Raw genomic sequence first — 55,886 nt, forward strand, 5'->3', positions numbered from 1 at the left:
GCCGCCACGTGCGCGGGATGCCGCGATCGCCCATCAGCCAGGTCACCTGGTGCGCGGATTCCGGCGACAGCGTCCAGAAGTCCCATTGCATGTCGTGGTCGCGCAGATTGTTGTCGGCGCGGCGCTTCTGGGAACGGATGAAGTCCTGGAACTTCATCGGATCGCGAACGAAGAAGATCGGCGTGTTGTTGGCGACCATGTCGAAGTTGCCCTGCTCGGTATAGAACTTCAGGGCGAACCCGCGCGGATCCCGCCAGGTGTCGGGGCTGCCACGCTCACCGGCGACGGTGGAGAAGCGGGCCAGCATCTCCGTCTTCTTCCCTGGCTGGAACACCTCGGCCATGGTGTAGGCGCTCACGTCGTTGGTGACCTCGAAGACGCCGAACGCACCGCCGCCCTTCGCGTGCGGCTGGCGTTCGGGCACGCGTTCCCGATTGAACGCCGCCATCTTCTCGATCAGATACCAGTCCTGCAGCAGGATCGGTCCATCCGGCCCGACGGTCAGCGAGTGTTCGTCGCTGGGAACCGGGATACCGGCGTCGTCGGTGGTGTGGTTCGGAACAGACATCTCTCTCCTCTCCTACGAGCCGCGGGCGGAGGGCCGGCGACGGAACCGTCGGGACGAGGGGCGCGAGATCGCGATACCCGGCTGCGAAGTGGCTGCGGCGGTTCGGCCGAAGTTCTCCGATCGGCGTTACAACCGACCTGCCTGCCGAGGAGCGCGGCCACGACGGGGCCGAATGCCGACCCCATCCCGTCGGTCCTGTCGATCGACTTCCCAGGGGTCCGCTGCTCAAACCGCTGCCGACCGGGGCGGCCGCGCGCGAGAAGGGCGGCGAAACGGCGTGCGATGCGGGCTGACCGGAATTCCGCCGCGCGTTGGGTAGATTCCCCCGCGATGTCCAGACTCCCTACCCCATCCGGTGCGAACGACGTGACCGATGCCGCGCTTCCCGCCTCGATGGTCGGGCGCCGGTATCGCAGCAGCGATTACTACGAAGTCGGGCGCGAGAAGATCCGTGAGTACGCCCGCGCGGTGCGCAACCACCACCCCGCGCATCGGTCGGAGGAGGCGGCGGCGGATCTCGGCTACGACCGCCTGCTCGCTCCCCCGACCTTCGGCGCGGTGCCGGGGTACCTCGCCTACGCCGAAGCGTTCGAGACGATCCTGCCCGGCTACGACCTGAGCCGGACCATCCAGACCGATCAGATGATCGAATTCCACCGCCCGCTCCAGGCCGGCGACCGGATCGACTTCGAGATGTGCCTGGACTCGTTCCGGCACGCGTTCGGCGGCGACCTCATCGGCCTGCGTCAGACCATTCTGGATCAGGACGACCGGCCTGTCGTCACGTCCCGCACCAGTTTGGTCGGGCGAGCCGACGAGGCTCTTCCGACGTGGTTCGACGCGGTCGTGATGCACGGCGCCCGCCCGGAGGCACGGAAACAGCGCCGCGCATCCCACCCGCGATATGTCGGCGACGGCAGCGAGCCCGTACGCCGGACGCCGCCCGCACCCGCCGGTCCCCATGTCCGGCCCTTCGGCACCGTGAGCCTCGGAGCCGAGCTGCCGCCGCGCGCCCTCACGGTCACCCGGGGCGATCTGGTCAACTACGCCGGAGTCGCGGGAGATCCGAATCCCATCCATTGGAGCACCGCGGCCGCCGCGCTGATGGGGCTGGAGACCGTCGTCGCGCAGGGCATGTTCACCATCGGGCTCAGTGTGGACTTGCTCACCTCCTGGCTGGGCGACCCCGGCGCACTGCGCTCCTACAACGTGCGCCTGACCAATCCCGTCCACGTCGGCGTGACCGGCGGCCGGATCGAGTTCGCGGGCCGGGTGAAACACCTGGACGCGGACACCCGTACCGCCACCATCGCGATCACCGCCGAGCACGACGGACGCAAGATCTTCGGTCGCGCGACGGCCGAGGTCGTCCTCGCGTGACCGCACGCCCCGTCCGCGCCGCCGGAATCGATGGGTTTGGCCCGGAGCAGCCGGGGCACGTTGGAGGCGGAGCGCGCGCCCGCCGGTGTCGGCGACGCGAACTCGGCACCCGATCGAGCGGGCAACCGGCCCGCTCGCACCCGAAAGGACCGGTATCTGTCGTGGTTGTGCTTCTTGCTGTGATCGGCTCGGCCTCCCTTGCCGTCATCGCGGTTCATGCCACGGTCGTCGCCCGCAGCTTGGCGGAGCTCCGTTCCCCGCGCCGCGATGGCGCGGTCCGGGAGGCCGAGCGGGACACCGCGCGGCTCACCGGCACCACGGTCTGACCGCCCGCGCCATCCGCGCCATCCTTTCGGCAGCTCTCCATCCGCGCAGGTCGGCACTGTCATGTCTCGGTCGGATGTCGGATCGGATACGATCTTGACTGTTTCTCGGTCCAGCAAACGGCCGCGGAGACAGTCGGCGTGCGCTGGTGCCGCCCCATGGTGATCGGAGGCCGGGTTGTCGGTGTTCGCCGACGACGGCAATCGTGCTGTCATTCGTTCTGCCACAATCGGACCCGCGACCGGTGGTGTCCGTGCGGCGTGACGGGACAGACGACGATCCCGAGGTGATCGTGGACGCGGATTGGCCGTGGCAGCAACCTTCCGTGCTGCTGATCGAGGACGATCCGGGGGATGCGCTGCTGGTGGAGGAACTGGTCGTGGACGGCGCGCCCGGGTTGCAGTTGCACTGGGTCCGGTCACTGGCGGAGGCCGCCGAGCATCTGGCCACCGCCGAGCCCGACTGTGTGCTGCTGGACCTGCATCTGCCCGATGCCCAAGGGCTGGAGGCGGTAGAACGCATCCGCCGGCACACCGACCAGGTCGCGATCGTGGTGATGACCGGTCTGGATCAGGAGCAGACCGGTTTGGCCGCGGTCGCGGCGGGAGCCCAGGACTACCTGGTCAAAGGCCGGGTCGAGCCCGAACTGTTCGGGCGTGCCGTGCGTTATGCGATCCAGCGCAAGCAAGCCGAGCGCACCAGCGCGGCCTTGCAGGCGATCAATATGCGCGCGCAGGAGAACGCCCGGCTGGAACGCGGCTTGCTGCCCACTCCGCTGCTGCGCGGGAAGCAGGTCGTCGACGTGGTGGCGCGCTACCGTCCCGGCCGGGCCCACGCGCTGCTCGGCGGCGATTTCTACGACGTGGTGCAGGACTCGGACGGCACGGTGCACGCCGTCATCGGTGATGTGTCCGGGCACGGTCCGGACGAGGCGGCGACCGGTGTGGCGTTGCGCCTGGCGTGGCGCACGCTTGTGCTGAGCGGGGTGACCGGGGCGCGGCAGCTGCGGTTGCTCGAACAGGTCCTGCTGGCCGAACGCACCGGCAGGCAGACCTTCGCGACGGTGACCAGCCTGATGTTGCATCCGGGTGAGCGCCGTGCTCAGGTGCTGCGGGCCGGGCACCCCGGGATGGTGCAGCGCTCGGCCTCCGGATTGACCTGGGTCGAGGTGCCCGGCGGGCCTGCCCTCGGCTTTCTGCCCGGTCGCGCCGAGTGGCCCGTGCACGATGTGGACCTGCCACTGGGCTCCGGGCTGATGGTGTTCACCGACGGATTGTTCGAGGGCAGGGTCGGGACCGACCAGGAACGTCTCGGCGAGGAAGGACTGATGGAAGTCGCCCGCGCCGTCCGGGCCGCGGATCCCGACTGGTTCGTCGACGAGCTGATCGGCCGCGTCGAGGCACTGGCGGGGGCGTCGGGCGGTTTGGACGACGATGTCGCCATCCTGTATCTGGGATGGCACGGCGACGGGCGAGGACAGGACCAGAACCGATGACGACGAAGACCGAGCGGCCGCCCCTGAGCACGCGACTGACCGCCCAGGCCTGGTTTCAACTGGTGCTCGCCTCGATGGTGTTGGTGGTGATCATCGGCACCGTGGCGGGCGCCCAGGTGATCGCCCAGACCAACCGGGGGGCCGATCGGCTGCTCGACAAGTCGTTGCCAGCGGCGGCCGAGGCCTACAAGTTGCAGAGTGCCCTGGTAGACCAGGAGACCGGCCTGCGCGGCTACGGCATCACCGCCGACCCGCAGTTCCTGCAGCCCTACCGGGACGGCGCCCTGGACGAGGCGCAGTCGGTCGCCCGCTTGCGGGAGCTGCTGGCCGACCGCCGACCGTTGCTCGACGAGCTCGACGCCGTGGAGCAGTCCGCGCAGCGTTGGCGCACCGAGTACGCCGAGCCGCTGGTGGCGGGATTGACCTCCGGGACGACCCGCGGACTCGAGCCTTCCACCCCTACTCGGGGTAAGCCGCTGTTCGACGAACTCCGGACGCGCTTCGAGGCCCAGAACAAGGGTCTCGAGGCGGCCATCGCCCACGACGAAGAGGAGCTCGTGCACACCCGAACCGTCCGGGACGCCGTGCTGGCCGGAATGGTCATCGCGTTCCTGCTCACCGGGGTGTTGCTGACCGTGTTGGTCCGGCGCTTGATCGCCCGTCCCCTCGGCTCCTTGACGGACGCGTCGCTGCGGGTGGCGGGCGGCGACTTCGATCATCACATCGACGTGCACGGTCCGGCCGACTTGGCGACCGTCGCGCAGGCGGTGGAGAGCATGCGCCGCAGGATCGTCGCCGAGCTGGAATCCTCGCGCGCCCAGGAAGCCGTGCTCGCCGAGCAGAAGACCGATCTCGACCTGCAGGCCGTGGAACTGCGCCGTTCCAACGCCGAGCTGGAGCAGTTCGCCTACGTCGCCTCACACGATCTGCAGGAGCCGCTGCGCAAGGTGGCGTCGTTCTGCCAGCTGCTGGAGAAGCGCTACGGCGACGAACTCGACGAACGCGGCAAGCAGTACATCGACTTCGCCGTCGACGGCGCCAAGCGGATGCAGGGGCTCATCAACGACCTGCTCACCTTCTCCCGCGTGGGCCGCATCACCGACCGCACGGAACCCACCGGACTCGGCCAGTCCCTGGACAAGGCGCTGACCAATCTCTCCGCGGCGATCGATGACACCGACACCCGGATCCGGCGCCCGGAGGAGCTGCCCGAGATCATCGGCGATCCGACGCTGCTGACGATGCTGTGGCAGAACCTGATCGCCAACGCCATCAAGTTCCGTCGGCCCGATCACCCACCGGAGATCGAGATCACCTGCGAGCCGGGTGAGAACGGTAGCGGCTGGCTGCTGTCGGTCTCCGACAACGGCATCGGGATCGCACCCGAATTCGCCGAGAAGGTGTTCGTCATCTTCCAGCGGCTGCACAATCGTGAGGAGTACAGCGGAACCGGCATCGGACTGGCCGTGTGCAAGAAGATCGTGGAGTATCACGGCGGCCGGATCTGGATCGATACCGATCACACCGCGGGCACCCGCTTCTGCTTCACGCTGCGTACCGCCGACGCCGACACCACCGCCCGTACCGCCGACATTCCCGCCCCCGAAGGAGCCACCGCATGACCTCCCCCGGCCAGCCGATCGACATCCTGCTCGTCGAGGACGATCCCGGCGACGAGCTGATGACGCGAGAGGCCTTCGAGGACAACAAGATCGGTAACACCCTGCATGTCGCCAGGGACGGCGAGGAGGCGCTCGAGTTCCTCTACCGCCAGGGCCGGTACCCGGACGCGCCGCGGCCGGACCTGATCCTGCTCGACCTGAACCTGCCCAAGTACGACGGCAGGCAGGTGCTGGAGAAGATCAAAGCCGACCCCGATCTGGCGCACATTCCGGTGGTCGTGCTGACCACCTCCGCAGCCGAGGAGGACATCCTGCGCAGCTACCGGCTGCACGCGAACGCGTACGTCACCAAGCCGGTCGACCTCGATCAGTTCGTGGCCGCCATCAAGCAGATCGACGATTTCTTCGTCCAGGTCGTCCGGCTGCCGCGCCAAAACCCGTAGCGGCGTTCCCTCGCGATACCGCGCCGGCTCTGCCGGGCTGTGGCACAGCGTTTTACGGATGCCGCGCGATGGCCGGGGGCCGGATCTTCCCGGCCGCCACCCGGGATGAATGGGGAATGATCAACTGGGTATAGCCTCGGGGAGCATGGCACACGCACGGCGAACACGGCCGCCGAGCCCGATGACGGTCCACGTGCTCGGCGTGACGGGTACAGCGCACCGATCCCCGACAGGGAGGTAACGAGGTGACGGCGCATCGACGCCCTTGGCACGGCACGACGACGGGACGACCGGGACGACCGGACCGCGACAGACGCACTCCGATCCCGGCGGCTGGTGCACGCTCGTGAGCGCGGGCGAGCGGGTCCCGCTACCCGACGCCGTGACACCCCTGGAGTTGGATTTCGCTGCCGAGGCGGTGCACTTGGCGACCGTCCGGCATACCCTCCAGGAATGGCTCGGCGAGTGCGGGATGGCGGCCGCCCCGGCCTACGACGTGCTGCTGGCCGTCGGTGAAGCGTGTACCAACGCCGTAGAACACGGCCATCACGGCGACGGCGGCGTGGTGCGCTTGCGCGCATCGATCGAGGGCGACGAACTCCGGGTGACCATCGCCGACAGCGGCCGATGGAAACAACCCGACCCCCAGGCGGATCCGCTGCGCGGGCGCGGCATGCCGCTGATCCGCGCGCTCATTCCGGACGTCACCGTGACCACCGGCGATTCCGGCACGGTGGTCGATCTGCGCACCCACTTCTCGGAATAGCTTCCGCGCCTATGCCCGGCCGGGCGCGTTGTCCTGCGCGTCCCGCAATCGGACGTTGTCGGCGTGCAGCCGGTCGTTGTCCGCGTGCAGGTCGGCGTTCGCGTCCTCGAGGTCGAGAATGCGGCGGATGCCCGCCAGGTTCACGCCCGTGGCAACCAGGTCGGTGATCCGCCGCAACCGGGCGAGGTCGTTTCCGCTGTAGCGGCGGGTGCCCCCGTCGCTGCGCGCTGGAGTCAGCAACCCATGACGCTCGTAGAGCCTGAGCGTCTGCACGCCGATTCCGGCCAAGCCGGCAGCGACCGAGATCCCGTACACCGCTTGGCCCGGATCCGGCAGATGCCCCGAGTCGCCCCTCTCCCGCGTCATCCATCCTCACTTCGAGTTGCCCAACAGATTTCCTAGTTTAGCGCCTTGCGCTCAACTTCTCTCAATGCTATAAAAAATCTATGTCAGATAGCAGAGGTTATCTGGCCCCTACTACGGAGAATGGAGTGAGTGGAGGTGGCGACCATGCTGATGCGCACCGATCCGTTCCGCGATCTGGACCGTCTGACGCAGCAGGTGTTCGGCACGAAGGCGCATCCCGCGGTGATGCCGATGGATGCCTGGCGCGCGGGCGAGGAGTTCGTCGTCGAGTTCGACCTGCCCGGCATCGACCCCGAATCCCTGGACCTGGATATCGAGCGCAATGTGGTGACGGTGCGCGCCCGCCGTCCCGAACTCGACTCGGGCCGTGAGATGATCGCCGCTGAACGCGCCCGCGGCGTGTTCAGCCGTCAACTGTTCCTGGGCGAGAACCTCGACACCGACAAGATTCGCGCCGATTACACCGACGGCGTACTGCGGCTGACGATTCCGGTCGCGGAGAAGGCCAAGCCGCGCAAGATCGAGATCGGCCGCGGCAACGGGCACAAGGCGATCGACGCCTGAGCCGGCCGCGGAGAATGCGGGTCCGGGATCCCGGGCCCGCACCCGGCGGGAACGCGAAAGGCGTTACCGCACAGAGGTTATTCTTGCGAACGGAACACCTGATGGAGCACCCGATCATGACATCGACCGAACGGCACGTCCCGCTGCTCGCAACGGCCGACTCCGGAACCGACGTTTCCCCCGAAGCCGCGGTCGTCTGGCCCCACCCCAGCCCGCTGGACGCCTGGTGGCAGCGGATCATGCACACCGATCCGTTGCCCGACGCCGCGTGACCCGGACCATCCTTTCGTGACCGGCCTGCCCCACCACCGGACCGCGGCGGATTTCTGGCGCCGCGGCACGGTGGTCTGGTTCAACATCGAGAAGGGTTTCGGATTCCTTCAGCCCGCGGACGATCCCACGCAGGTCTTCGTCGAGTACACCAGCATCGAGACGACCGGATACAAGTCGTTGTACGCCGGCCAGCCCGTCCTTTTCACCGCCACCATGCGCAAGCGCGGCCCCGAAGCCACGGCGGTGCGTCCGCTGCTTCCGGACGCTCGGCCGCGGTCTCGATGATCGGGACCGTCGTGATGCCCGCAGCGTCACGACGACCGCGTGATCCGCGCGACACTCGCGCGGCCACACCGGGACAGTGATATAACCGGACATACGTGTCCGGAGATGTCATGGGCCGGAGCGCAGGTCGCACTTGTGGAAGGTGGTCGCGTGACGCCGGACCCGCCGCGCCCCGAGCCGGTTCCGCCGCACCGGAGGGCCGGAACTCCCGCCGGAATGGAGTTCGGGATCTACGTTCCGCAGATCGTCCCGGAGTACGAGACGCTGCTGGACCTCGCGCGAACCACCGAGCGGACGGGCTTCGACACGCTGTGGTTGTTCGACCACCTCTACGCGCCCGGGCTCCCCGACCATCCGGCGCTCGAGGCGTGGACAACCGCCACCGCGCTGCTCGCCGACACCACGACTCTGCGGGTCGGCGCCTTGGTGCTGTGCAACAACTTCCGGCATCCGGTGCTACTCGCCCGCATGGCCACCACCCTCGATCTGATCTCCGGAGGGCGGCTCGAGTTCGGACTCGGCAGCGGTTCGGTGCGCGAGGAGCACCGGCAGGCGGGCCTGCCATGGGGGTCGGCCGCGGACCGAGCCGAACGGCTCGGCGAAGCGCTCGAGATCATCACCCGGATGTTCGCCTCCGAGCGCACGTCGTTCCAGGGCCGGCACTACCAGGTGACCGAGATGCCCAATCGGCCGCGACCCGTCCAGCAGCCGCGGCCACCGATCCACATCGGAGGCGCGGGGCCGAAGTACACCATGCCCCTGGTCGCTCGTTACGCCGACGTCTGGAACGTGCCCACCTACGGACTGCGCGATTGGCCCGCGCTCACCGGTGTGCTGGAGAAGGAATGCGCACGGATCGACCGGGACCCGGGCCTGATCCGCAGATCGCACCAGGCCGTCTTGGCGGTGGCCGCGCACGAGCGCGAGCTCCCCGAGTTGCGGGCGCGCGTCGGCCGCCGCTTCGCCGCCGCAGCGTTCGGCGTCGACGACGGCTACATCGGGACGCCCGCCATGCTGGTGGATCGACTGGGCGAACGAGCCCAGCAGGGCATCTCCTCGTTCGTGTTCATGGTCGGGGCGAAACACGCCGCGGCGACGATGGAGCTCTTCGCCGCCGAGGTCATGCCCCAGCTGTGAGCCGGACACCTGCGGCGGCAGCGCGCGGGGCCATCGCCGCTGCCACGGCGTTCCCGCGCCTCCGAAACCGGGCGCTTCCGGGCGCCGACCTGCTGCTCGTCGCGACTTGCCGCGTTCGACCGCAGGGGGTATCAGAGGCCGGGGCAGCGAAAAACAGGTATACCCCCGGCCGATCGGCCGTCGTGCGGCGAACTACGAGTGCGAGAGGCTGACATGGTCGGTGACATCAGCACGATGATTTCGAGGCTCTATGTACCAGCGCGATCCCAAGCACACCGGAAACGTCGGTGACCCTCCCTCCGCTCGACGAGAGGCAACGCTGATGATCAGGCGTTGCGAATGCTGCGGCCGTCTGCTGGCACCACTGTTCGACGTGTGTTCGTCCTGCCGATCCGCTGATCTGGCATGGGTTCCGTGCTCCGGCGCCGGATCGGTCGTGTCGTGGCGGGTGTTGCAGTGCGCCGCGAATCCACGCGCCGAGGTCGAGCGCTCCACGATCGCCATCGTGGAACTCGATGAAGGTCCGTGGCTATACACGACGATCCATGGCGAACTGCCGCCCACTTCCCCCGGGCCGGTCCGTGTGCGGTTCCGGGCACGTTCCCGCGGGGACAGATTTCCGGTGTTCGCGGTCAACCGTGAGGCGCGAGCCTCGGACGCCAGCCCTCAACCGGCATAACTCCGGCTTTCGCCAGCACGCCCCCTCGGCTGCGGCGAGCCGCATGCCGCCATCGCCTCCGGCGACACCCCCGATGGCCTACCCGGGCGTCCCGAGCAGCCTGGAAGAACGCGGCCGCATTCTGCGGGAACTGGGGTTCGTGACCCGCCGGGTCGGCGACGAATTGCACGGTCGCGCCGAGATCACGCCCGAGATGCACGTACCGGGCACCGCCGTGCTGCGCACGTCCGTCCTCGCGACCTGGGCCGACACCGTTTCCGGCCTGCTGGCCTCCCTGGCGATGGGCCCGCGGGTACCGGTCACGCTGGAACTCGACGTCAACCTCTACCGTCCCGCCCCCGGTACGGGCGAGGTCAGGGCCGTCGGACGAACGGTGAAGGCGGGTCGCTCGGTCTTCGTGGCGGAGTTCGAATTCAGCGTCGACGCCGAGCCGATTGCCCTCGGGGCCGCTTCCTTCATGGTGGCGCCCGATCCGGACGTGCAATTGCCGCCGCGACTGAGCGTCGAACTGCCGCCCACGACGGAGCGGCTGCCGATGCCGTTGGCCGAGCGCGCCGGCTGCCTGCGGGTCGCCCCCGGAACGGTGGTACTGCCTCGGTCGGCCGATGGGCTCAATGCCTCCGACACCATCAACGGTGGCCTGCTCGCTTTGGCCGCGGAGGAGGCGGTGCTCTCGCTCGCCCCCGGCGACAGCCTCGGTTTCCTCGGCCTGCGCTATGTGCTCGGCGCCCGGGTGGGCCCGGTGGTGGCCGACGCGCGGTTGCACGAGGGACTGGGCCGGGTCGAAGTGCGCGACACCGGCAACGACAATCGGCTCACCACGCTGGCCACCGCCCGCGTTTTCGGCAGGTGAACGATCTCAGCCCTGCGGTACCACGCCGCGAGGCAGGATAAGCGCCAAGTCGTTGTAGGTCACGATGCCCGGGGGTGCGGCGACAACGGCGGGAACGGCGTTGATGACCGGCATGGCGGTCATGATGTGCCCGAGGGTCATGAAATCGGCGATCGTCTCGGCCTGGAAATCCGGGGGCGGCAGAAAGCTGACGACGTTCTGCACCGTCGGACGGCCGTCGACTCTCAGCACCCACCCGTCCTGCTCGATCCGCCAATCGGGCTCGAGCGTCTGCCCCTTGCGCCAGCGGACGTTGATCTCGACGAGGGTCCGGTCGCCCGCTCGCCCTTTCCAGCTCGCGTGGACGCCGGCGACACAGCCCGCCCGGATGGTCCAGGACCCCAGATCGAGATCGGCGGTGGTCTGCGCGTACTGCGCGTCACAGCGCACTTCGTCGAGTTCGACACCGAGAGCGTCGCCGATCAGTCGTACCGCCTCACCGAACACGCCGGTGCCGTGCGCGGTCATCGCGGGCAGGGCGGGATCCTCGATCGGCCTGCCGAACCCCACCGGCTTCTCGGTTTCCGGCGAGTCGTAGAAGGTGGTGTCGGCAGCCTCGTCGATGGTCACCTTGTCGACCCGGTCGCAGATGCCCGCGGCCACCACCGCCAGCAGGTTGATGTACCCCGGACTGATACCGGAACCGAACATGGTGGAACCGCCGCGGCGGCATGCCTCGGCGATCCGGTCGCGGCCGTCTCCCTGGTTGTGGCCGGTGATGAACGAAGCGGTCGCGACGACATCGACCCCCGCCGACAGGATGCGGACCAGTTCGTCCACGTCGATCCACATGGGGTTGTAGACCACGCAATCCGGCTTCAGCGCCAGCAGCGCCTCGATGTCGTCGGTGGCCGTGACTCCCAGGGGCTCGATACCGCACAACTCGCCGGCATCGCGCCCCACCTTGTCCGGCGACCAGGCGTAGCAGCCGACGAGTTCGAACAGCGGATTGGCCGCGATGGCCCGCACCGAACTCTTCCCGACATTCCCCGTGGTCCACTGGACGACCTTATAAGCAGGCGTGTTTGACACGCGCTCAGCATAGAAGCCGACAGCGCCGTTTCGAAGTCTAATTCTCATATTCGAGAACTTTGCTCTCATACTGGGCTGGGCACCGGGCCCGTGGAGCGCTCAGGCCCGGGCGGACACTCCCAGGACCGCCGGAGTCGCCACACCGACGCAGACCTGCACCCGGTCCTGATAGAAGGCGACGTGCCCGCGCAGGCGCGCCACTTGGCCGATCGGGTCGTCGTAGCTCCAGCACACGGCGGTGTCGCCGTCGCCGTCGAAACGCCAGTAGGTCGCCTGCCCTTTGAACGGGCATCGGCTGCTGCGCGCGTCGTCGCGCCGGAGCGCGACCCGCACGTCCTCGCGGGGGAAATAGAACACCAGACCGTGGTCCTGCTCGTCGACGAGCAGGGGCCGCGTCGTCTCGGCGACGAGCCGGTCACCGAGCCGGGCCGTGACGAGGTTGCGGCGTCGGTGGATGTCGACGCGATAGTCGGGTCTGTCCGCGAAACCGGAGTGCTCGACCTCCGCGGCGGTCCGCTGTTCGTCCATCCGAGGATTCCTTTCCGAAGCCCGACCGGTCACAGCCGCGCGGCCGACGGGATCGCGGCGTGTTCCCGGCGCAGCGGGCGGATCATCGCCTCCTGCGTGAACGAGGCGATCAAGCGACCGTCCTCGGTGTGCACCTGGCCGCGCACATACGACATGCCCCCGCCCACCTGCGTGCTCTCGTGGGAGTACAGCAGCCAGCCGTCCCACCCGACCGGCTCGTGGAAACTCACCGTCACGGTCATGACCGCGGTCGAGATGGTGTGGTGCGCCTGGCTGGTGCCGACACCCGCGTGCGCGCGCATGGTCGCCGAGACCGAGAGGTGACCGGTGAAGTGGGCGAGCAGGGCCTTGGCGAGGTCGTCGCGAACCGGAATCGGTTCGTAGCGCAGCCAGGCGGACAACTCGGGCGGGCCGACCTCCGCGGGGTCGTTCACATCGGCGACGCCGACGATCCGCAGCTCGCGGCCCGCCATCGGCATCTCGGCCACGATCGCCTCCTCCGGCCCGGCGACTCGCGGGCGTGGCGCGTGATGCCGGATGACGTCGGCTGCCGGTGTGTCGGCCAGGACGGCGACCGATGCGCAGCGGCGACCGTTCTGCTGCACCGCCACCGCCGCCGCGGCCATCGAACGTCCCTCGTGGGTCACGTCGACCACGAACTCGAGGGGCTCGTCCGGATCGACGACACGGGTGAAGATGGCGTGCGCCGACCGGATCGATCTGCCGGGCAACCGTTTCGCGACCGCGACGAGGGATTGCGCGAGGAGCTGGGTGCCGTCGACCACCTTGCGCGATCCGCCGTCACTGGCGCCGGTGAAGGTGTTCACGCCGACGGGAACGACATCGAAGATCTCGAGCATCCGCGTCACCGAGGACTCGCCGGGCGCGGCCGTGTCCTCGATGGCGTTCGCCGCGTCTTCGCCCGGGCCGGTCCCGGACCGGGTATGAGTCATCTGGTTCCTTCCGGGAGGAAAGCCTTCCAGCCGCCAGGTCGCCCCCGCCGCCGCGATGGCTTCGACCGTGGCACAGGCCGCCTCGGGGCGGTCGGCGGGCGTCCGGCCGGTGATGACGACGTCGACCCGTAGGTGCGATGTTCGGCGACCGCGCCGACCAGTTCGGTGACGATCCGCGGCGTCGGTCCGAACGACCCGTCGGAACCGATGATCATCGGGGCGACACCGTCCCAGCGGGCCGGAACGCCGTAGCGGCGAGCGATTGGGCCAGTTGCCGCCGATCCAGATCGGCGGGCGAGGTCGTTGCACCGGGGTCGGCAGAATCGTGGCGCCATCGGCCGACAGGTGTGTGCCGTGGACGTCGACCTCCGCACCGGACCACAGCGCGGTGAGCAGAGCCAGCCCTTCGTCCAACCACTCGGCGACCGCGCGTGGCTCGGCCGGTTCACCCCAGGTGCCGTACCGCGAACCGTTCTCACCCCCGGGCGTAGCCGTGTGACGGCCAGCCGCCTTTCACTTGAGCATGCTGCCCGCGTCGATCGGCAACGGAACACCGGTGACGAAACGGGACTCGTCCGAAGCGAGATAGAGCACCGCGTTGCTGATGTCGACCGGCTCCACCCACGGGATCGGCAAAGTGTGGAACATCCGGCAGATCGGCTCGAGATCGGCGGGGCCCGGGTTCTCCAGATCGGGGCGGAACAGCTTGTAGGTGCCATCGTTCATCACCATCGGCGTGTTCACGTGCGTCGGATGCACCGAGTTGACCCGGATCGAGTGGTGGCCGAGTTCCACGGCGAAGGTTCGCATGAGACCGACGACGCCGTGCTTCGCGGCGACGTAGTGACCCACGTTCGGGTACGCCTTGAGGCCGCCCACGGAGCTGGTGAGCACGATCGAGCCGCCGCGGCCGCCCGCGATCAGATGCGGCGCACCGGCTTTCACGGTCTTCCACACGCCGCCCAGGTTGACGTCGATCATGTCGTCCCACAGGTTCTCCTCGAGGTCGAGCAGTTGCCCGCCCTCGTTGCCGATACCCGCGTTCGCGACGATGACGTCCAGCCGTCCGAGCTGCTCGACGCCGCTGTCGACGGCGGTCTTCAGCGCGGCGAAGTCGCGCACGTCCACCTCGGCGGTGAACACTCGCCTGCCTTCGGCTTTGACCAGATCGGCGGTGGTCGCCAGATCCTCGGGGGTGGACATCGGGAAGGGCACGTTGTCGAGCTGCTTGCAGACGTCGACGGCGATGATGTCGGCGCCTTCCTGCGCCAGCCGCACCGCGTGGCTGCGGCCTTGGCCACGCGCAGCACCGGTGATGAACGCGACCTTTCCTTCGACCCGTCCGGTCATGGTTACCTCTATTCGTTGTTCCGCCGAAACGGCTGGTTCGTGAGATCGCCCGAGAGCGGGGACTCACCCCTGATCAGGAGTTGGGCGTGAAGGTGATGTGGAGGTCGGTGAGCCCGCGCAGGATGTAGGTGGGCTCGTAGCTGTAGCGCCGCTCCCCCGCGGGGCCATGGTGTTCCTCGTCGATGGTGATGTCCAGCATCCGGTCCAGGATGCGTTCGATCGACACGCGCCCTTCGACCCGAGCCAGCGGGCCGCCGGGGCAGGAGTGCACCCCGCGCCCGAAGGCCATGTGTTCGCGGAAATTCGGCCGGTCCAAACGGAATTCGTGCGGATTCTCGAACCGCCGCGGGTCCCGGTTGGCCGCGCCGGGGCAGAACATCACCGTCGAGCCCACCGGGATGTCGGCATCGCCGATGGTCGTCGCGCGCTTCGCCAGGCGGAAACCGCTCTTGACCGGCGAATCCATCCGCAGCGACTCCTCGATGAACACCGGAATCAGGCTGCGATCCGCGCGCAGCCGCTCCTGCACCTCGGGATGATCGCCCAGCACCCGCAGTGACGCGCCGAGCAACTTCGCGGTGGTCTCCTGCCCGGCGGCGAACAAGAAAGTCGCCGAGCGCACCACATCGATGACCTCGGGTGTGGAGCCGTCCGGGTACTTCGCCAGCGCCAGCGACGTCAGGACGTCGTCGCGCGGCTCGCGCCGCCGATCGCTGATGTACGAACTGAATTTCTCGTCCAGCCACTCCAGCGGATTGCTCGACACCACCTCTTTGTCCAGCGCGCCGACCCGCGACCCCGGACGCTCGGCGCCCAAGGCGATGCGGAAGTCCTCGTGGTCCTCCTCCGGCACGCCCAGCATGTCGGCCACGACCAGCAACGAGAACGGCTTGGCGTATTCGGCGAGGAATTCACACCGCCCGCGCTCCAGGAATTCATCGAGCTGGCGGTCGGCCAACCGCCACATGAAGTCCTCGTTCTCCTTCAGCCGCGCCGGCGTCAGCAACCGGTTCAGCAACGACCGCGCGTAGGTGTGCTGCGGCGGATCCATCGTCACCATGTGCTCGAACATCGGCAACTGGCTGCGGTGCTGTTCGAGCAACTCGGTGAGGTCGTCGCCCTGGACTTCGAACGGCAACGGCGGGAACGGACCACCCACGGCGATCGCTGAGGAGAAGACTTCCGAGTTCTTCAGCACCTCCGTCGACTCCTCGTATCCGGTCACCGCGTACACCCCGTACCGCGATTCCCGCGTCACCGGGCACTTGGCCCGCAGGTGATCGAAGTACGGATGCGGATCCGGTACGACGGCCGGATCGGTGAAGTAGTCGACCGAATCGAAGTCAGTCATCGAGCGCACTCCTGAGTGATAGAAGCTACTTAGCGAAAGGATAACATTATTCTCTTCTAGAGCGAAGATCATTCTCACGCGGCCACGGAGAGATTCGCTCGCCCGGTGGAGCGGGGATCAGGGCAGGTAGACCCGGCTCGCCAGCCAGCGGCCTCCGACGAGTTCCATGGTCATCTCGACCCGGCTGCGATCCACTCGCGGATCCGCCGAGGCGGAATTGGTCACCGTCTGATCGATGAACAGCAGGACTTCGACTTTCGTCTCCGTCGCCGACTTGACCGCGGCGTCGAGCACCGTTCCCTTACCGGTCGCCTTGTTCTCCAGCAGCAGCTGGCGCAACTGGCCGCTCGAGCGGGTGTACATATCCCGGAACTCGCCCGTCGCACCGTCCAGTACGGCGGCGAAATCACGGTCGAGGGTGCCCGAGTCCACGCTGGTCAGCGTCATGGCATACGAGCGGGCCGCGGAAAGCCCGGCCGCCGCCGCGGCGTCCACGTCGCGCTCCTTCTTCAGCTGCCAGCCCAGGACGGCCGCCGCCGCTATGGCGGCGACCGCGACGGCCGCGGTGACGGGCAGCAGGGCTCGGCGGATCAGCGGGGTCACGCGCGACAGTAGGCCCGGTCGCGCGGACGCGCTCGGCTGCCGTTCGGCGGCGTCGCCGTCGGCAGACTCCTCGGCCGGGGCCGCATCCGTCCCGGCGGCCGTCTCCTCGGCCGCCTCCTCGGCCTCGTCCGGGGCGGTCGATAGCTTCTGCTCGGTCGCTACCGAGGTCGCGGTATCACTGTGGCTCATGATGACTCCTCGCTTGTGGTGGGTGTGCACTGTCAGGCCGACCATGGCCGCGGCCGGTCATCGCCGCGGCGCGGGCGGCGGGGGCGGCAGCGGCGGCCCCGCGAACGTGAGTGGAAGCGACAGCGGCCCGATCGGGGTGGGGGTGGCCTGCTGGTCGGCACGCACGCCCGGCGGCGGGCCGTCCGGGATCTCCTCTCCCGGTGGACGTGGCGCATTGCGCGCGCCGCGGATCAGCACCGAGGGATCGTGGTCCGGACACGACGTGTACAGATAGGGCTCCGGGAAGTCCGGCAAGGACGGCGGACGGCGCGGCAGGTCGTAATCACAGCTGCGACGCGGGTACAGATTCACCAATCCCCAGACGCCGCCGTCGTGGAACGCCACGCCTATCGCGTCCAGCGTGGAACCGGCGCGCTCGGTCGGGAAGAAGAACTCCTGCAGAGCGGGCACTCGCTTTGATGTCGTGTCCGCCACCACCGCCAAGTTCTCCAGCAGCGCGGCGCCCGCGCCCGAATTCTCCGCGAGCACCGCGTCGAGCGCACGCAGGGTTCCCGGTGCGGCGCCGAGCAATTCGGCGTAGCCACCGGACTTCTTCTCGACGCCGCTCAGCAAGGCGTTCGTGTTGCCCGCGAACTCGATCAGACCCGGACCGAAATCACGAACGGTCGCGAGCACCGACCGGCTGTCCCGCAGCAGGCTCACCGTCTGCGGGAGCACCGAATCCAGTGTGGAGACCAGGAATACGCCGCCGTCGACGATATCGGCGAGCTTGCCCGGCCCCGCCGGGCTCACGCCGAGTTCGTCCACGATGGCCGCCAGCTGGGCGGGATCCACCTGGGCCAGTGCCGAATCCAGTTCGGAGAGCGTCTTCCACAGCGGCGTCGGCGTCGTGGTGGCCTCGACGGCGATCTCCGCGCCGTCGGTGAGGTACGGCCCGTCGTCGCGGGTGGGGCGGAAGTCCAGGTATTGCTCGCCGGCCAGGGACAGGCTCGCCACGCGCACCTCCCCGTCGGCGGGCACCCGGACGTCCGCGTCAACGGCGGCGACCGCGACCAGCCCGGTGCCGGTCAGCTCCACCGATTCCACCCGGCCGATCGGTACTCCGCGCAAGGTCACCTGCCGACCGGCCAGCAGTCCGCCGGAATCGGCGAGGTGCACCCGCACGGTGATCGTCGCTGCCGCCGGATCCACGCCGAGCGCGCCGAACACCAGATAGCCGACGCCCACCACCAGGGTGAGCACCAGCGCGCCCGCGGAAAGGCCCGAACGCCTGGCTCGTCCCGCCCGCACGACCGTCACCAGCACGCGCGCCGGCAGGTCCAGCGCCGCCGCGCGCAGCCGGGCCGGTGTGCTCATCGGCCGGTTCCCGTCACCCGTTGCTGGAGCTTCAGCAGTGTGTAGGTGAGGGTGCCCACGAACGCTTCCCAATCCCGCGCGTCCGGCAGGCGACTGGCCGGATCACCGGGATGGTTCGGGTCCGGCAGGACGCCGAGCGCCAGATCCCGCATGTCGGCGTCGACGCTCGCCGAGGTGCTGCTGGTCACGGCGATGACCGGTCCGAGCATCGCGTTCATCGCCGCCACGCTCGCGTTCGGGTCGGTCGCGGCGGCGTTGAGTTCCGCGGCGATCCGGTTGATGTCGGCGACCATGCCGGTGGTGGCGGCGCCGTTCAGCCCCGGCAACTTCTCCAGCTGGCCGCTGATCTGATCCACCCTCCGGACCAGTGCCAGCGCTTGCCGCGCGTTGTCCTGCAGCGTGGTCAGCGCGGGGCCCGCCGCGAAGACCACGTCGTCGATGGTGCGACGCTGGGCGTGCACCTGCCGGGTGAGCTCGTCGATCTGGGCGAGGGTGGTGCGGATGTCCTCCGAGCGGGCGGCCAGTGCCCGCACCACTCGGGTGGACTGCTCGATCAAGGCGCCGACCCGCTCGCCGCGGTCGCCGACCGCTTGCCCGAGTCCGTTGACGAGCGTGGTGAGATTGCGGATCGCGCCACCGTTCACCAGCAGCGCGGCCGTGGTCAGCAACTCCTCGATGGTCGCGGCGGCAGCCGTGGCATCCCGGGCGATGCTGTCCCCGTCACGCAGGGCGGGGGTCGCGGGTGTGGCGTCCGGCGGCGGCGTCAGCGAGACGAAGACATCGCCGAGCGGGGTGGCGGTGCGCAGCTCCGCGCGCGTCCCGAGCGGCAGGACCACGCCATGGTCGATGCCCATCGTGACGACGGCGGTGAAGTCGCGCACCGCCATGCCGGTCACCTCGCCGACGTCTGCCCCGGAGAGCCGGACTTTCGCCTTGGCGGGCAGGTTCAGCGCGTTGGCGAAGTCGGCGTGGACGGTGTACTTCGCGCCGCCGACGCCGGGCGCGGGCAACGGGAGGTCCTCCAGCCCCACCGAGCACGCCGTCGTCGTCACCAGCACCGCGCCGAGCGCCACGGCGCGCATCCCGAGTCTCCAGTTCGTCATCGCGGCAACCTCGACATCGCGTCGAGCATGTCGGTGATCCCGAAGTCCGGACCGAAGTCCTGCAAAGTTCCGGTCGCACAGCCGAGTTGGCGCAAGCCCAAGATGTTGCACACCTCTTTGACGAGCTGACCGTCGAAGAACACCTTGTCCAGCAGCGCGTGCACCCGCACTCCGCGATACGGGAAATCGACCGCGTTGTACGCGTTGTTCAGCAGCAGCGGCGTCACATCGATGAACTCGGCCAGCTCACGCCGGTAATCGGCGAGCGCGCGCGTCACGGTGTTCGCGTCGGCCACCGTGGACCGGATGCTGTCCGCGTTATGTGTGAGCAGATCGTTCGCTTGCAGCAGGATCTGGTTGATCTGCGCGCCCGTATCCCCCGCGCCGATGTTCAGATCGGCCAGCGCATCGCCCAATTGCGCGGTGGCGCCGCCGAATTCACGGATCACACCTTCGTTGTCGGCGGCGGCGCGCGCCAGGACGGCCAGTTGGTCCACGATCCCGGTGATCGCGTCGCGGACCTGCGCGCCGCCGTCGTCACCCAGGCGCACCGCGTCGGCCAGTTCGTCCATGGTCCGGCGCAGTTGCGGGCCGCTGCCGGTGGTGATCGCCGCGGACACGCCCAGCAGCTCGGCGATCGGACCGTCGCCGGGCCGCGCGCCCTGCAATTGACCGCCCATTCGGTCGGCGGCCCCCAGCAGGCGGTCGAACTCGACCGGCGTCCTGGTGCGATCCAATCCGATGCGAGCGCCGTCGGCCAGGGTGGGACCGCCCTGGTAGGCCGGCGTGAACTCGACGTGGCGGTCGGTGAGGACCGAGGTCGACAACGTGACGGCCCTCGCGTCGGCCGGGATGTCGACGTCGGCGTCGATCCGCATGGTCACCTCCACGTGCGAGCCGTGCGGCCGCACCGCGGTGACCTCACCGACCGGCATGCCGAGTACGGCCACTGCGTTGCCGACGTACAGGCCGGCCCCGTTGTCGAACGCGGCGGTCACGGTCGTGCCGGTGTCGCCAACCGCGTCACCGGCACATCCGGCCGACGCGCCGACCAGCAGCACCGCGCCGAGCCGGACCAAGACTGATAGCGCTCTCATCGGCAGTCCTCGAAATAGGGCGGGAGGTCGATTCCGGGGGCACGACTGCTGATGGCGCACATCCAGGAGTCGATCAGCGGGCCTGCCGGTGCGGTGAAGTCGACTTCGTTCGCGGTGCCGGAGGCGTTGGCGAAGTTGCGCACCGGGACGGGCAGGATTTCCAAGGTGCTCCGCAGCAGTTGGTCGTTGCGGGCCAAGCTGCCCAGCAGTCCGTTCAAGCCGGTGATCAGTTCCTCGAGCTTCGGCCGGTCGTCGACGACCAGCGCGCGCAGCTGGTCGGCGAGGCGGCGGGTGCCGTCCATCAGCCGCTCGATCGCGTCGCGGCGGGCGACGATCTCGCCGAGCAGGTCACGGCCCTGCGCCGTGATCGCGGCCAGGTCGGCGCGCTGCTCGGTGATCACCGTGGTCAACCGCTGCGTCCCCGCGAGCAGCGCGCCCAGCTCGCCGCGGCGATCGCCGATGATCGTGGCCAGCGCGCGTATGTTCTCCAGCAGTCCGGGCAGCACCGCGGGCACCCCGTCCAACTGGGTGGCGAGACTGTCGAGTGACTTGCTGATCTGCTGCGCGTCGATCTGCTCGAAGGTGACCGTGGCGCTCTCCAGGGCCTGCTGCAGGTCATAGGGAACAGCGGTGTGGCGCAGCGCTATCCGGCGTCCGGGCAGTACGCCCTGCCCGGCGGGCCGCAGTTCCACGTAACGGGCGCCGAGCAAGGTGGTCAGCTTGATCGCGGCGCCGGTCTCCGCCCCGAGCGCGACGTTCTCGTCGACTGCCACCGTGACCACCACGTGGTCGCCGGCCAGTCGTTGCGCCTCGACGGTCCCGACCGGCACACCGGCGATGGTGACCGAGTCGCCTGGGCGGATGCCCGCCGCCTGGGCGAATTCCAGCTCGTAGGAGACCCGGCCGACGCCGAGCGCGTTGAACCCCAGCGCGGCGGCCAGGACGGCCAGCAGCACCGCGAGCGCCAGCACGCCGAGCACACTGCGCCGGTGCGACTCGATCGGCTGTCGTAACGTCCGAATGGTTTGTGCGGCGAACTCTTTCGATTTCATACTGTCACCTGCAGATCGGTGATTGCTGGGGCTGCCCGGTCGCGGACGCGAGCCCCACGATTGTGGGCACGAGCGTGGCGAGGCTCGGGATCAGGTCGACGCCGAAATTGCACAGATAGGTGTCGAGGTAAGCGCCTTCTTGGCTCACCCTGGCCAGGCCCTTCATCAGGGCGGGCAGGTTGAAGCCCAGGTAGGCGAAGTTTTCCTTGTTGTCCATGAAGTGCCGGGTGAAACCCGGTTCGCGATAGAGCATTTCGTCGAGTTCCGGTTGCACGCCCGCGACCACGCCCGCCATCCGGTCGGTCAGGGTCGCCGCGGTGCTCAGCGTGCCGAGCAGTTCGTCGCGATGCAGTGCCAGGCCATCGATGACCGCGCGCGATCGCGTGATGAGCGCACTCACCTCCCCGCTGTGCACCGCGAGATCACCCACCACCTGGTTCAGGTTGGTGATGACCGCGCCCAGCACCTGATCCGGCCCGGCGAGCGACCGGGCCAGTGTCGAGACCTGCTCGATCAGCAGCACCACCGACGTGTTGTCCCCCTGCAACGCCCTGATCAGGGCACCGGTCACATTGTCGACCTGGGCGGGGTCGAGTCCGCCGAACAGCGGCTCGAATCCGTTGAGCAGCGCGGAGATGTCGAAGGAGGGTTCGGTGTGCTCGAGCCGGATCTCCCCGCCCGGCCGCAGCGGAGACGGGTCACCGAAATCGGCAGGCGAGAGGCCGAGGTACCGCTGGCCGATGACGTTCTGGTACGTGATCGACGCTTTGGTGTTGCCGGACAGCCTCTGGGCGTCCTCGACCCGGAACCGCACCCGGGCTCGCGTGCCGTCCAGCTCGATCTTGTCGACGCGACCGACCCTGACCCCGGCCATGCGGACGTCGTCGCCCACCCGTAAGCCGCTGACGTCGCTGAACACCGCCGAGTACGGATTGGTCCCGCCGTCGATTCCGCGGTCCAACGTCACGAAGGTGACCCACAGCAGGGCGACGGCGGCGGCCACGAAAAGGCTGACGCCGATCAGGGAGCGACGATAGCTCATCGGGCACCTCCGCCGGGGAAGGGACCGTCACCCAGCAACGGCGCGAGCAGCGATTCCGCGCCGTCGGCTTCTCCGCTCAGGACGCGGCGGATCAGCTCCTGGAGGTCCGGGGGCAGGTCCGGTGGGGACGGGTAGGTGCGTGGATCCATGGCCGGTGGCAGTTCCTGGGCAGGGGCGGCGGTGGGGGCGGTGCTGCAACTTGCTCCGGCCAGTTCGCCGTAGCGGGGGCAGTCGGCCCTGGTGTAGGGCGTGTGCGGGGTGAACCGGAACTGGAACTTGCCGCGCCCGCGCGGGCTGTCCTGGTTCCAGAACTCGGTGAACCACAGGTCGGACAGTTTCTTGATCCGGACCACGATCGGCCCGAAAGCCGGTGAGCCGTCGGCGAAGACGTCGAGCACCGGACCCATCTGATTCGCCACGGTGACGAGCTGATCGGTGCGCCGGTCCAGCGTGTCACCTACCGAGGACAGGGTCGTGCCACCTGCCGACAGCAGCCCGACCAGTTGCTGATTCTGCTCGGCGAAGGTTCGCATGGGCAGGACAGCGTGGTGCAGCGCGTCCAGCAGATCGGGCGCGGAGGCATTCAGTGCGCGCACGGCGCCGGCCAACACGGTCAGCGTCGGCGGACCACCGTCCGCGGTGAGCAGCGCGTCGAATTCCCTGGTGATGCGCTCGAGTTGCGCGCCGGCCGCGACGATGTCGGCGCCACGGCGGTCGGTCGCCGTCGCCACCGCGGCCAGCACGCCCACGGTGTTGCTCGCACCGACCCGCGCCGCGCTCGCGATGATCTCGCGCAGTTTGGTGAGGGCGGTCTGCAACTGCACTGTCGACAGACTGCGATCCTGGCGGATTTCGGCATGCGGGGGCAGCGCGGAGCCGGGACCGTTGTCCACCAACTGGACCGACGACACGGCGAAGACATTGCTCGGGACCACCCGCGCGGTCACCGTTCGCGGGATCCCGGCCGCGGCGGCGGGATCCAGAAGCAGCCGCACCCGGTTGGGACCGCCGGCGGCGGGCGCGACCTCGGCCACGGTGCCGACCAGCATGCCGCGGAACTTCACGTCCGACCGGGCGGGCAGCCCGTCGCCGAGTTGTTCCAGCAGGGCGGTCACTTCCACCTTGTCGTCGAAGCGGCCGGTGGATTTCATCAGCAGCACCGCCACGACCGCCACGGTGACCACGACGAGGATCAGCCCGCGCACGAGCAGCGAGATCACCGAGGGGCCGCGCCCGTCTTTCTCGAACAGGATCGACATGGTCATCCTCCGAGCCTCGCGCTGGCCCCGATGCCCCAGAGCGCAACGGTGAGCAGCAGATTGACGACGATCATCAGCGAGATCGCCGCGCGCATCGCCCGCCCGGCGGCGATGCCGACACCTTGCGGGCCACCGGCGGCGTAGAAGCCGTAGTAGCACTGGACGGTCGAGGTGAGGATCACGAAGACGACCGCCTTGAGCAGCGAGTAGACGAGGTCCGGTCCGTTGAGCACCAGTTGGAAGTAGTGCTCGTAGGTCCCCGCGGACAGCCCTCCGGACAGCCCGACCACCACGCGCACCGCGAGATAATTCACCGCGAGGCACACCACATACAGCGGGATCATCGCCAGTACCGAGGCCAGGATCCGGGTGCTGACCAGATACGGGATCGAGCGAATGCCCATCGACTCCATCGCCTCGATCTCCTCGGCGATGCCCATGGCGCCCAACTGCGCGGTGAACCGGCAACCCGCCTGGGCCGCGAACGCCAGCGAGGCCATGATCGGAGCCAGTTCCCGCGTGGAGGCGGTCGAGGCGATCAACCCGACCGTCGGCTCCATTCCGAGCAGATGCAAGGCGTTGTAGCCTTCCAGGCCCACGATGGCCCCACCGGCGGCGCCCAGCACGATGATGACGCCTGCCGTGCCGCCACCGACGACGATCGAACCGTTGCCCCACGTGACATCGGAGAGGATGCGCACGAACTCGGTTCGGTAGTGGCGCAGCATGACCGGTATAGAGAACAGTGCCCGCAGGAAGAACGTCATCATGTGCCCGAGCCGCATGACAGCGGTACCCAGCCGAGCGAGCCCGCGCAGCGCGACGCGGGTCCCCGGCGGGCGGTACGGCGCGGCCATCACAACCCCTGCCGGGGCAGCAGGATCATCGACAGCTGGGTGACGCCGACATTCACGGTCATCAACAGCAGGATCGAGGCGACCACGGTCGAGTTGACCGAGTTGGCCACGCCCGCGGGGCCGCCCTTGGTGGACAGTCCCTTCTCGCACGCGACGATGGCCACGATGGCGCCGTAGACGACGGCTTTGAACAGCGTCAGCACCAGGTCGCTCACTGTGGCGAAGGACGCGAAGGTGGTCACGAAACTACCGGGCGCCCCGCTCTGGACGAAGACGTTGAACAGGTATCCGGCCAGGAAGCCGACGAAGCAGACGACACCGGTCAGCGACACGCCGACGACCACCGCGGCGGCCAGGCGCGGTACGACCAGCCGCCGCACCACCGACACCCCCATCACCTCCATGGCGTCCAGTTCGTCCCGGATCTTCCGGGAGCCGAGATCCGCGCAGATCGCCGAACCGACGGCGGCGGCCATGAGCAGCGCGGCCACCATCGGCGCCCCTTGCCGGATGACCGCCAGGCCGCTCGCCGCCCCCGCCAGCGAGGTGGCCCCGACCTGCCCGGCCAGCAGGCCGAACTGGATCGACAGCGTCACCCCGATCGGCAGCGACACGAAGATCGTCGGCAGTACGGCCGCCGAGGACATGAACGCGGCTTGCCGGACGAACTCGGCGAACGCGAACCGTCCGGTCACGATGTCCACGCACAGGTATTGCAGTGCGCGCACGCCCAGTACGAACTGGCCGCCGACGGTTTCCAGGGCGGTGACGGGATGACGGCGCAGATAGCCCCGGAACCATGCGGTGATCTCCCGGGTCGCCGACGAGGCGCCGCTGTCGGCGGCCGCACGCGTGTTCTCGCGCGCGTCGGTCTCGCGGGAAATCATCATCGATCTCGAAACTCTTCGGGCCGGCATCCATGGACGAGCGCGCGAGAACAATCCGGAACAGGTTCATTCCACGCGAGCTCCCCGCACTGCGGTACGAGGAATGGCCGGACATTAGAACGGTCCAGTGACTGCCACGCTTCCGGAGCGTCGAGAATATGCTCCCGGGATATCGGCTCGGCTGTCCGACTCGAATTTCGCCCCGAGCTCACTCCGGCGACGAAGCGTCACATCGCTATTGTGCGTGCCGTTACATCGCGAGTCAATAGCGGGACGAACGGACTGTGGCGACCCGATCGAGCACGAAAAACCGATGAACGGCAGGATGATGAAAGCACAAATGGAGTGGCGGAGCGTCCCCACCACTCGAATCGTCGAAGTTTCGCGGAAACGGCAATTTGTTTCCGAAAACGTATTGTTTTACTCGAGCCGACGCGCGACGATATGCGCGCATGCCACGGAATCGGCGCCCCGATCGACCGCCGCTCACCGTGGACCCCGTTACGAGCCTCCTGACTACCCTGCGTCCACCTGTCTCGCACAACACGGCATCGGTACACCGCAGCCGGATCGACCGGCCCGGATTCCCGGTGCCGAGCGGGCGCTCAGCACCCTGCTGTGCACATGCATAGCACGGGCGGGGACAATGCGTCAATAGAACCGGCTCCCGGTACTACGATACGAATTGATCCGATGACCGAATATTTCCGAAGGAGGCCGGTGGATGCCATCGTCCCGCAGGATCGGAGCACCCGACGCCAAGAATCGCGGCGTCCTGATCGACGCCGCCGAACGGCTGCTGCTGGAAGAGGGATGGGCGGCGGTGACCTCCCGCCGGGTGGCCGAGCGCGCCGGACTCAAACCGCAACTGGTGCACTACTACTTCCGATCCATGGACGAACTGCTGCTCGAAATCTTCCGGCGCCGCGCGGAGCAAGGACTCGAACTCCAGGCAGAGATGATGAAAACGGAAAAACCACTACGCGCGCTGTGGGATTTCAGTACCGACGCGACGGCGGTGCGCTTCACCATGGAATTCGTCGGACTGTCCAATCACCGGCCCGCGATACGAGAGGCGGTGGCCGGCTACGCGGAGCGTTTCCGCAGCATCCAGACCGAGGTTTTGCGGCGAATTCTGAACGAATACGAATTCGATACCACGCGCTTTCCGCCCGCGGCCATGGCGGTGCTGATGACGAGCGTTTCCCGCGTGGTCGTGCTGGAGCGGGCGCTCGGCATGTCCGGCGGCCACGCCGAAGCCTTCGAGCTGGTCGAGCGTGAGATCGACAGGCTCGAGGGCGAGCGCGGCGACGCCGGGCCGGGCATCGCCTGACCGGCGGCGACCGGCCGGGCTCAGCGTGCCGGAACCAGATCCACCTCGCAGCGGTAGGCCGGCGGCCGGAGTTCACCGGTCCGGAACGCCTCGCTCGCGCCCACGGCCTCGGCGGGCAGCCCCGCCGCGGTGAGGGCGCACGACTTGAAAGCCCGTGCCGCCAGACTCATCCGATGCTGCGCGTGATCGACCCGGTGCTCCAGTTCGGCGGGCAGGTCCACGCCCCACAACGCGACTTCGGTGAGGCCGCGATCGAGGCAGTCGAGCACCCCGGCGCGCACCCGGTCGTCGGACCGGTAGGTCTGCGCGGCCACGGCGACGGCCGTCGGCCAGGTGTCGTGCACCGGCGTGGTCAGCGACTGTTCCAGGTCGAGCACCGTGGCGCCGAGAATCCGCAGCGGACGCACGTTCGCGTGGTCGGCGACCAGAACTGTCACCTCCCACCCGGCGGTGGTGCGGTCGAACAGCCAGCCGCCCGCGTGACGGATCACCTCGGTCGCGCTCGGCGCGACGACCGCCAAGCGGTAGCGCAGCGGATGCCGCCGCGCATGGGCTCGCCAGCGTGCGACGGAGTGGAGTTCCCGAACACCTCGGTCGATGGAATCGACGGATCGTCTGACCATGGTTACCCATCCCGTAATCGAACGTGCAGTTCAGGGCAGGTCCGACCGCGAAACTCGCGCGAGCGCACGCGGTCTCGCCGAAACTGGAATCGGCGAAGCCGTGCTCGGCGGCGCCCGCACGTCGAGCCGAACGGTCGAAGCCGGAGCAGACGGCGCGCCAGGGCTGATGACGGAGCCCGTGCCACTCCACCGGAACCTACCGAACACACCGTAAATCGGTTCTTCCCACTGTGATAATGACCTTCCAGATTTGCATTATGTGATTTACATCACATCCGTGCCGAAGCGAGCCCGCACCCGTGCGTCACACACCGGCGCATGACCTGAAATCACTTGGCGCGATTCATCACTCGATCGGCAGCGCGCCAGTGCTCGTCGGCTACCCAGAGCCGGGCGAACTCCGTGACAGCCTCCTCCGCGGGGACACCGCCGATCACCCGCTTGATCGCAGCGGCAGGCTCGCTCGCCAGGGACCGGGCCACGGCCCGCCAGTCCTTGTCGAATTCGGCACGCGGCAGCACCTTGTCCACCAGGCCGACTCGCTCGGCGGACGCGGCGTCGAGAATGGTGCCCGCACCGGCGAGCAGCAGCGCTCGCCCCGGCCCGACCAGCCGGGACAGCCGCTCGGCGCCACCCCACGCGGGCATGATCGCCAGCGACACCTGGTTGAACCCGATCTTGATGTCGTCGGCCGCGATCCGGATGTCCGCCGCCACCGCCACCTCGGCGCCGCCCCCGAGCGCGTGCCCGTTGAGTGCGGCGATCACCGGGCCGGGGAACGCGGCCAGCCGGTCGCAGATGCCGCGCATCCGCCGGGCCATGGCCGCCGCCTGCTCTTCGGTGCGCAGCGCGGCGAGTTCCTTCAGATCCCCGCCGGAGACGAAAGCGCGATCCCCCGCCCCGGTGATGACCAGTGCGCGGGCATCGGCGGCGGCGTCGATCGCCTTCTCCAGTTCGTCCATCGTGGCGGGCGCGATGGCGTTGCGGGCGTGCGGGCGATTGATGGTGACGACCGCCAATCCCGCGTCCAGCTCGAACTCGACCATTGCTTGTTCTCCTATAGGGAAATGTGATTCTCTTATCGAGAGAACTATAGACGTATCTCGCGCGGCGCTCCGCCACGAGACAGGAGTTCGACGATGCGCAAGATCCCCCTCGACCTGGTCCATCGCTACCAGGAGGAGGGTTGGTGGACCTCCGAGACGATCGGTGATCTCTTGGCAGGCGGGCTGGCCGCCGCGCCCGGCACCGCGTTTCGCATCCACTCCGCGGTGCGGCCGTGGTCGGGGACGTTCGGCGACGTCGAGCAGATCGCCCGCAGGCTGGCCGCCGGGTTGCGCCGCCGCGGCGTAGGTCCCGGCGACATGGTCGCCTTCCAGCTGCCGAACTGGATGGAGGCGGCGGCGGTGTTCTGGGCGTCGGCCTTCCTCGGCACGACGGTGGTGCCGATCGTCCACTTCTACGGGCGCAAGGAAGTCGGCTACATCCTGGCGACGGTCCGGCCGAAGGTCTTCGTGACCACCGATCGGTTCGGCAACACCGAGTTCGCCCCCGGCCTGCGCGACGCGGTCCCGATCGTCGGCGTGGTGGGCGAGGATTTCGAGGAGCTGCTCGACCCGGCGCCCATGCCGGGGACCCTTCCGGCCGACCCCTCGGGGCCCGCGCTGATCGCGTTCACCTCCGGCACCACCCGCGCCCCGAAAGGCGTGGTGCACAGCCACCGGACGCTGGGCCACGAGACCAGGCAACTGGCCGGGATGTACCCGGCCGACCGAGGCGACCAGCTCACCGGGGCGCCGGTCGGCCACTTCATCGGCATGGTGAACGCCTTCCTCATCCCGGTGCTCGACCGGGTGCCGATCAACCTGATCGATGTCTGGGATCCGGGCAGAGTGCTCGAGTTGATGCGCACCGAACACCTCACGGTGGGCGGCGGCGTGCCCTACTACGTCACCAGCCTGCTCGATCATCCGGACTACACGCCCGAGCATCTGCCCCAGCTGCGCTACGCGGGACTGGGCGGCGCGGCGGTGCCCGCCGCGATCACCACCCGTCTGGCGCGGACCGGTATCACCGTGTACCGCTCCTACGGCAGCACCGAACACCCCTCGATCACCGGATCGCACCCGACTGCCCCCGAGGCAAAACGGCTGTTCACCGACGGCGCCCCGCTGGCGGGCGCGGAGGTGCGACTGGCCGAGGACGGCGAAATCCTCAGTCGAGGACCGGATCTGTGCCTCGGCTACACCGATCCGGAGCTCACCCGGGCGGCCTTCGACGACGACGGCTGGTACCACACCGGTGACATCGGCGTGCTGGACGCGGACGGTTACCTGACGATCACCGATCGCAAGTCCGACATGATCATCCGCGGCGGCGAGAACATCAGCGCGCTCGAGGTCGAAGAGGTGCTGCTGACCCTGCCCGGCGTGACCGAGGCGGTGGCGGTCGCCGTGCCCGACGCCCGGCTCGGCGAGCGCACCGCCGCGGTGCTGCGCCTGCAGCCGGGGCGGGCCGCGCCGCACCTGGACGAATTGCGCGCGCACTTCGGCGGCGCCGGGCTGGCCAAGCAGAAGTGGCCGGAGGAAGTGCACGTCGTCGACGACTTCCCCCGTACCGCGAGCGGAAAGATCCAGAAGTTCGTGGTCCGCGCGAACCTGGCGGCCGCACGGGTCGAGGGCGTTGCGGTACAACTCTGAAGAGAATAACATTCTCATTAATTGAAAAGGAGGCTTCCATGACTGAAGTCGAGCTGCCCTACCAGCTCTTCGACGCCGACAACCACCTGTACGAGACCAAAGACGCCCTCACCAGGTACCTGCCCAAGGAGTACGAGGGCACCATCCAGTACGTCGAGATCAAGGGCCGCACCAAGATCGCGGTGCTCGGCCAGATCAGCGAGTACATCCCCAATCCCACCTTCGACGTCGTGGCCCGGCCCGGCGCCATGGAGGAGTACTTCAAGCACGGCAACCCCGAGGGCAAGAGCAGGCGCGAGATCTTCGGTGAGCCAATGCGCGCGATCGAGGCCTTCCGCGATCCGGTGGAGCGCCTGAAGGTCATGGACAACCTGCAATTGCAGCGCGCGCTGATGTTCCCGACCCTGGCCAGCCTGGTCGAGGAGCGGATGCGCCACCATCCGGACCTGATCCACGCGGTGATCCACTCGCTGAACCAGTGGATGCTCGAAACCTGGGGCCAGGACGGCAATTACGTGCACTCCGGCCGCATCTTCACCGTCCCCGTGGTCAGCCTGCCGATCGTCGAGAAGGCGATCGCGGAACTGGACTGGGTCGTCGAGCACGGCGCCAAGGCGATCCTGGTGCGCCCGGCCCCGGTCCCCGGCCTGCGCGGCATGCGGTCGTTCGCGCTGCCCGAGTTCGACCCGTTCTGGAAGCGGGTCGTCGAGCACGACGTGCTGGTCACCATGCACTCTTCGGACAGCGGCTATTCGCGCTTCGACGCCGAGTGGGACGGCAACAGCCTGGAGATGCTGCCGTTCAAGACCAACACCTTCGCGATGACCAACCAGTGGCGGCCGGTCACCGACGCCGTCGCGTCCTGGGTGTGCCACGGCGCGCTGAACCGCTTCCCGGAACTGAAGGTCGCCGTCATCGAGAACGGTTCGTCGTGGCTGGAGCCGCTGCTGCAACAGCTGTCGGACGTCTACAAGAAGGCGCCGGAGGGCTTCGGCTTCCAGGATCCGGTGGAGACCCTCAAGCGCAGCCTCTATGTCAGCCCGTTCTGGGAGGAGGACCTGCAAAGGCTGTCGAACACGATCGGCGCCGATCACGTGCTCTTCGGCTCCGATTGGCCGCACCCGGAGGGCCTGGCCGAGCCGGCGCGCTACATCAACGAGATCAAGGACATGCCGCTGGCGGATCAGGCGAAGATCATGGGCGGCAACCTGGCGCGGCTGCTGAAGGTATGACCTGGCAGACCCTCCCCGAGCTGGTCCTCGACGCGGCGGACCGCTTCGGCGACGCCGAAGCGGTCGTCGACGGGGACCTGCGGTGGAGCTTCACCGAACTCGCCGAGCGGGTGCGCCGGGCCGCGGGCGCCTTCGCCGCGGCGGGGATCGAGAAGGGCGACCGCGCGGCGATCTGGGCGCCGAACTCGGCGGAATGGATCGTCGCCGCGTTCGGCCTGCTCACCGCCGGCGGCGTCGTGGTGCCGGTGAGCACGCGTCTCAAGGCCGCGGAGGCGGGCGACATCATCCGCCGCAGCGGCGCCAAGGCGGTGCTGGTCCAGCAGGGGTTCCTCGGCGTCGACTACACCGGCGCCACCGATGTGCCCGTGATCGACGTGAAGTCGGATTTCCTGGACGGGGGCGCACCGTTCGAGCGGAACGTCGCCGGCACCGACATCGCCGACGTCGTCTACACCTCCGGTACCACCGGGCGTCCCAAGGGAGTGATGATGAATCACGCCCAGACGTTGCGCTTGTACGCGGAGTGGTGCGATCTCGCCGATCTGCGGGAGGGCGACCGTTATCTCATCGTCAACCCGTTCTTCCACACCTTCGGATACAAAGCGGGTCTGGTCGCCTCGCTCATCCGCGGCGCGACGATCCTTCCGGTGCCGGTGTTCGATGTCGATCGGGTGCTGGAATTGGTGGCCCGGGAGCGGATCACGATGCTGCCCGGACCGCCGACTCTCTACCACTCCCTGCTGGAGGCCGCGGGCGAGCACGATCTGTCCTCGCTGCGCGCGGCCGTCACCGGGGCGGCCGACATTCCGGTCGAACTCATCCGCCGGGTGCGCGAGGAACTCCCATTCCAGTCGATCATGACCGGATACGGGCTGACCGAGGCGGGCACCGCGACCGCCTCCCGGCCCGGGGACACCTTCGAGCAGATCGCGACGACGGTCGGGAAACCCTGCGACGGCGTGCGGATCCGCATCGCCGAAGACGGAGAGATCCTCGTCCGCGGTTACAGCGTGATGCAGGGCTACCTCGACGACCCGGAGGCGACGGCCCAGGCGATCGACGCCGAGGGCTGGTTGCACACCGGCGATCTGGGCAGCCTCGACACCGACGGCAGGTTGCGCATCGTCGGCCGCAAGAAGGACATGTTCATCGTCGGTGGGTTCAACGCCTATCCCGCCGAGATCGAGGGATTCCTGCTGGAACATCCCGCGGTCGCGCAGGCCGCCGTCGTCGGCGTGCCGGACGAACGGCTCGGGCAGGTCGGCCGAGCCTTCGTGGTGACGAGAAACCCCGTCACCGAGGACGAGTTGATCGCCTGGAGCCGGGACCGGATGGCGGGCTACAAGGTTCCGCGCTCGGTGCGTTTCCTGCGCGCCCTGCCGCTGAACGCGACCGGCAAGGTGATGAAGGACCAACTGCGGTAGCAGCCGACCCGGCGGCCTGCGCGACGGATATCGTGCAGGCGCCGACCGCAGAGAGGATCCCGCATGACCGAGTTCCATGATTTCGACGCCCTACGCGCCGCGGTGGGCTCCGTGCTCGGGCCCGGCGAGTGGCTCGAGATCGACCAGCGGCGCATCGACCTGTTCGCCGAGGCCACCGGCGACCACCAGTGGATTCACGTCGATCCCGGCCGCGCCGCGGACGGCCCGTACGGGGCCACCATCGCCCACGGGTTCCTCACCCTCGCTCTGCTCGCGCCGATCAGCCAGCAGCTGATGTCGGTGCGCTCGGCCCGGATGGCGATCAACTACGGGCTGAACAAGGTGCGCTTCATCAGCCCGGTCCGGGTCGGCAGCCGGGTGCGCGGCACCGTCACGCTCACCGCCGTCACCGATGTGCCCGGCGGGGTGCAGGCCGAACGCACCGTGACGATCATCGCCGAGGGCGCGGACAAGCCTGCCTGCGTCGCCGAGCACCTGGTCCGGTACCTGGCCTGAGCCGCCCGTGCTGATTCGCAACGCCACGCTGTCCGCCAGCCCGCACACCGACGTGCGCTGGCGCGGTGGGCGCATCGTCGAGTGCGGCACCGGATTGCGGCCGCTGCCCGGCGAGGACGATCTGGACGCCCGCGGCGGCTGGTTGCTGCCCGGACTGCACGATCATCACCTCCATCTGCGGGCGCTCGCCGCGCAGGCCGGGTCGGTGCCGGTCGGGCCGCCGCACGTCCGGGATGCCGTCGCGTTCGCCGCGGCGCTGAGCCGGGCGGACGCCGAACTACCGGCGGGACAGTGGATTCGCGGCGTCGGCTACCACGACAGTGTCGCGGGGCCGCTCGACCGGACGGTGCTCGACCGCCTGGTCCCGGATCGGCCGGTGCGGATCCAGCACCGATCCGGCGCGCTGTGGGTGCTGAACTCCCGCGGCTGCCGGGAGACCGGGGCGCTCGGCTGCGCGCTGCCGGGGATGGAGCGCGACCGGCGGGGCGAGGCGAACGGGCGCCTGTGGCGACTGGATTCCTGGCTCGGCGCCCGGGTCCCGCCCACCTCCGCCGATCCCGCGCTGATCAGCGCCCAGGCCGCGGCCGCGGGCGTCACCGGTTATACCGATGCCACTCCGGGACTGTCGCAGCAGGACGTCACCGCCTTGGCCGAGGCGGTGGCGGCCGGAGCGATCCGGCAGCGGGTGCACTGCATGGCACCGCCCGGCGTGACCGATCCCGGGCAGCAGCGATTCTCGTTGGGGCCGACCAAGATCCTGCTCGACGACACCGCACTCCCCTCGTTGCCGGAATTCGTAGAGCGCATCCGGGCAGCACACGCGGCCGCCAGGCCCGTCGCGGTGCACTGCGTGACCCGAGTGCAGCTGATCTTGACCATCGCCGCCCTCGACGAGGCGGGGCTGCTCGCCGGTGACCGGATCGAGCACGGCGCCATGGTGCCCGCCGATCTCATGGAATGGTTGCGCCGCAAGCACGTTCCGGTGGTGACGCAACCGCATTTCCCGGTCGAGCGCGCCGAGCAGTACGCCCGCGAGGTGGCGGCCGAGGACCGGTGCGACCTGTGGCGGCTGGCCTCCCTGCTGACCGCCGGAGTCCCGGTGGCGGCCGGAACCGATGCCCCGTTCGGTGACGCCGACCCGTGGCGGGTGGTGCGCGCGGCCGTCGAACGCGAGCCGGCCGAGCGGATCTCGCTGCCCGCCGCGCTCGCCTTGTTCTCCGGGCATCCCGCGCGGCCCACCCTGCCGCGCGCCGTCGCCGCCGGGGCGGTCGCGGATCTGACCCTGCTGCGTGTGCCGCCGCGGGAGATCGGTGTGCCGGACCGGGAACTCGTCGCGGCCACCGTTGTGGACGGCACAGCGGTGTATGTGGCGATCGATTAGTCCGCTCCAGCGGTGCCGGGGTCACCGTGCCGATGCCCAGCGTGTCCTCCGATTCGTGTGAAAACATGATTCTCACTCATGGATAATGCGCTCCCCAGCCTACGGAGCCGTCGATGGTCGACGAAACACCGGGATGACGTCCCCGTCCTGTCGACCCGGCCCGACGCGAGGTGTATCGTCTACTAGAGATACGAGAGTGACATTCTCTTCTTAGAAGATCTATCGTCTCGAACTGCCGGAGCGCAGCCCGGCGCAGCGCGCGAACAGCGAGGAGTCACGTGAACATCGACGACATGATCCTGGTGAGCATCGACGACCATGTGGTCGAGCCGCTCGAGATGTTCGACAACCACGTTCCGAAGAAGTGGGCCGAATTCGCCCCGAAGGTCGTCGTCGACGAGAACGGCATCGACCGGTGGGTGTACCGGGACCGGCCCACCGGCGTGGCCGGTCTCAACGCCGTCGTCACCTGGCCTGCCGAGGAGTGGGGCAAGGACCCGGCCGGATACGCCGAGATGCGGCCCGCGGTCTACGACGTGCACGACCGTGTGCGCGACATGGACGCCAACGGCGTCCTCGCCTCCATGTGTTTCCCCACGTTCACCGGCTTCAGCGCGGGTCACCTCAGCCGCGGCGGACAGGACGAGATCACCGTCGCGATGATCTCGGCGTACAACGACTGGCACATCGAGGACTGGGCGGGCGCCTACCCGGGCCGGTTCATTCCGATCGGCATCCTGCCCATGTGGGATCCGGCCTTGGCGGTGGCCGAGATCGAGCGGCTGGCGGCGAGGGGCTGCCACTCGGTGACCATGCCGGAGCTGCCGCACATCGACGGCCTGCCCAGCTACCACGATCTCGACTACTGGGCGCCGGTGTTCCAGGCGCTGTCGGACAACGAGACGGTGATGAACCTGCACATCGGCCAAGGCTTCGGTGTGCTGCGGCTGGCGCAGGACGCCCCCATCGACAACCTGATGGTGCTGGCTCCGAGCATCTCGCTGATCGCCGCCCAGGATCTGTTGTGGGGCCCCGCCTTCCGCAGCTATCCGAAACTGAAGGTCGCGCTGTCCGAAGGCGGCGTCGGCTGGATCCCGTTCTTCCTGGACCGCTCCGACCGGCACTACACCAACCAGCGCTGGCTGCGCCGCGACTTCGGCGGCAAGCTGCCCAGCGAGGTGTTCCGGGAGCACGTGCTCGCCTGCTACGTGACCGACAAGACCGCGCTGAAGTTCCGCCACGACATCGGCATCGACAACATCGCCTGGGAATGTGACTACCCGCACTCGGACTCGATCTGGCCGGACGCGCCCGAGTTCGTGCTGGGTGAGCTGCGGGCCGCGGGCGCCGACGACACCGACATCCACAAGATCACCTGGCAGAACGCCACCCGTCACTTCGACTGGGATCCGTTCGCGCACATCCCGAGGGAGCGGGCGACCGTGGGGGCGTTGCGGGCGAACGCGACCGACGTCGACACCTCGACCAGGTCGCGCAAGGAGTACGCCGCGGCCTATGCCCAGCGCGCGAGCTGAGGCGGCGGAGTGCGGCTGCTGGTCTTCTCCACTCCGCGGGACGGAATGGACGCCGAATACAACGAGTGGTACGCCGGGACGCACATCCCCGAGATGCTCGCCGTCCCCGGCGTCCTCTCCTGCACTCGCCACCGCTTGATTCGTGGCGACGCCGGTGAGGCCCGCTACCTCGCCGTGTACGACATCGACGGCGATGTCCGCACCGTGCTGGCCGAACTCGGCGAGCGCGCCGCCGACGGACGCATGGCGCTCACTCCGGCGGCCGACCCCGCCCAGACGAGAATCACCGTCTGGGAACAGATCTGAACGGGGACAGCCAGGGCCGGGCCTCAGCGCGGCCCCTCCAGGATCGTCACCGCCGACACCGCGGTCGGCCCGCCGAGGTTGTGCGCCAGACCGATTCGCGCGCCGTCCACCTGGTTGACGGCGGTGCCGCGCAATTGCTCGAACAGCTCCACGCACTGCGCGACGCCGGTCGCGCCGGGCGGGTGCCCCTTCGTCTTCAGTCCGCCACTGGGATTGACCGGCAGGACGCCGCCGACCGTCGTCGCTCCGGCCTCGACCAGCTTGTGCGCCTCGAACCGCTCGGCGAAACCGAGGTCCTCGTAGCTGATCAGCTCGATGCCGGTGAAGAAATCGTGCACCTCGGCGACGTCGATGTCGGCCGGGGCGAGCCCGGCCATCGCGAACGCGGCGCGCGCCGCCCGCACCGTCGCGGGGAAGGTGGTCATGTCCCGCTTGTGCTGGTGCATCACCGAGTCGAGGCCGAGGCCGACGCCGCGGATCCACACCGGGCTGTCGGTGTAGCGGTCCACGACGTTCTCGGCGGCGAGCACCACAGCCGCGGCGCCGTCGCTCTGCGGCACGCAGTCGTACACGCCGAATGGATCGGCCACGATCGGCGCGGTCAGCGCCTGCTCCAGCGTGATCTCGAACCGCAGGCGCGCCTTGGGGTTGCGTGCGCCGTGCCGATGGTTCTTCACCGCGACCATCGCCAAGTGCTCCCGGGTCGCGGACGACTCGTACAGGTACCGGTTGACGTGCAACGCGAAACCCGCCGGTGCGAACAGGCCGAGCTGGTAGTCCCAGGCGTTGTCCCTGGTCGAGTTCTCCCACTCGCGCAGCAGGTCCTTCTGCGCCGTCTCGCGCAACTTGTCGGCGCCGATCACGAGCGCGACGTCGACCGCGCCGGAGGAGATTGCGAACAGCGCGTTGCGGACCGCGTCGTGACCGGTGGCGCAGGAGTTGTCGATGTGCGTCACGGGCAGGTCCGGCAGGTCCAGCGCATCGGCCAGCACACCTGCGGGGAAGCCGCCGGTGGTGCCTATGGCGCCCAACCAGGCGGCCTGCAGATCCGTCGTGCGCAGGCCCTTGTCGACCGAGGCCGCGCAGTCGGCGAACGCCATGAGCAGCAGGTCTTGGATGCCGAGCGCGAAATGTTCGGCGAAGGGCGTCATCCCCGCGCCGACGATGGCCACTTTCCTCATACCGCCTCCGGTTCCGGTTCGAACGCGTATCCGTAATCCGGCACGCCGGAGCGCACCGCCACCCGCCGCAGGACCATGCGCCCGCGATCACCGATGGACACCGTGCCCGGGTCGGCTCCGGTGACCTTGGCCAGCGCCCGGACGCCGACGTCGTCGAGTTCCACGATCACCAGCGAGTACGGGCTCTTCAGCCCGGGCACCGGGATACGCACCGTCGTCTCGGCGTAGACGCTGCCGGTCCGCGGCAGCGGCACCAGGGTGTAGCCGGTACTGAGACTGCCGTCCCGGCCCATCCGGTAGCGGGGCGGGAAGTCCAGCTCCGCGCTGTCACCGTGCCTGCCCGCCTCCCAGCGGACCTTGGCCTCGAACGCGCGCTCGTAGGCGGCCAGCGACATCGGCAGGTCCGCGCCGGGCAGGGCGACGACCTCCGGAACCGCCCGCGCGGGCGGTTCGTTGCGCCGCACCCGGGCAGCGCCCGGCACCACCATGACCCCGCTCAGGTCGGCCTGCTCCACGCCGACCAGCAAGCCTGCTCCGCCCCAGTCGGCCATCGCGGCGAGCGCGAACAGCCCTGCGCTGGCGCCCAGCGTCGGCAATCGCGGCGGTGCGGCCAGGCACAGCTCCGCCGCCTGCTTGTGATCGACGCCCGCCACCGCCACCGGTGTGTCCAGCCACGCCGCCGAAAGTGAGGCGACCAGACCCCTTTCGTGCAGCAAGCGGGGATCGCCGTAGTCGTGCACCGCGCCGAGGGCGTTGCGGGTACGCACCGGCAGGCTGCGCGTGACGCGCGCCGCGGTGCGCACCTGCAGGCCTTCGCGGTCGGACACCCAGGCCGCGACCGCGCCCGCCGGTTCCATGTCGACACCGATGACCAGCGTGCGCGGGCGCGCCGAACTCGAGGCGTCCAGCGCCGCCGGGGCGCCGCCGAGCCGCTCGATGACCTCCAGTTCGGGATCCAATCCCAGACCGGCCAGCAGGACGGCGGCGTTGCTGCTCTCCACCAGCGGCAGATCGCGGCTGACCAGCACGACGCGTTCCACCGGTTCGCCGGACGCGACGGCGGATCGCCCGGCCTCCACCGCCAGGGTGACGGCGTCCTCGTCGTCGCCGGCGATCCGGCTGCGCTGGCTACCCCAGCAGGGCAGGTACGTGCCCAGCGATGCGATGTACGGCATCGGTCCCTCTTTCCCGCGCCTAGGCCACCGCGCCGGCGGCCTTGAGCGCGATGATGCGATCCCAATCCAGGCCGAGTTCGAGCAGGATCTCCTCGGTCTGGGCGGCGAATTCGGGGCCGGGCCGCAGTTCCGGTGCGCCGACGTCGAACTGCACCGGACTGGACACCAGTTCCAACTCCCCTGCCGGAAGCAGATATTCGTTCGCCCTGATCTGCGCGTCCTGCGTCACCTGCCACGAGTCCTGCACCGGAGCCCACGGCCCGGCCAGGGTGGCGAAGCGCTCGCTCCACTCGGCCAGCGTGCGTTGCTCGATCACCTCGCGCAGGATCTGCACCGCCTCGGCGGTGTGCGCCGCGATCTGCGCCGCGTCGGCGAAGCGCGGGTCATCGGCCAGTTCCGGGCGGTCGATATGCCTGCAGACGTCCGCCCAGAACTTGGCCGGTTGCAGCATGACGAACGACAGATAGCGATCGTCGGCGGTGGCGTAGAGCCCCGACAGCGGATTGGTCGGCGCGCCGTGGGCGCCGGGCACCGGCGCCACCAGCGGTTTGTCCTGGCTGGCCGACAACGCGACGGTGTGCCCCATCGCCCACAGCCCGCTACCGAGCAGCGAGACGTCGACCACCGAAGGTTGCCCGGTCCGTTCGCGTTTCAGCAGGGCGGCGGCGATCCCGCCGGCGAGATTGGTGCCGGAGATGGTGTCGCCGAACGCCGGGCCGGGCGGTTGGATCATGCCCTCCGAGCCCGGCGGGGTGATGGTGGCCGCGATACCGCCACGGCACCAGAACGCGGTCATGTCGTAGCCGCCGCGGCCGGATTCGACGCCGCGCGGGCCCAGCGCGCTGCCCCGCGCGTAGACGATATCCGGGTTCACCGCGCGGATGTCCTCCACGTCGATGCCGAACTTGGTGCGCGCCTGCGGCAGGAAGCTGGTCAGGAACACGTCCGCCCGCCGGGCCAGGTCGTAGATCACCTCCCGGCCCTCGGCCACCGACATGTCCACCCCGATGCTGCGCTTGCCCCGGTTGGCATGCTCCACATTGGGATTGGGGTCGCCCTCGATCTTGAACGCCCCCACCTGCCGCAGTCCGCGCTGCGGGTCACCGGTGACGGCGTGCTCGACCTTGACGACGTCGGCCCCCCAGTCGGAGAGCACCGCGCCCGCCGACGGGACGAAACCGTACATCGCGACCTCGAGCACCCGGATGCCCTCCAGCGGCTTGCTCACCGCGTCACCTCGCTCGGGCTCGCTCACGCGACCACCTCCGCGAGGGTCTTGCGCTCCAGGAACTCCTCCAGGCCGACGCGACCCATCTCACGGCCGATGCCGGACTGCTTGTATCCGCCGAAGGGCGCGTCGGGATGGAAGTAGTTGCCGCCGTTGATGCTCAACGTGCCGGTGCGGACCCGCCGCGCCACCGCCTTGGCCCGTTCGGCGTCGGCGCCGAACACCGCGCCGGACAGGCCGTAGATGGAGTTGTTCGCGATCCTTATCGCGTCCTGGTCGTCGGTGTAGGGGATGAGGGTCAGCACCGGGCCGAACACCTCCTCCTGCGCGATCTCGCTGTCCGGGTCGACGTTCGCCAGCAGGGTGGGCTTGTAGAAGTAGCCCGGATTCAGTTTCTCGCCGCCGGTCACGAGCGTGGCGCCGCCCTCGACCGCCCGCTGCACCATGCCGTGCACCTTGTCCCGCTGGCGTTCGCTGATCAACGGGCCCATATAGGTTTTGGGATCACCGGGGTCGCCCCAGGTGACGTGGGCGAAATTGGCCGCGATCAGCTCGGCGACCTTGTCGTGGTCCTGGCGCGGCACCAGCACGCGCGTGGTCAGCGCGCAGCCCTGCCCGGCATGGGTGACCACGCTGAACGCCGCGAACAGCGCGGCTTTGGTGTAATCGGCGTCGTCGAGCAGGATCATCGCCGATTTGCCGCCCAGCTCCAGGAACACCTTTTTCAGGGTGCCGCTGGCGGCGGCCATGATCTGGCGCCCCACCGGCGTGGACCCGGTGAAGGTGACTACGTCGACGTCCGGGTGGGTGGTCATCCGCTTACCGACCTCGATATCGGAGGAGGCCAGGACGTTGACCACGCCGGGCGGGATGTCGGTGTGCCGGGCGATGATCTCGCCCAGCGCCAAGGTGGCCAGCGGAGTATCGGGCGCGCCCTTGAGCACCACGGTGCATCCGGCGGCGAGGGAGGGCGCGAGCTTGGCCAGCGCCAGCTGATGCGGGTAGTTGTAGGCGGCGATGGCGGCCACCACGCCCGCGGCTTCCAGCTCGACCCAGCGCCGGTGCTGCTGACCGCGGATCTCGACCACGCCGAGATCTTCGCTCCAGGCGTAGTCCGCCAGGAGTCCGGCGTAGTAGCGCACGATCTCGAACGGGACCTCGAGCTGGTTGCCGTGGGTCAGCGTGCGCGTCGCCCCGACTTCGGCGATGGTCAGTTCCCGCAGCTCCTCCACGTTGTCGCGCAACGCCTGGTAGAGCTGGTTCAGACAGTGCGCCCGGAACTCGTGGTTCGCCGCCCAGTCGGTGGTGTCGAAGGCCCGCCGCGCCGCCGCGACGGCCGCGTCCACCTCGGCCACACCGGCTTCCGGCGCGTAGCCGTACACCGCGCCGGTCGCGGGATCGAGCGACGCGAGCGTGCGCCCGGTCTCGACCAGCTGCCCGTCGATCAGCAGCCGCCGCGCCACCGCTGTCGCCTGTTCCTGCGTTGACATCCTGTCTCCTCGCCGGATGTGGAAATTAGATTCTCTATAACGGAGAATTTAACACTCGCGATAGCGGAATGCAGCAACAATCGCCAAGCTGCGCAGGCTCGGAAATCCCACCTCCGACCCGAGGAGGACGCGAAAGCACCGGCTGCGCTGCGACTCTTGCGTCCGAGAACCGAACGAGAGTACGGTTCTCGCAATCGGAAGGGAGATTCTTGTGGTGGACACGACAACACGGATCCCGGTCTCGACGCGGCCGCGCGCACGCCGGTCGCCGATCGGCGCGATCACCGGAGAGGGGTCGCACGCGTGAAGACGGCCGTGGTCACCGGAGGGGCGTCCGGCATCGGGCTGGGCATCGCACAGCGGTTGCGCAGCACCGGATTCCACGTCGCGTCCCTCGACCTCAATCCGCCCGCCGACGACGACTTCGCCTACCGGGCCGACGTCACCGAACCGGAGCAGATCGCCGACGCGCTGACCGCCATCCGGGCGAAGCTGGGCCCGGTCACCGTGCTGGTGAACGCCGCGGGCATCGACGGCTTCAAGCGCTTCCAGAACATCTCGTTCGCCGAATGGCAGCGGGTGATCGACGTCAATCTCAACGGCGTCTTCCACTGCGTCCAAGCGGTGCTGCCGGACATGCTGGCGGCCGGGTGGGGGCGCATCGTCAATATCTCCTCCTCGAGCACGCATTCGGGCCAGCCGTTCATGACGCACTACGTCTCGGCCAAGTCGGCGGTCAACGGCCTGACCAAAGCGCTGGCGCTGGAGCTGGGCCCGTCCGGCATCACCGTGAACGCGGTGCCGCCGGGGTTCATCGACACCCCGATGCTGCGCAAGAACGAGGAGGCGCGCCGGCTCGGCGGCTCCGTCGAGGACCACATCCAGCGGACCCCGGTTCGCCGGGTCGGCACACCCGACGACATCGCCGCCGCCTGCGCGTTCCTCATCTCCGAGGAGGCCGGTTACATCACCGGCCAGATCATCGGCGTCAACGGCGGCCGCAATACCTGAGATCCGTTGCGCAGCAGGCACATCGGGTCAGCACGAAAAGCAAGAACGAAAGGATTGCCGTGGGACGCGTAGAGGGCAAGGTCGCCTTCGTCACCGGAGCCGCTCGTGGCCAAGGCCGCAGTCATGCGGTACGGCTGGCGCAGGAAGGTGCCGACATCATCGCGGTGGACATCTGCCGTGACATCGATACGATCGGGTACGCGCTGTCGCGCCAGGAGGATCTGGACGAGACCGCCCGGCTGGTCGAGAAGACCGGCCGCCGCATCGTCGCCGAACCGGCCGACGTGCGCGAGGCCGGACAACTGCGCGCCGTGCTGGAACGCGGTATCGCCGAGTTCGGCCGGCTGGACATCGTCATCGCCCAGGCGGGCATCGCGGGCATGAAGGGCACGCCGCAGTGGCAGGCCTGGTCCGACGTGATCGACACCAACCTGGTCGGCGTCATCAATACCATCCAGGTCGCGCTGCCCCATCTGAGCGCGGGCGGGTCGATCATCGCCACCGGCTCGGTGGCCGCGCTGATGGACGTGTCCAAAGTGGACCAGCCGGGCAAGGATCCCGGCGGGATCGCCTACGTGGTCGCCAAACGCGGCCTCGCGCAGTATGTTCACGCGCTCGCGTTGCACATCGCGCCGCAGAACATCCGCGCCAACGTCATCCACCCCACCAACTGCAACACCCCGATGCTGCAGAGCGAACCGATGTACCGGTCCTTCCGCCCCGACCTGGAGCATCCCACCCGCGCGGACGCCGAGCCCGCCTTCCATGTGCAGCAGGCCATGCCGACCCCCTACGTCGAGCCGGAGGACATCAGCGACGCGGTGCTGTTCCTGGCCTCCGACGAGGCGCGCTACATCACCGGCACGCAGTTGCGCGTCGACGCGGGCGGCTACCTGAAGTGGTACGACTACCACGTCTGAGAGGAAGACAAACCGTGAAGGTCCGAGTCGATCAGCAGCGCTGCCAAGGGCACACGCTGTGCGCGATGATCGCCCCGCAATCGTTCGAACTCAGTGAGATCGACGGCCACTCCTCCCCGATCGGCGAATCGGTTCCCGCGGACCAGCTCGATCAGGTCCGCGAGGCGGTGCATTCCTGCCCGGAACGCGCGATCTCGATCGCCGAGTAGGAGCCGCGCCATGACCGTGGAGAACGTCACCGATACCGAACGCAAGCAACCCCGGTTCCATTTCGACCGCTACGCTCCCGAATACCGGGAGAACTTCCAGGCGATCACCGAGGCGATGCAGAGCGAGTGCCCGCTCGCTTGGACCGACACCTACGACGGTCACTGGGTGGCCGCGGGCAACAGGGAGGTGTTCGAACTCGCGCGCTGCCCGCACATATCCAACGATCACGACCCGCAGAGCGTTCGCAAGGGCTACCGGGGAATCTCCATTCCGCCCGCGCCGCGCGCACGCGGCATCCGCGGCGGCATCCTGGAGATGGACGAGCCCGAGCACCGGGAACTGCGTTCGGCGCTCAACCCGTACCTCTCCCCCGCCGCGGTTCAACGCTGGGTGCCGTTCGTGGACGAGGTGGTGCGTGCGGCCATCGACGAGAAGATCGAGAGCGGCCGCATCGATTTCGTCGACGACCTGGCGAATGTCGTTCCCGCCGTGCTGACCCTCGGCATGCTGGGCGTTCCCCTGCGGAAGTGGACCATCTACAACGAACCGGTGCACGCCGCGGTCTACACGCCGCCGGACTCGCCGGATTACCCGCGCGTCGCGGAGATGCACCGCACGATGGGACTGGACCTGCTCACCAATCTCGCCGAGATCCGGGAGAATCCCCGGCCCGGGCTGATCCACGCCGTCGCCTCGGCGCAGGTAAACGGGGGTCCGCTGCCGGACATGGAGATCCTGGGCATGCTCAGCCTGCTCATCGGCGGCGGTTTCGACACCACCACCGCGCTCACCGCGCACGCTCTGGAATGGTTGTCGCAGAATCCGGGTGAACGCGAAACCCTCAGCCGGGAAAGGGATCTGATGCTCGACTCGGCCACCGAGGAGTTCCTGCGCTACTACACCCCGGCTCCCGGCGACGCGCGCACCGTCGCGGAGGACTGCGAGGTGGCGGGAGCCTCCTTCCGAGAAGGCGATCGCCTCTGGTTGTCGTGGGCGATGGCCAACCGCGACCCGGCGGTGTTCGAGAATCCGGAGCGGCTGATCCTGGATCGGAAAGGCAACCGGCACTACAGCTTCGGCCTCGGCATCCACCGCTGCATCGGTTCCAATGTCGCCCGCACGGTGTTCAAGCGGATGCTGGTGGCCGTGCTGGACCGGATGCCGGACTTCCGGTGCATCCCGGAGGAGACCGTGCACTACGACACGATCGCGGTGATCCAGGGCATGCGCCACCTGCCCACCGAGTTCACCCCGGGCCCCCGGCTCGGTCCCGGGCTCGAGGAGACCCTGGCGAAGCTGCAGCGAGTCTGCGACGAGCAGCGGCTCGCCGAGCCGGTGACCGTCCGCAGAGGCGCGGCACAGATCTGACCGGAACCGGACCGACCCCGCCGCGTGTGGCCGACCGGACACACGCGGCTACCGGCTGCGACGACTACGAGGAGGCGCTGTGGCAGACACGGAGCAGACCCCCGCGACGGCCGAGCCGTCGGGACGGCCACTGCCGCTGCTCGGCCTGGACACCGAGTTCTTCTGGACCTCGGGCGCCGACGGCACGCTGCGCGTCCAGGAGTGCCGATCCTGCGCGGCGTTGATCCACCCGCCGCAGCCGGTGTGCCGATACTGCCGCGGGCACGATCTCGGCGTGCGGGAAGTCTCCGGTGCGGCCACCCTGGCGAGCTTCACGGTGAACCACCGGTTCGCCGTGCCCGGCCTGCGGCCGCCGTACGTGGTGGCGCAGGTGGCGCTGGTGGAGGATCCGCGCGTCCGGTTGACCACCAACATCGTCGACGCCGATCCGGACGATCTGACCCTCGGCATGCGGATGGAGGTGGTCTTCCAGCAGGACGCCGACGTGTGGCTGCCGCTGTTCCGGCCCGCCGCCGAGCAATCCGAGCCCGCGCCGCTGCCGGTGGACGAGATCGAGCCGGAGCGTTTCGCCGAACACGTGCGGCCGATGCTGCGGCAGGAGAAGTTCGAGGAGAAGGTCGCCCTCACCGGGATCGGGATGTCCCGGATCGGTCGCAGGCTCATGGTGCCGCCGCTGGCGCTGACGATCGAGGCGTGCGAACGCGCGGTCGCCGACGCGGGCCTGACGCTCGACGACATCGACGGCCTGGCGTCCTATCCGGGCGGCGGGAATCTCGGCGGCTTCGGCGAGGGCGGGGTCACCGCCCTGGAAGCCGCGCTCGGCCTGCGCCCGAGCTGGCACAACGGCGGGGTCGAGACCTTCGGGCCGGGCGGGTCGGTGATCGCGGCCATGACGGCGGTGGCCGCCGGGCTGGCGCGGCACGTGCTGTGCTTCCGCACCGTGTGGGAGTCGACCTTCAACGAGTTGACCAAGGCGGGCCGGATCCCGCCGTCCGGCGGCCGCACCACGAGCTGGCTGACGCCGTTCGGCGCGATCTCCGCCGCGCACACGCTGGCCCAGAACGCCCAGCGTCACTTCCACCGCTACGGCACCACCCGCGAGACGCTGGGCTGGATCGCGCTCAACCAGCGCGCCAACGCCGAACTCGAGCCGACGGCGGTCTACCGCGACCCGATGACCATGGACGACTACCTCTCCGCACGGCCGATCACCTCCCCGTTCGGGCTCTACGACTGTGACGTGCCCTGCGACGGCGCGGTGGCGGTGATCGTCTCGGCGCTCGACGCCGCACGCGATCTGCCCGGTCCGCCGGTGCTGGTGGAGGCGGTCGGCACCCAGATCGTCGAGCGCGTCGAGTGGGACCAGAGCACGCTCACCCACGAACCCCAGGTGCTCGGCCCGGCCGCGCACCTGTGGACGCGCACCACGCTGCGTCCCGAGGACGTGGACGTCGCCGAGCTCTACGACGGGTTCAGCTTCAACTGCCTGTCCTGGATCGAGGCGCTCGGTTTCTGCGGGATCGGCGAGGCCAAGGACTTCCTCGACGGGGGCAAGAACATCGCCCGCGACGGCATGATCCCGGTCAACACGCACGGCGGCCAGCTCTCCCACGGCCGCACGCACGGCATGGGCCTGCTGCACGAGGCGGTCGTGCAGCTGCGCGGCGCGGGCGGGCAGCGGCAGGTGGCGGGCGCCCGGGTCGCGGTCGTCTCCAGCGGCGGACTGACGCCCGGCGGCGCCATGCTGCTGCGCTCCGAGCCCTGATCGTGATGGGCACGCCATGACACTCACCGAATCCGACCTCGGCCGCCTCGACGACACCGCACCGCTGCCCGTGGTCGCCGACGTCGACGGCATCCCGGTGTCGGGGTTGCTGGCCGAGGCGCCCGCGCCCCGCGCGGTGGTGGTCGCCCTGCACGGTGGCGCCACCACCTCGGCGTACTTCGACTGCCCTGGGCATCCCGAGCTTTCCCTCCTGCGGCTCGGCCTGCGGCTGGGTTACACCGTGCTGGCGCTGGACCGGCCCGGATACGGCGCCTCGGGTCCGTTCGCCGACGAACTCCTCCCGCCGCAGCGCCGCGTCGATCTGATGTTCGGGGCCGTCGAAGCGCAGCTCGCCGGCCGTCCACGCGGTGCGGGCGTCTTCCTGCTGGCGCACTCGGCGGGATGCGAACTGGCCCTGCGCATGGCCGGTGACGAACGCGGCCGCGAGCTGCTCGGCCTCGAGTTGGCGGGCACCGGCCGCACACACCATCCGGAAGCCCAGAAGGTGCTGTGGGGTCCGCGGCCGGAAGGCACCCGGCCCGCCGGACTCGGCGCACTGCTGTGGCGACCGCGACGGTTGTATCCCCCCGACCTGAGCGGCGCCTCGATCGCCGTCCCAGGCCCGCGGCTGGAGGCCACCATCGTCACCAACTGGGCCGATCGGGATTTCCCGCGCTTGGCCGGGCAGGTGCGGGTCCCGGTGCGATTCACCGCGGGCGATCACGAAACGGTGTGGCGCAACGACATCGAGGAACTCACGGCCATCGCGGCGCTGTTCGGCGCGGCGCCGCGGGTGGTGCTCAATCAGCAACCCAACACCGGGCACAACACCAGCCTGGGCTACACGGCGGCGGCATACCACCTCAAGGCGCTCGCCTTCGCCGAAGAGTGCGTCGTCGCGGCCCGCACCGGTGAATTCACCGGTCCCGCAATCCAATTGGACGGACGCGCGCACGCGCGACCAGAAAGGTGAGGCCATGGAGGTCACCGATGTCGCGCTGCTGCTGTTGCGTCTGGTGGTGGGAGTCACCATGATCGCGCACGGCGTCAATCACTGGATCGGCGGCGGCCGGATCGCCGGGACGGCGCGGTGGTTCAGCGGGCTGGGGCTCCGCAACGGCGTCCTGCAGGCCTGGCTGAGCGTGGTCACCGAGATCGGCGCGGGCGCACTGCTCGTGCTCGGGCTGCTCACGCCGTTCGCCGCCGCGGCGATCATCTCGGTCATGCTCGTCGCCGGACTGCTGGCGCACCGCGCCAACGGATTCTTCGTCTTCGAGGAAGGCTACGAGTACGTCCTGGTGCTGGCCGTGGTCGCGCTGGCGCTGGGCCTGCTCGGGCCCGGATGGCTGTCGCTGGACCACGCGGCGGGCGTCGAGATCACCGGCTGGGCCGGTGGCGCCGTCGCACTCGGTGTGGCGGTGCTCGCGACGGCGGGACTGCTGACCGCCTTCTACCGGCCCGCTCCCGCGCCGGGGATCGTCACCGAGGAGGTGCGCTGATGCGGGTCGGGTTCATCGGACTGGGCAGTCAGGGCGCGCCGATGGCGCGCCGCATCATCGAAGGCGGCTACCCGACCACCTTGTGGGCGCGCCGCCCCGCCTCGCTGGAGCCTTTCGCGGGCACGGCGGCCGCGACGGCCGAATCCCCCGCCGCCCTGGCCGCGCGCAGCGATCTGGTCTGTCTGTGCGTGGTCGGCGACGCAGACGTGCGCGAGGTGGTCACCGGGCACGACGGCGTCCTGGCAGGCCTCACGTCGGGGTCGATCATCGCCGTGCACTCCACCGTGCACCCCGACACCTGCCGGGAGCTGGCCGATCTCGCTGCGCCGCAGCGGGTCACGGTGATCGACGCGCCGGTCAGCGGCGGTGGGCCCGCCGCGGCGGAGGGCAGGCTGCTGGTCATGGCAGGCGGCGCCACCGAGGCCGTCGAGCGCAGCCGCCCGGTGTTCGAGACCTACGCGAACCCGATCGTCCACCTGGGCGAGCTGGGCTCCGGCCAGGCCACCAAGCTGCTGAACAACCTGTTGTTCACCGCCAATCTCGCCACCGCCGCCAGCACGCTCGCGCTCGGCAGGGAGCTCGGCATCAGCCCGGAGAAGCTGGGCGAAGTGATCACGCACGGCACCGCGAACAGTTTCGCGCTGGGCCGCATCGTCTCGGCGGGTGGCACGTTGGATCGGCTGGCCGCACATGCCGGTGATCTGCTCCGCAAGGACGTCGGCTTGGTCGCCGGTCTGGCCGACGCGGCGGGAGCGGCTCCGGGGATCGTGCTCGGCGCTGCCGACGCGACCCTCGCGCTGATGGACCGGCAGCGCTGACGTGCGCATAGGTTTCGTGGGAGCCGGGCGGATGGGACGCCCGATGATCGGGCGGCTGGTGTCGGCCGGGCACACCGTCCGGGCGGTCGGGCGATCCGCCGAATCGCGCGCGGCCCTCGCCGAGATCGGGGCCGAGCCGGTCGCGACCGTCGCCGAGGCAGCCGACGCCGTGGAGGCCGTGGTGGTGTGCGTATTCACCGACGACCAGGTCCGCGAGGTATGCCTCGGCGGCAGCCTGCTGCGCGAGCTGCCGCGCGCGGCCGTGCTGATCGTGCACACGACCGGCAGTCCGGCGACGGTGACCGAAATCGCCGCGGCGGCCCCGACTGTCGAGGTGGTGGACGCGCCGGTGAGCGGTGGATCGCACAACATCGCGACCGGTGAGCTCACCGTCTTTCTCGGCGGTAGCGACGAGGCGGTGCGCCGTGCGCGGCCCGTGGTGGCGGCTTACGCCGACCCGGTCCTGCACGTCGGGCCGCTCGGCGCGGGGCAGCGGGTGAAGCTGGTGAACAACGCGCTGTTCGCGGCGCAGATCGGGCTGGTCGCCGACGCGGTCCGGCTCGGCGGCCAGCTCGGCGTAGACGAGGCCACCCTGCTCGGCGCCCTGCCGCACGCCAGCAGCGGTGGCCGCGCCGTCAGCAGCGTCGCGGGGAAGGGCGCGGTCGAGGTATTCCGCGCCTCGGTGGGCGAGTTCCTCCGCAAGGATGTGGCAGTGGCTCGCGCGCTCGTCGCCGAATTGGGCGGTGCACTGGGCATATTGGACGCCGCCATCGACGCGGGCATACCCGCGACCGACCGCAACTGATCAGCGAGCCGATACCCCCGCAGTGCGGTGCCGAGAAGGCGGTGCGGCGGAAACATCGATGCCAGGGGGCTACCTTGCCGCGGCGGCGGCACCACTGCGCGCTGCACTCCCGTCGGCCCGTACGCCGGATTCCGCGGTGTGATCGCAGGCCGCGACCTCTGATCCCGCAACGCCCGCCTATCTCTCACGTGCCGAACAGGCCTCTCGGGCCGGGCAGCTCGTCTCAGCCGCTGCGCGCCGCCGATATCTCAGGGTGCGGGATCCGCGTGCGCGCCACGCTCACTCGATGACGATCGCCTGTTCGGGACAGGACTGCACCGCTTCGTGCACCTGCGCCTCGAGGTGCGCGGGTACGTCGGCGACGGTGGCTTCGGCGTAGCCGTCGTCGGTCAAGGAGAACACCTCCGGGCACAGGCCGAGACACACGCCGTGCCCCCGGCAACGATCCTCGTCGACGGTGACCTTCATCGGGCCCCGCCCTCCGCGATGTCGAACTCCAGATGCAGCGAGGTGAGCCCGCGCAGGATGAACGTCGGCAGATAGCGGTAGTCGCGCGCGCCCTCGGGGCCGTGCACGCTCTCGTCGATCCGGAAGCCGGTGGTGCGCTCGAGCAGCCGTTCGATGGCGACCCGCGCTTCGGCCCGCGCCAGCGGCGCACCGGGGCAGGTGTGCACTCCACGCCCGAAAGCCAAGTGCGAGCGGGCATTCGAGCGTTCCGCCGCGAAGGTGGTGGGGTCGTCGAATCGGCGCGGGTCCCGGTTCGCGGCGCCGTTGACCACCATCAGGACCGTGCCCGCGGGTACCTCGGTCCCGCCGACCGTGGTGGATACCTTGGCCAGCCGGAAATCGCCCTTGACCGGGCTCTCCATCCGGAGGCACTCCTCGATGAAGTTCTGGATGCGGCTACGGTCCTCGCGCAGGTACTGCTGGATGTCGGGGCGCTCGGCCAGTATCTTCAGCGCCGAACTGAGCAGCCGGACGGTGGTCTCCTGTCCCGCCGAGAAGAGGTTCGCCGCCACCCGGACCACATCGAGCACCTCGGGCTCGCGCCCGTCCGGGAACGTCGCGGTGGCCATGCTGGTCAGCACGTCGTCCCGCGGGTTGGTCCTGCGGTCGGCGACGTAGTCGGAGAACTTGGCGTAGAGGAATTCGATGGGGTTGTGCGACATGTTCTCCCCCGCGGTGCTGCCGACGCTGGAGCCCTCGCGGTGTGGATCGCGTTGCAGCGCCTGCAGGAACGCCTCCTGATCGTCCTCGGGGACACCGAGCAGGTCGGCGATCACGTAGAGCGTGAAGGGACCCGCGAATTCGCGCATGCAGTCCCCCTTGCCCCCGGCCAGGTACTGATCGAGCATCCGGTCGGCGATCGCCCACATCGCCTGCTCGTTCTCCTTCAGGCGTTTCGGGGTGATCAACCGCATCAGCAAGGCGCGGTGATCGGTGTGCACCGGCGGGTCGAGGGTCGGCAGCTGGTCGCTCATCGGCAGCGTGTCCCGATGCTGGGCGATGAGGGCGTCGACGTCGGTCGCCCCCTCCAGCGGTACCGGGAATCCGGGGAACGGGCCGGTGACCGAGATGCAGGAGGAGAACCGTTCGACGTCGTTGTAGACCTCGAGCGCCTCCTCGTATCCGGTCACCATCATCACGTCGTGGTGCTTCTCGCGCGTCACCGGGCACTGCTCGCGCAGCGCGTCGAAGTATGGATACGGATCGGCGACCAGCTCCTGCCCGAGGAAGAAGTCCAGATCCTGGAAGTTTTTCACCACTCGACGATCCCTTCGACGCCCGGCCGGCATCGCCAACGGCGTGATTTTGCCGGTCGACTTCCGTGATTGAGAATATGCCTCTCATCTGTGAGTATGAGATTTCCATATCCAGCGCCGCGCGTCAACCGAAGGACCCGAACCATGAGCCTCGAACCCGTCGCCGATCAGCGGTTTTTCCAGTCGACCACCCGTGATTTCCTCGCGGGCACCGTCCCGGTGGGTACCGTGCGAGCGCTCGGCGCGTCCGGAACGGGATTCGACCGGACCTGGTGGCGGCGCGGCGCGGAACTGGGATGGACGGCCATGCTGGTGCCCGAAGAATTCGGCGGCGGAACGGTTTCCGGGCGGCCGATGACCGAGCTCGCCTTGGTGGCCGAAGAACTGGGTCGCGCCTGCGCGCCCGGGCCGTTCGTCACGACCAACGCGGTCCTGGCCGGGCTCACCTCGGAGGCGAGTCGTTTCGCCGAGGCCCTCACCGCCATCGCCGCAGGCGAGACGATCGCCACGTGGGCGGTCTACGAACCGGGCCGAGGCTTCGACGCGCTCTCCCCCGGCTCCGGCGCCCCCGGCCGGGCCGCGCGCACCAGGGCCGAACCCGACGGCCGCGGATACCGGCTCAACGGTGTGAAAGACCGCGTGGAGTCGGCCGATCAGGCGGACCTGTACCTGGTAACCGCCGAGAGCGCCGACGGCCCGGTTCAGCTGCTGGTGCCCGCCGACACCCCGGGCGTGAACGTCACACCGGCGTGGACCCTGGATCTCGTCCGCCGCACCGCGCGTGTGACATTCGACGACGTCGCGGTGCCCGCCGACGCCGTGCAGGTGGGCGCGGGCGCCGCCGAGGCGATCCGAGCGCAGGCGCGCACGGCGGCTGCGCTCACCGCCGCCGAAATGGTCGGCGCCACCGACACCGCGCTGGCCGCGACGTTGACCTGGTTGTTCGACCGCTACACCTTCGGCAGGCAACTGGCCTCCTACCAGGCGCTCAAGCACCGGATGGCCGACAACAAGACGTGGCTGGAAGCGTGCCGGGCCACCGCGACCGCGGCCGCGGCGGCCTGGGACGACGACCCGGCGTGCGCGGAGGAGGCGATCAGCATCGCGAAGTCGTATGTGGGAGCGAAGGCCCCCGTGATCGCCCAGGACTGTGTGCAACTGCACGGCGGCATCGGCGTCACCTGGGAACACGACCTGCACCTGTATCTGCGCCGCATCACCCTGGGCCGCGCGCTCTACGGCACTCCCGAAGAGCACCGGCGCCACATCACCGATCTGCTCGACACGGCAGCCGCGTGAACCGAATCGAACTCGCTTGGAAGGCACCGACGCTATGACCACGGATCTGGAGCCCGTCGAAGACTTCCGCGCACGTGCGCGGACCTGGTTGCGCGACAACCTGCCCCCGGCTTCCGCCGCGGAATACAAATCCGACACCGAGGAGGCGTGGGACCGCGCCCGGCAACTGCAACGGATTCTCCACGACGGCGGCTTCGCCGGGATCTGCTTCCCCGCGGAGTACGGCGGCCTCGGCCTCACCACCGCCCACCAGCGGGTGTTCACCGAGGAATCGCTTCCCTACGAGATGCCGCTGCTGCTGAACGTGCCGACGCTGGCCATCTGCGCGGCGAGCCTGCTCGATCTCGGCACCGAGGAGCAGAAGCGCGCGCACCTGCCCGCCGTGCTGCGCGGCGAGGAGATCCTGGCGCAGTTCCTGTCCGAGCCGCGCGGCGGGTCGGATCTGGCCGGGCTCACCACCCGCGCGGAGCGCGACGGCGACCGATGGATCCTCAACGGATCCAAGATCTGGAGTTCCGGCGCCTACGCCGCCGACTACGGCCTGTGCCTGGCTCGAACCAACTGGGAGGTCACCAAGCACCGCGGGCTCACCATGTTCCTGGTGCCGGTGGGCGCCGAAGGCGTGACGGTGCAGCGGATCAAACAGGTGACCGGCTCGACCGAGTTCTGCCAGGAGTTCTTCGACGACGTCGCGCTGCCCGAGGAGGCGGTGCTCGGCCAGGTGGACGGTGGCTGGGACGCCGCGTCCCGGCTGCTCTACCACGAGCGGGCCGCGCTGGGCGGCACCTCGCCGTACACCAGCGGCGCCCGCCCGCATCTGGGCGGCGAGGCCGACCGGCTGCTCGAGCTCGCCCGCGCGACCGGCCAGTGGAACGACCCGCGCACCAGGGAGGACATCGGCGAGGCGCGGGCCATGAACGTGGTACGCGACCAGCTCATCGCGCATATCTCGCGGGCGATCGCCTGGGGCGAGCTGCCACCCTCCGCCGGCGCCATCACCCGGCTGTTCACCGCCGAGAATGCCTGGCTGCAAACGGATCTCGCGGTACGCATCGCCGGGCCCACCGCGGCCACCCACAGCCCAGGCGACGCGCCCGACACGACCGAGGTCGGCCTCGACTACCTGTTCCGCTCGGCGTGGAGCCTGGCGGGCGGCAGCACCGAGATGGCGCGCAACGTCATCAGCGAGCGCGTACTCGGTATGCCCCGCGAGTTCGCCGCCGATCGCGACGTCCCGTTCAACCAGGTCAAGCACGGCCGATAACCCGCGCGAGGCGATACCGGCGGGGTGCGTCGGCGACGATCACCCCGCCGGCGAGACCTCCCCGGCCCCGGGAAGGCTGGTGCGATCACGCACCACTGCCCAACTCCGCGAGCGTGTCGCGCAACAGGACGGCCGGCGCGGCGTCCACCATGCCGGTCCCGCCGCGGGCGCCGGTCCGGGCCCGGCGGCGTTCCAGAGGACGGCGGGTGTCGCGGCCGCGGTCTGTCCAGACCTGTAGGACGGTCAGCCGGTGGACGGGCGCCGGATTCGGCGGGACCGACCGTAATCGTTGCGCTGCGGTAGAAGTCGCGCCGCGGCACGGATCATGCGTAATCGACTGTCACCGACGGGGTCTGCGGAACGGACTGACAGGTGAGCACATATCCATCGGCCACGTCCTCGTCGGTCAACGCGTCGTTCACCCGCATCTCGACGCGGCCCGCGACGAGCCGCGCCATACAGGTGCCGCAATTGCCCTCCTCACAGGCGAACGGCGGGTTGAGCCCGGCTCGCTTCGCGGCTTCCAGCACCGTCTCGTCGGGGCGCACGTCGATGGTGGACTGCGCGCCGTCCACCAGGACGGTCGCCACGCAGGTGGCCGTCTTCGGCGACTCGGACAGTGGGGATACGGCCATGACGCACACTCCTGATCAATGGGGATCGCACAACGCCGATGTCGCGCCGGCCGGCGCCGCCGGGGCGTAGATTGAGCACTCGCTCAGCATGCTGTGCACATGCGTAGCATGGTTCTTCCGGCTGGGTCAAGAGGGACCGCGCCGGGGGCGCGGTCAGCGGCCCGTCCAGCGCGGGCTGCGCTTCTCGGCGAACGCGCGGGGACCCTCTTGCGCGTCCTCGCTCGTGTAGCAGCGCACCGAGGCGTGCCGGGCGGCTTGCAACGCGGCCGAGCGGCCCATCTCGGTCGCGAGCATGACCGTCTCCTGCGCGGCCCGCACCGACAGCGGGGCGCCCGCGAGGATCTCGGCGGCCAGCTCGAGCGCCGTGTCCAAGAGAACCTCGGGTTCGGCCAGCCGGTTCACCAGTCCGATCTCGTAGGCCCGTCGCGCATCGATCGGCTTTCCGGTCAGCAGCAGTTCCATCATGATCCGCTGCGGGATCATGTGGATCAGCGGCGCGGCCCACGGCGAACTGCGACCCACCTTGACCTCGGTGACCGCGAAGGTCGCCGAAGTGCTCGCGACACACAGATCGCATGCCTGGGCGATCATCCAGCCCCCGGCGAACGCCGCGCCGTTGACCGCCGCGATGGTGGGCTTGGACAGCTCGATGGTGTCGTACGGCAGCGGGTACATCTCGCGCGGCGGCACCGTCATGCCGGTGGCCACCATCTCCTCGAGATCCCCTCCCGCGCAGAACGCTTTCGGTCCCGCGCCGGTCAGGATCGCGACGCGCAACGCGGGATCGCGCTCGAATCGGTCCCAGGCGTCGAACAGCCCCTCCCGCACGTCCCGGGCCAGGCAATTGCGCCGTTCCGGCCGATTGAGGGTGATGATCGCGATCCCGTCGGAGCGGGCGTCGAAGACAACGGCGTCGGACATCAGAAACCTCTCCGCTGGACGACGCGCGCCGC

At 69.2% G+C, this 55,886-nt stretch carries 58 protein-coding genes and 1 pseudogene (2 of these 59 only partly in view); 31 read left to right on the forward strand and 28 right to left on the reverse strand.

The genetic code is table 11. The features are described 5' to 3' along the window. Nucleotides 1-568: the 5' end (the start) of a catalase gene (locus NG1_RS02600; RefSeq protein ID WP_062967572.1), read on the reverse strand. Its footprint begins 953 nt before the window's first position; 568 of the gene's 1,521 nt are visible here — the first part of the coding sequence; the start codon lies at nt 566-568; the stop codon falls past the left edge of the window. Between the two features lie 330 nt (nt 569-898). Here NG1_RS02600 and NG1_RS02605 point away from each other — a divergent pair, with 330 nt between their 5' ends. From NG1_RS02605 to NG1_RS02625, 6 genes are all read left to right on the forward strand, one after another. Next, nucleotides 899-1,948 (forward strand): fused (3R)-hydroxyacyl-ACP dehydratase subunits HadA/HadB, encoded by a 1,050-nt coding sequence (locus NG1_RS02605; protein ID WP_062967574.1) that lies wholly within the window; start codon nt 899-901, stop codon nt 1,946-1,948. Between the two features lie 161 nt (nt 1,949-2,109). Then, nucleotides 2,110-2,274: a hypothetical protein gene (locus tag NG1_RS36325; protein ID WP_157113828.1), complete on the forward strand. Its 165-nt coding sequence runs from the start codon at nt 2,110-2,112 to the stop codon at nt 2,272-2,274. Nucleotides 2,275-2,525: 251 nt separating this feature from the next. Continuing rightward, nucleotides 2,526-3,767 (forward strand): PP2C family protein-serine/threonine phosphatase, encoded by a 1,242-nt coding sequence (locus tag NG1_RS02610; RefSeq protein WP_373686111.1) that lies wholly within the window; start codon nt 2,526-2,528, stop codon nt 3,765-3,767. Beyond that, nucleotides 3,764-5,389 (forward strand): sensor histidine kinase, encoded by a 1,626-nt coding sequence (locus NG1_RS02615; RefSeq protein WP_062967576.1) that lies wholly within the window; start codon nt 3,764-3,766, stop codon nt 5,387-5,389. The genes NG1_RS02610 and NG1_RS02615 overlap by 4 nt, the downstream gene beginning before the upstream one ends. Beyond that, complete coding sequence (locus NG1_RS02620; RefSeq protein WP_062967578.1) at nt 5,386-5,832, forward strand: response regulator; 447 nt, start codon at nt 5,386-5,388, stop codon at nt 5,830-5,832. The genes NG1_RS02615 and NG1_RS02620 overlap by 4 nt, the downstream gene beginning before the upstream one ends. A gap of 265 nt (nt 5,833-6,097) precedes the next feature. Further along, complete coding sequence (locus NG1_RS02625; protein WP_062967580.1) at nt 6,098-6,598, forward strand: ATP-binding protein; 501 nt, start codon at nt 6,098-6,100, stop codon at nt 6,596-6,598. A gap of 9 nt (nt 6,599-6,607) precedes the next feature. Here the strand turns inward: NG1_RS02625 and NG1_RS02630 are convergent, their stop codons facing one another. Continuing rightward, entirely contained in the window at nt 6,608-6,964 is a 357-nt protein-coding gene (locus NG1_RS02630; RefSeq protein WP_040872048.1) for a MerR family transcriptional regulator, read from the reverse strand. A gap of 144 nt (nt 6,965-7,108) precedes the next feature. Between NG1_RS02630 and NG1_RS02635 the strand changes: the two genes are divergently transcribed. From NG1_RS02635 to NG1_RS02655, 6 genes are all read left to right on the forward strand, one after another. Beyond that, on the forward strand, nt 7,109-7,528 hold the full coding sequence (locus NG1_RS02635; protein WP_040872081.1) for an Hsp20/alpha crystallin family protein: 420 nt from the start codon (nt 7,109-7,111) through the stop codon (nt 7,526-7,528). A 116-nt stretch (nt 7,529-7,644) separates the two neighbouring features. Beyond that, a complete protein-coding gene (locus NG1_RS36330) occupies nt 7,645-7,800 on the forward strand; it encodes a hypothetical protein (protein ID WP_157113829.1) in 156 nt (51 codons plus the stop codon). A gap of 16 nt (nt 7,801-7,816) precedes the next feature. Beyond that, complete coding sequence (locus NG1_RS02640; RefSeq protein WP_281032586.1) at nt 7,817-8,086, forward strand: cold-shock protein; 270 nt, start codon at nt 7,817-7,819, stop codon at nt 8,084-8,086. 150 nt (nt 8,087-8,236) lie between these two features. Then, nucleotides 8,237-9,223 (forward strand): LLM class flavin-dependent oxidoreductase, encoded by a 987-nt coding sequence (locus NG1_RS02645; protein ID WP_245659764.1) that lies wholly within the window; start codon nt 8,237-8,239, stop codon nt 9,221-9,223. A 322-nt stretch (nt 9,224-9,545) separates the two neighbouring features. Next, entirely contained in the window at nt 9,546-9,902 is a 357-nt protein-coding gene (locus tag NG1_RS38935; RefSeq protein ID WP_063910241.1) for a Zn-ribbon domain-containing OB-fold protein, read from the forward strand. Nucleotides 9,903-9,945: 43 nt separating this feature from the next. Beyond that, on the forward strand, nt 9,946-10,755 hold the full coding sequence (locus NG1_RS02655) for a PaaI family thioesterase (RefSeq protein ID WP_245659765.1): 810 nt from the start codon (nt 9,946-9,948) through the stop codon (nt 10,753-10,755). A gap of 6 nt (nt 10,756-10,761) precedes the next feature. On the opposite strand, the gene NG1_RS02660 is transcribed toward NG1_RS02655, so the two are convergent. The 15 genes and pseudogenes from NG1_RS02660 to NG1_RS02725 all read right to left on the reverse strand — a co-directional run bounded on the left by NG1_RS02660 (nt 10,762) and on the right by NG1_RS02725 (nt 25,456). Then, a complete protein-coding gene (locus tag NG1_RS02660; RefSeq protein ID WP_062967588.1) occupies nt 10,762-11,826 on the reverse strand; it encodes an NAD(P)H-dependent amine dehydrogenase family protein in 1,065 nt (354 codons plus the stop codon). Nucleotides 11,827-11,925: 99 nt separating this feature from the next. Further along, the gene (locus NG1_RS02665; RefSeq protein WP_062967590.1) at nt 11,926-12,354 is read right to left on the reverse strand and encodes a DUF427 domain-containing protein; all 429 of its coding nucleotides are present in this window, start codon (nt 12,352-12,354) and stop codon (nt 11,926-11,928) included. A 29-nt stretch (nt 12,355-12,383) separates the two neighbouring features. Next, nucleotides 12,384-13,214: an acyl-CoA thioesterase gene (locus NG1_RS38060; RefSeq protein ID WP_062967767.1), complete on the reverse strand. Its 831-nt coding sequence runs from the start codon at nt 13,212-13,214 to the stop codon at nt 12,384-12,386. 375 nt (nt 13,215-13,589) lie between these two features. Further along, nucleotides 13,590-13,721: pseudogene (locus NG1_RS38940) on the reverse strand (LLM class flavin-dependent oxidoreductase); the annotation flags it as partial. 99 nt (nt 13,722-13,820) lie between these two features. Continuing rightward, the gene (locus NG1_RS02675) at nt 13,821-14,657 is read right to left on the reverse strand and encodes a mycofactocin-coupled SDR family oxidoreductase (protein ID WP_062967592.1); all 837 of its coding nucleotides are present in this window, start codon (nt 14,655-14,657) and stop codon (nt 13,821-13,823) included. A gap of 73 nt (nt 14,658-14,730) precedes the next feature. Continuing rightward, the gene (locus NG1_RS02680) at nt 14,731-16,008 is read right to left on the reverse strand and encodes a cytochrome P450 (RefSeq protein ID WP_062967594.1); all 1,278 of its coding nucleotides are present in this window, start codon (nt 16,006-16,008) and stop codon (nt 14,731-14,733) included. A 117-nt stretch (nt 16,009-16,125) separates the two neighbouring features. After that, nucleotides 16,126-16,800 (reverse strand): Rv1363c family protein, encoded by a 675-nt coding sequence (locus tag NG1_RS02685; RefSeq protein WP_063910249.1) that lies wholly within the window; start codon nt 16,798-16,800, stop codon nt 16,126-16,128. A 57-nt stretch (nt 16,801-16,857) separates the two neighbouring features. After that, nucleotides 16,858-18,156, reverse strand: coding sequence for an MlaD family protein (locus NG1_RS02690; protein ID WP_062967596.1), 1,299 nt, complete (start codon nt 18,154-18,156; stop codon nt 16,858-16,860). After that, nucleotides 18,153-19,259 (reverse strand): MlaD family protein, encoded by a 1,107-nt coding sequence (locus NG1_RS02695; protein ID WP_245659766.1) that lies wholly within the window; start codon nt 19,257-19,259, stop codon nt 18,153-18,155. The genes NG1_RS02690 and NG1_RS02695 overlap by 4 nt, the downstream gene beginning before the upstream one ends. Further along, complete coding sequence (locus NG1_RS02700; protein WP_157113830.1) at nt 19,256-20,356, reverse strand: MCE family protein; 1,101 nt, start codon at nt 20,354-20,356, stop codon at nt 19,256-19,258. The genes NG1_RS02695 and NG1_RS02700 overlap by 4 nt, the downstream gene beginning before the upstream one ends. After that, entirely contained in the window at nt 20,353-21,408 is a 1,056-nt protein-coding gene (locus NG1_RS02705; RefSeq protein ID WP_084498652.1) for an MCE family protein, read from the reverse strand. Before NG1_RS02705 ends, NG1_RS02700 begins: the two co-directional genes overlap by 4 nt. A gap of 4 nt (nt 21,409-21,412) precedes the next feature. Further along, nucleotides 21,413-22,450 (reverse strand): MlaD family protein, encoded by a 1,038-nt coding sequence (locus NG1_RS02710; protein ID WP_062967600.1) that lies wholly within the window; start codon nt 22,448-22,450, stop codon nt 21,413-21,415. Continuing rightward, nucleotides 22,447-23,715 carry an MlaD family protein gene (locus NG1_RS02715; protein ID WP_245659767.1) on the reverse strand — a complete coding sequence of 423 codons (1,269 nt, stop codon included), beginning with the start codon at nt 23,713-23,715 and terminating at the stop codon, nt 22,447-22,449. Before NG1_RS02715 ends, NG1_RS02710 begins: the two co-directional genes overlap by 4 nt. After that, entirely contained in the window at nt 23,712-24,566 is an 855-nt protein-coding gene (locus tag NG1_RS02720) for an ABC transporter permease (RefSeq protein WP_062967602.1), read from the reverse strand. The genes NG1_RS02715 and NG1_RS02720 overlap by 4 nt, the downstream gene beginning before the upstream one ends. Beyond that, the gene (locus tag NG1_RS02725; RefSeq protein ID WP_245659768.1) at nt 24,566-25,456 is read right to left on the reverse strand and encodes an MlaE family ABC transporter permease; all 891 of its coding nucleotides are present in this window, start codon (nt 25,454-25,456) and stop codon (nt 24,566-24,568) included. The genes NG1_RS02720 and NG1_RS02725 overlap by 1 nt, the downstream gene beginning before the upstream one ends. A gap of 721 nt (nt 25,457-26,177) precedes the next feature. On the opposite strand from NG1_RS02725, the gene NG1_RS02730 reads away from it, so the two are divergent. Next, nucleotides 26,178-26,786, forward strand: a complete 609-nt coding sequence (locus tag NG1_RS02730) for a TetR/AcrR family transcriptional regulator (protein ID WP_062967604.1) — start codon at nt 26,178-26,180, stop codon at nt 26,784-26,786. Between the two features lie 20 nt (nt 26,787-26,806). Here the strand turns inward: NG1_RS02730 and NG1_RS02735 are convergent, their stop codons facing one another. Together NG1_RS02735 and NG1_RS02740 are read right to left on the reverse strand one after the other, a co-directional pair. Further along, nucleotides 26,807-27,409 (reverse strand): hypothetical protein, encoded by a 603-nt coding sequence (locus NG1_RS02735; protein ID WP_373686110.1) that lies wholly within the window; start codon nt 27,407-27,409, stop codon nt 26,807-26,809. A gap of 329 nt (nt 27,410-27,738) precedes the next feature. Continuing rightward, nucleotides 27,739-28,455: an enoyl-CoA hydratase/isomerase family protein gene (locus NG1_RS02740; RefSeq protein WP_062967606.1), complete on the reverse strand. Its 717-nt coding sequence runs from the start codon at nt 28,453-28,455 to the stop codon at nt 27,739-27,741. A gap of 93 nt (nt 28,456-28,548) precedes the next feature. Between NG1_RS02740 and NG1_RS02745 the strand changes: the two genes are divergently transcribed. The 7 genes from NG1_RS02745 to NG1_RS02775 all read left to right on the forward strand — a co-directional run bounded on the left by NG1_RS02745 (nt 28,549) and on the right by NG1_RS02775 (nt 36,502). Continuing rightward, the gene (locus NG1_RS02745; protein WP_062967608.1) at nt 28,549-30,108 is read left to right on the forward strand and encodes an AMP-binding protein; all 1,560 of its coding nucleotides are present in this window, start codon (nt 28,549-28,551) and stop codon (nt 30,106-30,108) included. 38 nt (nt 30,109-30,146) lie between these two features. Beyond that, entirely contained in the window at nt 30,147-31,340 is a 1,194-nt protein-coding gene (locus NG1_RS02750) for an amidohydrolase family protein (RefSeq protein WP_062967610.1), read from the forward strand. Next, the gene (locus NG1_RS02755; RefSeq protein ID WP_062967612.1) at nt 31,337-32,764 is read left to right on the forward strand and encodes a FadD3 family acyl-CoA ligase; all 1,428 of its coding nucleotides are present in this window, start codon (nt 31,337-31,339) and stop codon (nt 32,762-32,764) included. Before NG1_RS02750 ends, NG1_RS02755 begins: the two co-directional genes overlap by 4 nt. Before the next feature lie 63 nt (nt 32,765-32,827). Further along, a complete protein-coding gene (locus NG1_RS02760) occupies nt 32,828-33,280 on the forward strand; it encodes a MaoC family dehydratase (protein ID WP_062967614.1) in 453 nt (150 codons plus the stop codon). Between the two features lie 7 nt (nt 33,281-33,287). Next, nucleotides 33,288-34,661 (forward strand): amidohydrolase family protein, encoded by a 1,374-nt coding sequence (locus NG1_RS02765; RefSeq protein WP_062967616.1) that lies wholly within the window; start codon nt 33,288-33,290, stop codon nt 34,659-34,661. Between the two features lie 278 nt (nt 34,662-34,939). Next, the gene (locus NG1_RS02770; protein ID WP_062967618.1) at nt 34,940-36,196 is read left to right on the forward strand and encodes an amidohydrolase family protein; all 1,257 of its coding nucleotides are present in this window, start codon (nt 34,940-34,942) and stop codon (nt 36,194-36,196) included. 9 nt (nt 36,197-36,205) lie between these two features. Then, on the forward strand, nt 36,206-36,502 hold the full coding sequence (locus NG1_RS02775) for an EthD domain-containing protein (RefSeq protein ID WP_062967620.1): 297 nt from the start codon (nt 36,206-36,208) through the stop codon (nt 36,500-36,502). A 23-nt stretch (nt 36,503-36,525) separates the two neighbouring features. On the opposite strand, the gene NG1_RS02780 is transcribed toward NG1_RS02775, so the two are convergent. Genes NG1_RS02780 through NG1_RS02795 form a run of 4 tightly spaced genes read right to left on the reverse strand, consistent with a single transcriptional unit; the run spans nt 36,526 to nt 41,576 of the window. Beyond that, entirely contained in the window at nt 36,526-37,683 is a 1,158-nt protein-coding gene (locus NG1_RS02780) for a thiolase C-terminal domain-containing protein (protein ID WP_062967622.1), read from the reverse strand. Further along, entirely contained in the window at nt 37,680-38,858 is a 1,179-nt protein-coding gene (locus NG1_RS02785) for an OB-fold domain-containing protein (RefSeq protein WP_062967625.1), read from the reverse strand. Before NG1_RS02785 ends, NG1_RS02780 begins: the two co-directional genes overlap by 4 nt. 19 nt (nt 38,859-38,877) lie before the next feature. Further along, complete coding sequence (locus tag NG1_RS02790) at nt 38,878-40,086, reverse strand: CaiB/BaiF CoA transferase family protein (protein WP_157113840.1); 1,209 nt, start codon at nt 40,084-40,086, stop codon at nt 38,878-38,880. A gap of 23 nt (nt 40,087-40,109) precedes the next feature. Next, the gene (locus tag NG1_RS02795) at nt 40,110-41,576 is read right to left on the reverse strand and encodes an aldehyde dehydrogenase family protein (RefSeq protein WP_062967627.1); all 1,467 of its coding nucleotides are present in this window, start codon (nt 41,574-41,576) and stop codon (nt 40,110-40,112) included. A 303-nt stretch (nt 41,577-41,879) separates the two neighbouring features. Here NG1_RS02795 and NG1_RS02800 point away from each other — a divergent pair, with 303 nt between their 5' ends. The 9 genes from NG1_RS02800 (at nt 41,880) to NG1_RS02840 (ending at nt 49,972) form a co-directional block, all read left to right on the forward strand. Further along, on the forward strand, nt 41,880-42,587 hold the full coding sequence (locus NG1_RS02800; RefSeq protein ID WP_062967629.1) for an SDR family NAD(P)-dependent oxidoreductase: 708 nt from the start codon (nt 41,880-41,882) through the stop codon (nt 42,585-42,587). Nucleotides 42,588-42,646: 59 nt separating this feature from the next. Further along, a complete protein-coding gene (locus NG1_RS02805; RefSeq protein ID WP_062967631.1) occupies nt 42,647-43,507 on the forward strand; it encodes a mycofactocin-coupled SDR family oxidoreductase in 861 nt (286 codons plus the stop codon). A 14-nt stretch (nt 43,508-43,521) separates the two neighbouring features. Beyond that, nucleotides 43,522-43,716: a ferredoxin gene (locus NG1_RS02810; RefSeq protein WP_040871752.1), complete on the forward strand. Its 195-nt coding sequence runs from the start codon at nt 43,522-43,524 to the stop codon at nt 43,714-43,716. A 10-nt stretch (nt 43,717-43,726) separates the two neighbouring features. Beyond that, nucleotides 43,727-45,085 (forward strand): cytochrome P450, encoded by a 1,359-nt coding sequence (locus NG1_RS02815; RefSeq protein WP_062967633.1) that lies wholly within the window; start codon nt 43,727-43,729, stop codon nt 45,083-45,085. 79 nt (nt 45,086-45,164) lie between these two features. After that, nucleotides 45,165-46,850: a thiolase C-terminal domain-containing protein gene (locus tag NG1_RS02820; protein WP_062967635.1), complete on the forward strand. Its 1,686-nt coding sequence runs from the start codon at nt 45,165-45,167 to the stop codon at nt 46,848-46,850. A gap of 16 nt (nt 46,851-46,866) precedes the next feature. Continuing rightward, complete coding sequence (locus NG1_RS02825) at nt 46,867-47,823, forward strand: alpha/beta fold hydrolase (RefSeq protein WP_062967637.1); 957 nt, start codon at nt 46,867-46,869, stop codon at nt 47,821-47,823. 4 nt (nt 47,824-47,827) lie between these two features. After that, a complete protein-coding gene (locus NG1_RS02830) occupies nt 47,828-48,349 on the forward strand; it encodes a DoxX family protein (RefSeq protein WP_062967640.1) in 522 nt (173 codons plus the stop codon). Next, nucleotides 48,349-49,167 carry an NAD(P)-dependent oxidoreductase gene (locus tag NG1_RS02835; RefSeq protein ID WP_062967642.1) on the forward strand — a complete coding sequence of 273 codons (819 nt, stop codon included), beginning with the start codon at nt 48,349-48,351 and terminating at the stop codon, nt 49,165-49,167. Before NG1_RS02830 ends, NG1_RS02835 begins: the two co-directional genes overlap by 1 nt. Before the next feature lies 1 nt (nt 49,168). Beyond that, complete coding sequence (locus NG1_RS02840; protein WP_084498655.1) at nt 49,169-49,972, forward strand: NAD(P)-dependent oxidoreductase; 804 nt, start codon at nt 49,169-49,171, stop codon at nt 49,970-49,972. A gap of 279 nt (nt 49,973-50,251) precedes the next feature. On the opposite strand, the gene NG1_RS02845 is transcribed toward NG1_RS02840, so the two are convergent. Continuing rightward, nucleotides 50,252-50,440, reverse strand: a complete 189-nt coding sequence (locus NG1_RS02845; protein WP_062967646.1) for a ferredoxin — start codon at nt 50,438-50,440, stop codon at nt 50,252-50,254. Further along, the gene (locus tag NG1_RS02850) at nt 50,437-51,738 is read right to left on the reverse strand and encodes a cytochrome P450 (protein ID WP_218018932.1); all 1,302 of its coding nucleotides are present in this window, start codon (nt 51,736-51,738) and stop codon (nt 50,437-50,439) included. Before NG1_RS02850 ends, NG1_RS02845 begins: the two co-directional genes overlap by 4 nt. 141 nt (nt 51,739-51,879) lie before the next feature. On the opposite strand from NG1_RS02850, the gene NG1_RS02855 reads away from it, so the two are divergent. Next, nucleotides 51,880-53,034 carry an acyl-CoA dehydrogenase family protein gene (locus NG1_RS02855; RefSeq protein WP_062967648.1) on the forward strand — a complete coding sequence of 385 codons (1,155 nt, stop codon included), beginning with the start codon at nt 51,880-51,882 and terminating at the stop codon, nt 53,032-53,034. A gap of 34 nt (nt 53,035-53,068) precedes the next feature. Further along, nucleotides 53,069-54,298 carry an acyl-CoA dehydrogenase family protein gene (locus NG1_RS02860; protein WP_062967650.1) on the forward strand — a complete coding sequence of 410 codons (1,230 nt, stop codon included), beginning with the start codon at nt 53,069-53,071 and terminating at the stop codon, nt 54,296-54,298. Between the two features lie 323 nt (nt 54,299-54,621). Here the strand turns inward: NG1_RS02860 and NG1_RS02865 are convergent, their stop codons facing one another. The 3 genes from NG1_RS02865 to NG1_RS02875 all read right to left on the reverse strand — a co-directional run. After that, nucleotides 54,622-54,933 (reverse strand): 2Fe-2S iron-sulfur cluster-binding protein, encoded by a 312-nt coding sequence (locus tag NG1_RS02865; RefSeq protein WP_062967652.1) that lies wholly within the window; start codon nt 54,931-54,933, stop codon nt 54,622-54,624. A 153-nt stretch (nt 54,934-55,086) separates the two neighbouring features. Next, nucleotides 55,087-55,854, reverse strand: a complete 768-nt coding sequence (locus NG1_RS02870; protein WP_062967654.1) for an enoyl-CoA hydratase/isomerase family protein — start codon at nt 55,852-55,854, stop codon at nt 55,087-55,089. Next, nucleotides 55,854-55,886, reverse strand: partial view of an acetyl-CoA hydrolase/transferase family protein gene (locus NG1_RS02875; RefSeq protein WP_168434029.1) — the end only. 1,239 nt of this gene lie beyond the right edge of the window; 33 of the gene's 1,272 nt are visible here — the last part of the coding sequence; its start codon lies beyond the right edge, outside the window; it ends in the stop codon at nt 55,854-55,856. The genes NG1_RS02870 and NG1_RS02875 overlap by 1 nt, the downstream gene beginning before the upstream one ends.

Source organism: Nocardia gamkensis NBRC 108242, from assembly GCF_001612985.1.
GTDB classification, from domain to species: domain Bacteria; phylum Actinomycetota; class Actinomycetes; order Mycobacteriales; family Mycobacteriaceae; genus Nocardia; species Nocardia gamkensis.

What these genes read in the sequence shown, in the direction of transcription:
- NG1_RS02750 (WP_062967610.1), top strand. Translation starts at nt 30,147, where the DNA reads ATGACTGAAGTCGAGCTGCCCTACCAGCTCTTCGACGCCGACAACCAC.
- NG1_RS02735 (WP_373686110.1), bottom strand. Translation starts at nt 27,409, where the DNA reads ATGGTCAGACGATCCGTCGATTCCATCGACCGAGGTGTTCGGGAACTC.
- NG1_RS02675 (WP_062967592.1), bottom strand. Translation starts at nt 14,657, where the DNA reads ATGACCGGACGGGTCGAAGGAAAGGTCGCGTTCATCACCGGTGCTGCG.
- NG1_RS02855 (WP_062967648.1), top strand. Translation starts at nt 51,880, where the DNA reads ATGAGCCTCGAACCCGTCGCCGATCAGCGGTTTTTCCAGTCGACCACC.
- NG1_RS02630 (WP_040872048.1), bottom strand. Translation starts at nt 6,964, where the DNA reads ATGACGCGGGAGAGGGGCGACTCGGGGCATCTGCCGGATCCGGGCCAA.
- NG1_RS02715 (WP_245659767.1), bottom strand. Translation starts at nt 23,715, where the DNA reads ATGACCATGTCGATCCTGTTCGAGAAAGACGGGCGCGGCCCCTCGGTG.
- NG1_RS02710 (WP_062967600.1), bottom strand. Translation starts at nt 22,450, where the DNA reads ATGAGCTATCGTCGCTCCCTGATCGGCGTCAGCCTTTTCGTGGCCGCC.
- NG1_RS02615 (WP_062967576.1), top strand. Translation starts at nt 3,764, where the DNA reads ATGACGACGAAGACCGAGCGGCCGCCCCTGAGCACGCGACTGACCGCC.
- NG1_RS02760 (WP_062967614.1), top strand. Translation starts at nt 32,828, where the DNA reads ATGACCGAGTTCCATGATTTCGACGCCCTACGCGCCGCGGTGGGCTCC.
- NG1_RS02730 (WP_062967604.1), top strand. Translation starts at nt 26,178, where the DNA reads ATGCCATCGTCCCGCAGGATCGGAGCACCCGACGCCAAGAATCGCGGC.
- NG1_RS02755 (WP_062967612.1), top strand. Translation starts at nt 31,337, where the DNA reads ATGACCTGGCAGACCCTCCCCGAGCTGGTCCTCGACGCGGCGGACCGC.
- NG1_RS02695 (WP_245659766.1), bottom strand. Translation starts at nt 19,259, where the DNA reads ATGACGAACTGGAGACTCGGGATGCGCGCCGTGGCGCTCGGCGCGGTG.
- NG1_RS02785 (WP_062967625.1), bottom strand. Translation starts at nt 38,858, where the DNA reads ATGCCGTACATCGCATCGCTGGGCACGTACCTGCCCTGCTGGGGTAGC.
- NG1_RS02795 (WP_062967627.1), bottom strand. Translation starts at nt 41,576, where the DNA reads ATGTCAACGCAGGAACAGGCGACAGCGGTGGCGCGGCGGCTGCTGATC.
- NG1_RS02860 (WP_062967650.1), top strand. Translation starts at nt 53,069, where the DNA reads ATGACCACGGATCTGGAGCCCGTCGAAGACTTCCGCGCACGTGCGCGG.
- NG1_RS02815 (WP_062967633.1), top strand. Translation starts at nt 43,727, where the DNA reads ATGACCGTGGAGAACGTCACCGATACCGAACGCAAGCAACCCCGGTTC.
- NG1_RS36330 (WP_157113829.1), top strand. Translation starts at nt 7,645, where the DNA reads ATGACATCGACCGAACGGCACGTCCCGCTGCTCGCAACGGCCGACTCC.
- NG1_RS02680 (WP_062967594.1), bottom strand. Translation starts at nt 16,008, where the DNA reads ATGACTGACTTCGATTCGGTCGACTACTTCACCGATCCGGCCGTCGTA.
- NG1_RS02745 (WP_062967608.1), top strand. Translation starts at nt 28,549, where the DNA reads ATGCGCAAGATCCCCCTCGACCTGGTCCATCGCTACCAGGAGGAGGGT.
- NG1_RS02740 (WP_062967606.1), bottom strand. Translation starts at nt 28,455, where the DNA reads ATGGTCGAGTTCGAGCTGGACGCGGGATTGGCGGTCGTCACCATCAAT.
- NG1_RS02865 (WP_062967652.1), bottom strand. Translation starts at nt 54,933, where the DNA reads ATGGCCGTATCCCCACTGTCCGAGTCGCCGAAGACGGCCACCTGCGTG.
- NG1_RS02720 (WP_062967602.1), bottom strand. Translation starts at nt 24,566, where the DNA reads ATGGCCGCGCCGTACCGCCCGCCGGGGACCCGCGTCGCGCTGCGCGGG.
- NG1_RS02620 (WP_062967578.1), top strand. Translation starts at nt 5,386, where the DNA reads ATGACCTCCCCCGGCCAGCCGATCGACATCCTGCTCGTCGAGGACGAT.
- NG1_RS02665 (WP_062967590.1), bottom strand. Translation starts at nt 12,354, where the DNA reads ATGGACGAACAGCGGACCGCCGCGGAGGTCGAGCACTCCGGTTTCGCG.
- NG1_RS02605 (WP_062967574.1), top strand. Translation starts at nt 899, where the DNA reads ATGTCCAGACTCCCTACCCCATCCGGTGCGAACGACGTGACCGATGCC.
- NG1_RS38935 (WP_063910241.1), top strand. Translation starts at nt 9,546, where the DNA reads ATGATCAGGCGTTGCGAATGCTGCGGCCGTCTGCTGGCACCACTGTTC.
- NG1_RS02705 (WP_084498652.1), bottom strand. Translation starts at nt 21,408, where the DNA reads ATGAAATCGAAAGAGTTCGCCGCACAAACCATTCGGACGTTACGACAG.
- NG1_RS02830 (WP_062967640.1), top strand. Translation starts at nt 47,828, where the DNA reads ATGGAGGTCACCGATGTCGCGCTGCTGCTGTTGCGTCTGGTGGTGGGA.
- NG1_RS02825 (WP_062967637.1), top strand. Translation starts at nt 46,867, where the DNA reads ATGACACTCACCGAATCCGACCTCGGCCGCCTCGACGACACCGCACCG.
- NG1_RS02725 (WP_245659768.1), bottom strand. Translation starts at nt 25,456, where the DNA reads ATGATGATTTCCCGCGAGACCGACGCGCGCGAGAACACGCGTGCGGCC.
- NG1_RS02635 (WP_040872081.1), top strand. Translation starts at nt 7,109, where the DNA reads ATGCTGATGCGCACCGATCCGTTCCGCGATCTGGACCGTCTGACGCAG.
- NG1_RS02700 (WP_157113830.1), bottom strand. Translation starts at nt 20,356, where the DNA reads ATGAGAGCGCTATCAGTCTTGGTCCGGCTCGGCGCGGTGCTGCTGGTC.
- NG1_RS02845 (WP_062967646.1), bottom strand. Translation starts at nt 50,440, where the DNA reads ATGAAGGTCACCGTCGACGAGGATCGTTGCCGGGGGCACGGCGTGTGT.
- NG1_RS02780 (WP_062967622.1), bottom strand. Translation starts at nt 37,683, where the DNA reads ATGAGGAAAGTGGCCATCGTCGGCGCGGGGATGACGCCCTTCGCCGAA.
- NG1_RS02690 (WP_062967596.1), bottom strand. Translation starts at nt 18,156, where the DNA reads ATGAGCACACCGGCCCGGCTGCGCGCGGCGGCGCTGGACCTGCCGGCG.
- NG1_RS38060 (WP_062967767.1), bottom strand. Translation starts at nt 13,214, where the DNA reads ATGCTCGAGATCTTCGATGTCGTTCCCGTCGGCGTGAACACCTTCACC.
- NG1_RS02655 (WP_245659765.1), top strand. Translation starts at nt 9,946, where the DNA reads ATGCCGCCATCGCCTCCGGCGACACCCCCGATGGCCTACCCGGGCGTC.
- NG1_RS02870 (WP_062967654.1), bottom strand. Translation starts at nt 55,854, where the DNA reads ATGTCCGACGCCGTTGTCTTCGACGCCCGCTCCGACGGGATCGCGATC.
- NG1_RS02685 (WP_063910249.1), bottom strand. Translation starts at nt 16,800, where the DNA reads ATGAGCCACAGTGATACCGCGACCTCGGTAGCGACCGAGCAGAAGCTA.
- NG1_RS02835 (WP_062967642.1), top strand. Translation starts at nt 48,349, where the DNA reads ATGCGGGTCGGGTTCATCGGACTGGGCAGTCAGGGCGCGCCGATGGCG.